Source organism: Kiloniella litopenaei (genome assembly GCF_000982415.1).
In the GTDB taxonomy this organism is placed as follows: domain Bacteria; phylum Pseudomonadota; class Alphaproteobacteria; order Kiloniellales; family Kiloniellaceae; genus Kiloniella; species Kiloniella litopenaei.
In genome coordinates, this window is sequence record NZ_LANI01000020.1 from 57,672 (window position 1) to 115,342 (window position 57,671).

Genomic DNA, 57,671 nt, shown 5'->3' on the forward strand with positions numbered 1-57,671 from the left:
GGGGATGTAATAGCAGCTGTTTCATCAGTGGGTAACAAACCTGTAGGAGATGACGTTGCTTCTGTCTCTGTTGGTGGCGGCGGCGGAGCTAAGGTCTCAGTACTTTCCGTCAGGGTCGTTTCCGCAATTGTTGGGGCCGATGGAATTGCTGTCTCAGAAATTGTCTCGGATGGTTCCGGTACCGGTGGCGGGGCCAATACAGGTTCTGCTGTCACTGTTTCAATCTTTGGCGCAGGTGCCGTAACCGATGGTGTCGGTGTTGTTACAGTTGGGGCAGGGGCGGAGAATGTCGTGCCTTCTTCTGTAGCAGAAGTAGCAGTGGTTGTTTCGACAGTTTCTTCGACTTTCGATGGCTTTGGAACAACAGCTTGTGGTGTTGCAACTGGCTCAAGATCGGTTGGCTGTGTCTCTTCTACAACAGGCGCCGGTGGAATTATGGACCGAGGTGCCTCAGCTTGAGTAACGGGCGCCTGATTGTCCGATGCCTGACTAATTGGTTCGGTTGTCGGTTCTGGCGCTGGTGCGACAGACGCTGTTTGTGTCACAGGTGCCTGTGATGGTGTTCTCTTTACAGCCGGTGCGTTTTGTACAACACGGTTTCCACCATTGGGGGGTGGAACCAACAATTGGGACTGTGGCGAAAAGGCTGGAACCTGTGATGGATACTGTGGTTGTTGCCCTGTACTTGCGACATGTGAACTGGATACCTGTGACAAGGGAACCAATGGTTGCCCATAAGGATTATAAAGGCTGGATCCTGTCGCTTGGCCAGGTTGTTGTGGGTAGCCGCCCTGTGCATAGGGATTTTGACCATAGCGTTGTTGCCAAGAATTATAGGCATTATAAGCTTGGGCATTTCCCTGCGCCGAGTAGGGATTTTGGTTATATCCAGACCCTTGAAAATCTGCGAAGTTATTTATAGTCACTTGGCTATGGGGGAAACTTGCAGGTGGAAAAAGTAGGTTTCCGGGTCTGCTTAGATATTGATTGCTACCTGCACCGGGATAGCCTGCTGGGACCGGTTGTGCTCCATAAGAATATCCGTTGGAATAGGCTGGTACTGATCCGATTAGCTGTTCATTAACATAAACGCCAGAACTGCCAGACCCGCCTATGATCGTTGTGTTCTGTGCAAATACGGTTGATGTACTACATAGAAGTGCGAGCGTGGCACAGCTAGCCTGTAACATCGTTGAGCGATTTTGGTGTCTATTTTTATGCATATAGCTCATAGGCTTGAACAATTTCCATCCCCCAGGATGATTCCCAAATGTGAATCTTTGTCCGTAGCTTAATGCTCATAGAGGGATACGACAATAGGGAAGGCTAAAAGAAACAAAGGCTCATCCATGATGAGCCTTTGTAAAATAGTCAAAACTGAGATGTTGTAAGAGCGGAAAGCTAGTATTTACCGGACTCTTTGAACAATTTAACCATCTTGGGATGCAGATCAATATTTGCGCAGAGAATGCTTTGGCTTTTGAGCTTGAAGGCCCGACCATCTATTTCTGTGACTGATCCACCAGCTTCTTTTACAAGCAGCAAGCCAGCAGCAACATCCCAGGCAGAGAGGTCTCTTTCCCAGAAAGCGTCATAGCGACCAGCAGCAACGTATGCCAGATCCAGCGCAGCTGCGCCCCATCTGCGAATGCCTGCGGTCTGTGCCATGACAGCATTAATTTCCCGAAGGAATGGTCCCCTGTCACCGCGACCAAGGAATGGTGTGCCAGTGGCAATGATAGTGCTATCCAGGCTGACACGACCAGAAACGCGCAGGCGGCGATCATTCAGGTAGGCGCCATTGCCTTTTTCGGCTGTGTACATTTCATCCTTGATCGGATCATAGACAACAGCGGCGACAATTTCATCGCGAACTTCCAGGGCAATGGAAATGGCAAAGTGCGGCAAACCGTGTAAGAAGTTTGTTGTTCCATCCAGGGGATCAATGATCCACCGTTCGTCTTTACTTTCGCCTTTTTCTTCCCCGGCTTCTTCAGTCAGAAATCCAAATTCAGGACGGGCTTTTTTCAGCTCCTCTTTTAGGATTTTCTCGGCTTTAAGGTCTGCTGTTGATACAAAATCAGCAGGTCCTTTTTTTGAAACCTGTAGGTTTTCTACTTCACCAAAATCGCGTTTCAGGCTACGGGCAGCTTTTTCAGCGGCGCGGATCATAACCGTAATACGGGGGGAGCGATATACCATCGAAATTACTTTCCGTGTTCAGGAGGCCTAGCTCTAGGGCCGTGTATTAAGAGGGGCCTGTCTCAGTCCCCCCTGTGTAAACGATTAATCTTTATAAAGGATTAGTCTTTGGCGCGTTCCACATAACTGCCGTCGGCAGTGTTAACAACAATGCGTGTGCCAGCTGCGATATGTGGTGGAACCAAAATACGGGCACCATTATCAAGTACGCCGGGTTTATAAGAAGAGGACGCTGTTTGCCCTTTGACAACGGCATCAGCTTCGACAACTTCACAGATAACGGTATCTGGCAGGACGACAGAGATTGGTTCTTCTTCGTAAAGTTCAATAGAAACGGTCATGCCGTCCTGAAGGAAGATAACAGGTTCGCCAACCATGTCTTCATGCAGAGAAATTTGCTCGTAGGTTTCATTGTTCATGAAGGTAAGCATGTCGTCTTCACGGAACAGAAACTGATATTCGATCTGATCAAGGCGAACACGATCAACATCTTCACTGGCGCGAAAGCGCTCGTTCATTTTGGTACCATCGCGGATATCTTTAAGTTCTACCTGGAGGTACGCTCCACCTTTGCCCGGTTGAGTGTGTTGAGTTTTCATGGCGCGCATCAGGCGGCCTTTGTGCTCAATAATATTGCCAGGGCGAATGGCATTACCGTTAATTTTCATAATCTGTGCCCGTCTTCAGTTGTCAAATAACATCAATTAGTGTGTGTACTTTTATTTCGCTGGGGAAACTATCAGGTCCTAAGCGTTCAGGCAATCGCCTCGTTTACTTCTGTGACTGCCGTTGTCGGATTATCTGTATGGTTCCATATGGCGGTTTGGATGGCAATGAAGTCAGCCCCGGCAGCTGCATGTGATTTTATGGCTTCAATAGGGATATCATCCATGGACACGCAAGGTGGCGTCATCATTGTTTGCCACCAGGTCAAAAGCTCCAAACCTTTGGGGCCGCCTTCTTCAAATTCACGAACATCCGGATCATCAATTTCGGGTAAGGGGCGTCGGTTATTAAAGGCAACGTAATCGGCCCCGGCCTCGCCAACCAGAATCGCGTCATGTCTGGATATACCACAGTCCACGCCAACGATATAATCTGCACCTAAAAACTCGCGCGCTTCTTTATAACGATCAGCATTATTAAGGTGTACACCGTCACACCCCAAAGCTTTGGCGTTCTGAAAATCATCTTCTATGAGAAAGGCAATATCCCGTTCCTGTGTCACAGGTCTTAGTATTTCGACTGCCTTTTCCAGCGTTGCCGGGGTGTTCGCTGTCCCGCTAAGTAAAACACAGGAAATCCCGCCACCGTCCAAAGCCTGAATATACGAGGATTTGAACCGTTCGACGTCTTTTTCATCAGACAACAGGTCTGTGGGGGTAAGAAGATAGATTTCTGAATTCATGTCTTTTCATACCTAAGCGGGTGAAGGCTGGCAATGGATAGAAAAGAATAGCTCATATCACAAAAGCGAATAGGTCGTGTCAAAAAAGCATGAAAAAGATATGAAAAAGCGTGCTTCAACAAGGTCAAAAGAAAATGGGGTTCAGATGAACCCCATTCACATGCATTGAAAATCTGTTTCTTTTACAGATGTTTTCCCATTGCGACCGCTGTGTCCAGCATCCGGAGACTAAAGCCCCATTCGTTATCGTACCAGGCCAGAACACGAACAAAGTTACCACCGATAATCTGTGTTTGTGTTGTATCAAAAACAGACGAGAACGGGTTGTGATTGAAGTCACAGGAAACCAGTGGAAGGGCATTAATACCCAGAACGCCTTTCAGGTACCCTTTTGAGGCATCAATCATCGCGTTATTGATTTCTTCAACCGTGGTATCCCGCTCAGCAGTAAAGGTGAGGTCAATACAGCTGACATTGGCGGTTGGAACGCGAATTGCGTTTCCTTCCAGCTTGCCTTCCAGCTCTGGAAGAACCTCGCCGATTGCGCGGGCAGCACCTGTGGATGTCGGGATCATTGAAACGGCGGCAGCACGGGCACGGCGCAAGTCTTTATGCTTGGAATCAACCGTTGTCTGGTCACCTGTGTAAGCATGCGTGGTTGTCATAAAACCGTTCTTGATCCCGATTTGGTTCTGAAGAACGTCAACAACCGGGGCCAGGCAGTTTGTTGTGCACGATGCGTTGGATACAATTTTATGGTCGGCCTGAAGCTGTTTGTGATTAACACCGTACACGACAGTCAGATCACAACCTTTTTTGGCCGGGGCAGAGATTAAAACTTTCTTTGCACCACCAACCATGTGAAGGGATGAGCCCTCTACATTGTTAAAGGCACCTGTGCATTCCAGTACAATATCAACACCATAATCGCTCCATGGCAATTTAGCCGGGTCACGATCATGCAGCATTCTGATTTTCTTGCCGTTGATAATGAGGTTTTCTTCATCCGCATCGACCTCGGCATTGAGGGTACCGTGAACGGAATCAAACTTAAGCATATGGGCGTGGATAGAGGGATCGCCAGATGCGTTAATAGCAACGATTTCGATGTCGTCACGATTGGTTTCAATTGCCCCACGAAGCGTGAGGCGACCAATGCGACCAAAACCATTGATTCCAACTTTGACTGTCATGGTTTGGAACCTATTTTCTTTATTTAGTTACAAATGTTTGAGGCTTTTGCCTCTTAATACAACACCCCAGCCTTTCGGATGGGGTGCTCATTAGGGTGAAGATTAATCGAGGGTGCCTGTCGACGCCCTGCTATTATCTTCGGCTCTTTTCAAAAACGCCTGTTGCATTGCATCGGCATTTTCTTTTTTACCAGCCCAAGCTTTGAGGGGGGCTGCCTGTAGCGCACGACCATAAGAGAAGCTGAGCTTCCATGGCAGGTTGCTACTGATCTTGTTCATGGCGTTGAGATGATTTGTTGCCTGTTCATCACTTTGACCGCCGGAAAGGAAAACAATGCCCGGAACAGCAGCTGGTACACAACGCAAGAGGGTTGCAACGGTGCGTTCAGCGACTTCTTCGACAGAATTTTGTTCGGGACAATCCTGTCCGGCAATCACCATGTTTGGCTTTAGAAGAATACCTTCCAGTTCGACTTCCTGATTTGCCAATTCGGCAAAAACGGAACGAAGGACTTCTTCGCTAATTGCCTGACAAACATTGATGTCATGATCGCCGTCCATCAGGATTTCTGGCTCAACGATGGGAACCAGCCCGGCTTCTTGTGCAAGCGCAGCGTAACGTGCCAAGGCATGAGCATTCGCGCTGACAGCGGCAAAGCTTGGAGTTTCATCTGTGATTTTATAAACGCCGCGCCATTTGGTGAATTTGGCACCAAGCTTGGCATATTCTTTCAAACGATCTCGCAGGCCATCGAGACCTTCGGTGATTGTTTCGGCATCGTGTCCGGCAAGTGGCTTGGCACCAAGATCAACTTTAATACCGGGGATAATGCCCTGATCCTGAAGTACCTTGCTCAGGGGCGTGCCATCAGCTGCATTCTGACGAAGAGTTTCATCATAGAGAATGACGCCGCTGATAAAGTTATTCCCGCCTTTCGCCCGGAACAGAAGTTCGCGGTAATCGCGACGAGAGTCTTCGGTTGACTCAACACTTATTGAATCAAATCGCTTTTTTATGGTGCCTGTGCTCTCATCAGCGGCAAGAATACCCTTGCCGCTGATTACAAGAGCTTGTGCAATATCTGCAAGTGATTCAGTCATATCTAAAATCCTTTAACAGATCCCAAGCTTTATAGACGTGCTTTAACCGCGTCTACGATTGCTTCAGGTGTAATTTTAAACTTCTTGTAGAGTTGATCAATCGGGGCTGACGCACCGAAATCAGTCATCCCGACAAATGCACCCTGTGATCCAATCCACTCGTGCCATCCAAACGGAAGAGCAGCTTCAACGGCAACTGTAAGCGTACCGGGGGAGAGAACTTCGTCACGATAATGCTGTGGCTGTTGTTTAAACAGTTCCCAGCATGGCATGGATACAACAGCTGTACCAATGCCCATTTCTTCAAGAAGTTTCTGGCCTGCAATCGCAATTTCAACTTCGGAACCCGAAGCAAGAAGTGTTACCTGGCGGTCCAGAACAGACGGGTTGAGGATATAAGCACCGTAACCAGAATAGTTTACGGAGATATCTTTGCGCTGTGCAGGCAGACCCTGACGGGTCAGAGCTATAACAGATGGTGTTTTTTCGCTCTCAAGTGCCAGCTCCCAACATTCCGCAGCTTCAACAGCATCCGCAGGGCGGAAGACGTTGAGGTTCGGGATTGCCCGAAGTGAAGCGAGGTGTTCAACAGGTTGGTGTGTCGGGCCATCTTCACCAAGGCCGATGGAATCGTGGGTCATCACATAGATAACACGTTGTTTCATCAGCGCAGAAAGACGGATGGACGGACGGCAATAGTCAGTGAAGACCAGGAAGGTGCCACCGTATGGAATAAATCCACCGTGTAGAGCCAAACCGTTCATTGCAGCTGCCATTCCGTGTTCACGTACACCGTAATAGATATAGCTGCCACCATAGTTGTCTACACTTACAGGGCCCTGAACACCAGACTTGGTGTTGTTAGAGCCTGTTAGGTCAGCAGAGCCACCAATCATTTGCGGGATCAGCGCAGTAAGCTCTTCCAGAGCTTTCTGGGAAGACTGGCGTGTTGCCAGCTTTGGTGCTTCTTCGCTCAGTTTGGTTTTGTAAGCCTGAAACGTTTCTTTCCAGCCATCTGGCAATTTGCCTGCCATCTGGTCTTCGAAAAGCTTTCGCTTGTCTGCTGGAAGCTTCGCAAGTTCAGCATCCCATGCCGCAGAAAACTCTGCACCGCGTTCACCCGCTGATCTCCATGCTTTGAGAACATTCTCAGGAATTTCGAACGGAGCGTGTGGCCAGCCAATTTTTTCTCTGGTACCAGCAATTTCGTCATCGCCAAGCGGCGCGCCGTGAGTTTTGGATGTGCCTGCTTTTGTCGGAGCACCAAAACCAATTACTGTTTTACAGGCAATCAAAGAAGGCTTGTCACTGTTGCGCGCGGTTTCTATTGCGGCGGCAATTGCCTCGGGGTCGTGGCCATCGATCGCAACGGCATCCCAGCCACAGGCTTCAAAGCGTTTGATCTGATTATCAGAAACGGACATATCCGTTGAGCCGTCAATGGTGATGCCATTGTCGTCGAATAGAACGATTAGTTTGTTCAGTTTCAGGTGACCCGCCATTGAAATTGCTTCGTGGCTAATGCCTTCCATCAGGCAGCCGTCCCCGGCAATCGCATAGGTATAGTGGTCAACAATCTCATCGCCATAGCGGGCGTTCATCATACGCTCACCCAGTGCCATACCAACAGCAGTCGCAATCCCTTGTCCCAGAGGACCTGTCGTTGTTTCGATGCCAGGTGCATGACCAAATTCAGGATGACCAGCTGTGATGCTGTCCAGTTGGCGGAAGTTTTTGATCTGATCCATTGTCATGTCTGGATAACCAGTCAGATGCAGCAAGGAATAGATCAGCATTGATCCATGACCAGCAGACAAAACAAAACGGTCGCGGTCTGCCCAGTCAGGGCGCAATGGATCAAATTTAAGAAAACGGCTGTAAAGTACGGTAGCTACATCAGCCATGCCCATTGGCATTCCTGGATGTCCAGAGTTCGCGCGTTGAACGGCATCCATGGAAAGAGCACGAATGGCATTTGCCATATCAGTGTGGTTGCTACCTGGCGCGGCGTCCGCAGCAGATACGGGAAGGCGCAGTGCAGTCATATTCAAGGTCCCCGGTTGGGTTCAGATTATCCTGTCTGTTATGCACAAGACAGGGGGCCATTAACGGCGGCAAAATGCCCCTTTGCAGGGCCAAGGTCAACAGTGATCTGAGGAATGGCTGTCATGTTTGAATAAATGACCCTATAAAGGACACAATGAAAAGACTTGTAAGACAGGCGGTTGACCTATGTAAGATGGGCATCTTATTCTGGTGAATATTGATATTACCCAGTAATTGGGCTGGGTTACTGAATCTGGGGATAAAAATCAGCAAATGGCTGTTTCTTGATATGACAAGATTACTGAAAGCTGTGGAGCGCCTTGCTCTTGCAGTGGATACAATTGAGAAAAACATTGATGCCACATCAAACGAATCCGGTGATGCTCTTCAAAAGCTGCAAACAAATCTGGATAAAAGTTTGAAAGAGAATGCTGAGCTTAAAACCATGAAACAAGAAGTCAGTGATCGCTTGGATAATGTGATCGGGCAACTTTCTGCCTCGCTGGAGAATTAAGGATATGGCGCAAGTAACACTAAACGTGAACGGACGCCGCTATTCAGTTGGTTGTCAGGATGGGCAGGAAGATCATCTTTTGGGTTTGGCAAAGTATATTAATCAGAAGATTGATGAACTTAAAGGATCAATGGGGCAGGTAAGCGAAGCTCATTTAATGCTTATGGCAAGCCTGCTTCTTGCGGACGAGTTACACGAAGCCTATATCCAGATTGATGATGGCAAATCCGGTAATGGCAAAAAAGATACCGCTGCTGACGAAGTTGAAGCAGAGAAAGTCGCAAGCGCGCTGGAAAGTTGTGCTGATCGCTTGGAATCTATTGCTGCCCGATTGGAAAATCAGTAAAAGATCTCACTGGTGCTGCGGGGTGCGTTAGGCTGGTAAAATCCCTGGGGCCAATAATCTTCTTTAGGGAGCTGTCCCTGCCGGGATCGTGGTCTCGGTATATGGCGCCCACCTGCTTATGCAGGCCGCAAGAGGACTTTGAGCCGACGGCTGCCGCGGCACCACGTTTTCCTCTCTGGTTTATTAGACCCCTTTGGGGTGAATGGCTATGAATTTGGAGGGGATGATGAACACACCGATTGTTGACGAGATTGATCAGCAGAAAAAACTGCTTCGTAAAGAGGCCAAGAAGAACCGGGTTGAGGCCTACAGGCGCTGTCCTGATGCTGCTGAACGTCTATGCAAACGCTTGTTTGAAGAAATTTCATTACCTGCGAAGGCTGTTGTTTCAGCCTATTGGCCTTTGGGGGATGAACTTGATCCCATGCCTTTGTTGCATGCCCTAAATATTAAAGGTTTCAAACCGGTACTTCCCGTTATGTTGGGGGCTGGAAAACCATTGATTTTCCGTAGTTGGGCCCCTGGCGATGAACTGGATGACGCTGGCTTTGGGACTAAAGAGCCTGGTGCTGACAAGGAAGAATTAGAGCCTGATGTTCTTTTCGTTCCACTTCTTGCCTTTGATCGCGCAGGGTATCGTCTGGGTTATGGTGGTGGATTCTATGATCGAACGCTGGATAAATTACGGGCTAAAAAATCCGTTACGGCTATCGGTATTGCCTATGCTGGGCAGGAAATGCCCGCAGTTATTCGCGGGCCTTATGACGAACCTCTGAATTATATCGTAACTGAACAGGAAGTTATTGAGTTTTCCTGATTTTGTGATCGTTACGATATGTGGGTTCTCGTTTTAACCGCTATGGTTTGATTGTTTTGCACGAAGTTTTTGAAACCTTATTCGGTATTGGTGTCTGGGTTCATTCAGGTAAATCTTTTGCCAAGCTGCCCTGCAAAGGGTAGTAGGACGGTGTATTGAACGAAGGTTACCTTCTTCAGTAACCCGTAAATTAAAGAGATTGTTATGAGATTATTGTTCTGTGGTGATGTTGTCGGGCGTTCTGGTCGCGATGCAATCGTTGCACACTTGCCGGGACTTCGCCGTGATCTGAAACTGGACTTCGTTATTGTGAATGGCGAAAATGCAGCGTCGGGCTTCGGGGTCACAGAAAAAATTTGTAAACAGTTTTTTGATCATGGCGCAGATGTTGTTTCTGGCGGGAATCATAGCTGGGACCAGCGTGATTGTATGGTCTATATAAACAATGAAAATCGTTTGTTGCGCCCCTTGAACTATCCCGAAGGTGCGCCGGGGCGGGGGGCAGCGCTTTATGAGGTGCCGGGTGGCCGTAAAATTATGGTTATGAACGCCATGGGGCGCGTCTTTATGGACCCGTTGGATGATCCCTTTGCGGCGATTTCCAAAATACTGGATCGCTACAAGATGGGGCAACAGGGGCTTTCTGCTGTCGTGGTGGATTTTCACGGGGAAGCGACCAGCGAGAAAATGGCTATGGGGCATTTTCTGGATGGTAAGGTTAGCCTCGTTGTTGGTACCCATACTCACGTACCAACCGCTGATCATACCGTATTGCCGAATGGTACGGCTTATCAGAGCGATGTTGGTATGACCGGGGATTATGATTCGGTGATCGGGATGAAAAAAGAAGTCCCCGTGGCTCGCTTCACCAAAAAGCTGCCGACAGAACGAATGAGTCCCGCGGTGGGCGAAGCCACCTTGTGCGCATTGTATATAGAGACAGATGATACGACGGGTTTAGCGACACGCGTAGAACCCGTTCGTGTTGGCGGCCGGTTGTCTCAGACAATTCCAAGGGTTGATTAACTTTTCAGAGTCCAGAATTTTCCTGCTCTAAAACTTTGCTGAGTCCAAAAGTTAGCGAAAGCCGGGGAAGTGTGAAGGAGTCAGGAGTGTTTGGCGATTTTTTTTGATAGAGATTTAAATCGCTGTACCTCATCAATCATCATGCTGGTTTGTTGAAGAGTATCTTTGGCAATAGATGCTGCCTGTGATGAAGCTTCTAAAGTTTTCTTCGGCGTGGGCGAGGCTGTTTCAAGAAGTGTGTTCAAAGCATCAAGATTGGCATAAAACGCATAGTCTTCGGTCAGATCAGCAGCTTGTTCCGCTAGCTTTGAAAATTCTTTCTCATCAAGTTGACTGTCCTCGGGGAAATCGAGGATATGAAATTTCTCTGCCATGATATGTACCCGATCCAGAAAACACATTCTGTTGTTGATGCTAGTCTATTCTGGGTATTTTAGCTTAAACTTTAGTTAATAATTTAGCGCAGATTTCGAATATTTATAAAGATAAATCGTATTGAACATTGGCTTTACCCTTGTTGGAAAGAAGAAAACAATTCTATTAGGGGTTCTTCTCGCCGCGAAATCCTGCTAGAAGGCAATTAAAAATACCGTTTAATAATACAAGAGCTAGGAATTCTGCTCATGGCAGGCCATTCACAATTTAAGAACATTATGCACCGCAAAGGTGCTCAGGATAAAAAACGTGCGAAAATTTTTGCACGCCACACCCGCGAAATTATGGTTGCAGCCCGTTCCGGGTTGCCGGATCCAGAACAAAACTCAACTTTGCGTAATGCCATCATGGCAGCACGTGCTGCGAACATGCCAAAAGATAACATTGATCGCGCTATTAAACGTGTTGCTGGCGGTGAAGATGTCGCGAACTATGAAGATGTCCGTTACGAAGGTTATGGTCCGGCTGGCGTGGCCGTGATTGTTGATGCATCAACAGATAATCGTAATAGAACGGCATCGGAAGTTCGCACGGCCTTTTCCAAGCTTGGTGGTAATCTGGGCGAGACGGGTAGCGTTTCTTTCATGTTTGATCGTGTCGGTTCTTTGACTTATCCCGCATCTGTTGCGGATGCCGATGCTATGTTTGAAGCGGCGGTTGAAGCTGGCGCTGATAACGTGGAGAGCACGGATGATGATCACGAAATCATTTGTGATCCGAGTGATTTTGCGGATGTTCGTGATGCCTTGATTGAAAAATTTGGCCCCCCGACGGAACTTGGATTGCAATGGAAGCCGCAAAATACCATCAGCCTGAACGAAGATCAGGCTTCGACAATGTTGAAGTTGATTGATACGCTTGATGACAACGACGATGTTCAAAATGTGAGTGCGAATTTTGAAATCGACGATGAAATTATGGCCAAGCTGACAGCTGGTTAAGTTATAAAGGAGGCCGGGTCCAGAAAGTATGCGGATCATAGGAATCGATCCCGGCCTTCGTTTTACCGGGTGGGGCATCATTGAATCTGAAGGCAGCAGACTGCACCATATTGCAAATGGTGTTGTGAAAACGCTGTCAACGAACGAATTACCCCGACGGCTTGTTGAAATCCATGACGGAATTCAGGCAGTTCTTGCCGATTATCAGCCCGATGAAGCCGCTGTTGAAATTACACTGGCCAACAAAAATCCAAGTTCAACTCTCAAGCTTGGTATGGCGCGTGGTATTGCCCTGATAACACCGGCTCTGGTTGGTTTACCAGTTGGCGAGTATCTGCCAATGATTGTCAAAAAATCAGTGGTTGGAACTGGTCACGCGACAAAAGATCAAGTTCAGATGATGGTTGAACGTCTGTTGCCGGGGTGTAAAATTACCTCTTCTGATGCGGCGGATGCCCTAGCTATTGCAATCTGTCATGCCCATAATGTTTCTACTGGTCGCAAGTGGGCAGAAGGAACCGAAGATCCGATTAGTGCTGCCTTGAAAAAAGCAGGCATTGAAGACCCAAGAGCGGTCAAAAAAACAGGTAAAGCGTGGGGGAAGAAATTTAGATGATCGGAAAGCTGACCGGAAAGGTTGATTCCACAGGGGATGACTGGGTTATGCTCGATGTCGGTGGCGTTGGATATATTGTTTTTTGTTCCAGCCGCACGCTCTCTGTTCTTCCCGGCGAAGGTGAAGTGACAAGCCTGTTGATCGAAACTCATGTCAGAGAAGACCACATTCACCTGTTCGGTTTTGCGACGGCAGCTGAAAAGGAATGGTATCTTTTGCTTGGCACTGTTCAGGGAGTTGGGGCGAAAGTTGGTCTTGCGATCTTGTCTGCCATATCTCCGGATGAATTGTCCGTAGCCATCGCTGCGCAGGATAAAACGACGATAACCCGTGCTAATGGTGTTGGGCCAAAGTTGGCTATCCGCATTATGAACGAATTAAAAGACAAAATTGCCAAGCTTTCACTGGGAACGTCGGGTGAAATTGTGGATAGTTCTGCATCTGAAGGAAAAGCTGCGGCAACACCAATGGCAATTTCAGAAGATGCAATTTCGGCGTTGGTTAATCTGGGGTATCGACGTTCAGAGGCCTATAGCGCCGTCGCAAAAATATCCAGTGAGCAGGGTGCTGATACGCCGCTTGAAGAGCTTATTCGCGGTGGTCTTGCGGAGTTAATGCGGTGAGTGATGATCGATTAGTATCAAATGAATTTTCCGAAGGTGATGGTGCCGAGAAGTCCTTGCGCCCGCTCAGCCTTGGGGAGTTTATCGGGCAGCGTCAGCTACGTGAAAACCTGCATATTTTTATTGAGGCTGCGAAACAGCGCGGTGATGCACTGGATCATGTGTTGTTTTTTGGGCCACCGGGTCTTGGTAAAACAACCTTGGCACAGGTTGTTGCCCGTGAACTGGGTGTTGGCTTTCGGGCAACATCTGGGCCCGTTATTGCTAAAGCCGGGGATCTGGCTGCTATTTTGACTAACCTGCAGCCCCACGACGTTCTCTTTATCGATGAAATTCATCGTCTGTCCCCTGTTGTCGAAGAAATACTTTATCCGGCTATGGAAGATTTTAAGCTGGATTTGATTATCGGGGAAGGACCAGCCGCAAGATCGGTTCAAATCGATCTGCCGCCCTTTACTTTGATTGGGGCCACAACACGATCCGGATTGATTTCAACACCACTGCGGGAACGGTTTGGAATTCCGCTAAGGCTTCAATTCTATGAGCCAGAGGAACTACAGCAAATCGTTGCCCGAGGTGCCAAAATTCTCGAAGCACCCATGAGTGATGACGGGGCTTTCGAAATTGCGCGCCGGGCAAGGGGAACGCCAAGGGTATCTGGCCGTCTGTTGCGCAGGGTAAGAGATTTCGCGGCTGTCGCGGGGGTTGATTTGATTGAAGCTGCTGATGCCGACGTGGCCTTGCGCCGTTTGGATGTTGACGAAAAAGGTCTTGATGCCATGGACCGCCGATATCTGCGTGTTATTGCAGAAAACTATGGCGGTGGTCCTGTTGGTGCAGAAACCCTTGCAGCTGCTTTATCCGAGCAACGGGATGTTATTGAAGATGTTATTGAACCCTATTTGATCCAACAGGGTTTTCTACAGCGAACACCGCGGGGGCGTTTGCTCAGTTCGACGGGATATAAATATCTGGGTCTAAACGAACCTGTTGAGGTTAAGGCCCGAAGATCATCTCAAATGGACCTGCTCTCAGGTGCAGGAGTACGAGAAGATAGCCCAGGCGATAGTAATGAAATCGGGTAATTGGGGCATAGTTAGCTGGAACTGGCATGAAACAAATTTGTGACCTTCCCCTAAGCGGGGCATTTGAAAAAGGCAGCCATTACTATCCTGTACGTGTTTATTACGAGGACACAGATAATGCTAAAATTGTCTATCACGCCAATTACTTGAAGTTTGCCGAACGCGCCCGGACAGAGATTTTGCGGCTGCTCGATTTTCAGCAAACTGATCTTAGTAAGCGTTTTGGCCTTTTTTTTGCCGTAAAAGATTGCTTTCTTAAGTTCGCGCAACCAGCATATCTTGATGATTTGCTGGTTGTGAAGTCCAGAATTACCCAAATGAAAGGCGCAAGTTTTTCATTTGAACAGATTATTTATCGGGACGATGTTCCATTGGTTCACTGCGATATCCGTATCGCTTGTGTGGATGAAAGGGGGGGACCCGCAAGGATCCCATCAGAAATAAGTCAGACTTTGAGTAAGTTCGGGCTGTAGGCTTGGACGTAAGTTTGGGGAATGAGTTTAGGGTGCTAAAAGGAGCTGTCAAAGCCGATGGCAAATGAAGTTATAGAAACAGTCGAGACAGTTGGTCTTGGTGGCGAAGTCGTTGATTCCGTTGCATTGGGTGGCGCTGCAGCCGTGCATGATCTCAGTGTGTGGGGATTGTTTCTTCAAGCCGACCTGATTGTGAAAATCGTTATCTTTATTCTCATTATTGCCTCTATCTGGTCTTGGGCAATCATGATTGATAAAATCGTGAAGCTAAGAAGCTTGCGGCGTCGCGCGGATCAATTCGATGAAGCATTCTGGTCTGGCGGTTCTTTGGATGATCTTTACGATCGTATCGAAAAACGTCCTTCTGATCCTGTTTCCAGTATCTTTATTTCGGCCATGCGCGAATGGCGCCGGGCAAGTAGCCGTGGCAATGGCAGCCGTAGCGATCATGCCCGTGTTAGTTTGCAACAGCGTATTGACCGTGTGATGGATATTAGTCTGAATCGGGAAATGGACATCCTTGAAAGAGGTATGGTTTTTCTCGCTTCTGTAGGCTCTTCTGCTCCTTTTATCGGTCTTTTCGGGACGGTCTGGGGCATTATGAACGCCTTTACCTCTATTGCTGCCTCTAAAAACACAAGCCTTGCTGTAGTTGCTCCGGGGATTGCAGAGGCGCTTTTTGCGACGGCCCTTGGTCTTGTTGCCGCTATTCCTGCTGTGCTGGCCTATAACAAGCTATCCAGTGATATCGGACGTTATGGCGCACGGCTGGAGGTTTTTGCCGGTGAATTCAGTGCCATTCTCTCGCGTCAGCTAGAGGAGCACTAGAATGGCAGCCCCGACACTTGGTGGTGGTTCATCCAAAGGCAGCGGTCGTTGGAAACGTTCTAGCCGCAAGCCGATGAGTGATATCAACGTAACGCCCTTTGTGGATGTTATGCTTGTGCTTCTGATTGTCTTTATGGTTACGGCACCTCTACTAACCGTTGGTGTGCCTGTTGACCTGCCCAAAGCACAAGCCAAAACATTGAATGCGTCGGAAGAACCTTTGGTTATTTCGGTAAACGCGACGGGTGAGCTTTTTCTACAAGAAACCAAGGTTACCGAAGAGCAACTGGTTCCTCGGCTGAATGCGATCACAGAAAATAAACCGGATACGCGGGTTTATGTGCGGGGCGATAAAGCCATCGATTACGGACGGGTCATGCAGGTAATGAGCCTTGTTAACAGTGCGGGTTATGACAGGGTCGCTTTGATTGCTGAATTACCCAAAGAAAAGAAGTAGTCGCTAAGAATATGCGTACAGGCATTGCTGTTTCTTTATTAATGCATATGGCGTTGTTGGCGTTTGTAATTTTTGGATTACCACGCTTTAACAAGCCCTTCCTTGCCGAGCAGGTTGTCCCTGTTGAATTTGTGGTGCTTGCAGAGCTTGATTTGGAGAAACCGCCTGCTCCTGAACAGGATATTCCTGAACCAGAGTCAGAAGAACTTCCAAAGCCGGAACCAAAACCGGAACCTGAACCCCAGCCAGAGCCGACCCCTCAGCCAGAACCACAACCTGAACCCGAGCCTGTTCCAGAGCCGGCTCCTGAGCCTGAGCCCCAGCCTGAACCTATTCCTGAGCCCGAACCAGCTCCTGAACCGGAGCCCGTTCCAGAGCCGGAACCTTTGAAGGTCGAAGCGCCAGAGCCGGAAATAATTGAAAATATAGAACCGGAACCTGAGGAAGTTAAAAAGGCTTTGCCGCCAAAACCCAAGGCACGTCCCAAGCCGCCTAAGCGTCCGGAACCCAAAACAGAAGTGGTGAAGAAAGAGAAAGAGCCGGAAGCAAAGGTTGATGCGCTAACGTCGATTTTGAAAAATGTAGATAAGCTAAAGTCTGCACCAAAGAAAACGACGACCAAAGGTAAGGCGCCAACAACGCCAACACGACAGCGGGCCTCTGCTGCGCAGATCAATGATATTCAAAGATCACTTCAACAACAGATGAAACGTTGCTGGCGGGTAGATGCTGGTGCATTACAAGCTGATGAAATGATCGTAGAGATCACTATGCAAATGCGCCAGGACGGCAGTATTAATAGCGTTAAGATTGTTGATCAAAATAGGTTTAACAAAGATGCTTATTTCAGAACCGCGGCTGAAAATGCCAGACGTGCTGTTATTAGCTGTGCACCTTATAAGCTTCCCGTTGATCTCTATTCTGATTGGCAAACACTAAACTTGAAATTTGATCCGTCTAAGATGTTTGGGCAATGATTTTAAGGCCTCGCATTAAACGCGCTTTGTCATGGTTATTTTGTGGGGTGTGTTTGTGTTTAAAGAGTGTGGCGGTAGCTGAGCCAATTACTTCTGTTAAAGAAATTGGCGAATGTTGGAAAACAAATTTTAGCCCTAATTCTTCGTTAGATACTATTGTTGAGTTATCAATGAAGTTGTCTCGTGATGGTAAGGTGGAAGAGGTTATCGTTGTTGATCCTGAGCGTTTCAATCATGATGATGCTTTTAACGCACTATCTAACGAGCTAGGTAAAGCACTTGTTGAGTGCGGACCTTATAAATTTCCAGATGATCTGCATGATGACTGGAAAGTGATGAATATTCGATTTGATCCGTCAAAAATGTTCGGGCAATGAACGGGAGAAGAACAGTGATGTTAATAAAGGCAACGCGCGGCTTGCTGATTACCGCGATCAGCGTGTTGGGAATTGTGATAGGAACTATTCCTGCCCAAGCTGAAATCAATGTAAATATTACCGAAGGTTTTGTGGAACCTTTACCCGTTGCTGTTGCTGATTTTAATGGTGGGCAGCCAGAAGCACAGTTGATCGGACGGGATATTGCTGAGGTAATTTCTGCCAATCTCGAGCGTACAGGTTTGTTCAAGCCTATCGATAATAAAGCCTTTATCCAGGATCAGAACTCTCTTCGGGTCGGTGTTCGCTTTGGTGATTGGCGTTTGATCAATGCTCAAGCACTGGTAACTGGGGCAGCCCAGGTTCAAGGTGATGGCAAGGTCCGGATCGAATTTCGTCTTTGGGATGTTTATGCGGAAAACATGATGACGGGCTTTTCCTATACCTCCACTCGTACGAACTGGAGACGGATCGCACATCAGATATCTGATGCGATCTATAAGCGTTTGACAGGTGAACAGGGGTATTTTGATACCCGCGTTGTCTATGTGTCTGAAACTGGGCCTCAGAATCGACGCCAAAGACGACTAGCAATTATGGATCAGGATGGATTTAACCATAAATTCCTGACTAATGGCAGATTTGACGTCTTTACGCCTCGGTTTTCGCCAACATCACAAGAGATCACATATTTGTCATTCGAGGGGAATGTTCCAAAGGTAAAGCTTCTTGATCTGCAAACAGGTCGGGAAGAAACCCTTGGAAACTTCAAGGGAATGAGTTTTGCGCCGCGATTCTCTCCCGATGGAAACTCTGTGGTGATGAGCTTGGCTGATCGTGGGAATACCGAGATCTATACAATGGATCTGAGGACCAGAAAGTTTTCTCGTCTGACAAATCACCCCGCTATTGATACGTCACCGTCCTATTCACCTGATGGATCCAAGGTTGTATTCAACTCGGACCGCGGTGGTAGCCAACAGCTTTATGTTATGGATGTTAATGGCGGCAATGTTAAAAGAATCTCTTTTAACAAAGGACGTTATGCGACACCTGTTTGGTCTCCACGTGGTGATTTGATTGCCTTTACACGTCTTTCCGGTAGAAAGTTCTATATCGGGGTGATGAAACCTGATGGATCTGGCGAGCGTATGCTGGCAGAGGGATACCATGTTGAAGGGCCAACGTGGTCCCCGAATGGTCGGGTTCTGTCTTATTACAAGCAGGGTAAGTCTGATAGCCGCGGTAAGGTGAAAAGCAAAGTTTATACGGTTGATCTGTCCGGATATAACGAAAGAGAGGTTGTTACGCCTCTTGATGGAGTTGATCCAGCTTGGTCTCCACTATTGCAATAAGCTGTATGCTTGATAAATAACAGTAATATCGTTATAGTCGGGGACGTTTCCCGATTTAATCGGTGTAACTGGGGGTTTATTGAGTTTCTTCGTTGATCTGTTGCTTCAGACAGATCACCTAACAATTTTAGTATTCGGGTATTACTCGAGAGGGCGAAAAAATTATGCGCTTTAAGTTGCTCACAATGTTTGCAGCCGCACTGTTCCTAAGTGCTTGTGCCAGCAATTCTGATAACAATGCAGACGGATCTAACGACGGTTCATCTGCTTCAACTGGTACAACTGACCAGTCCTCCTCTGTAAGTTCTTCATCTATTCAGGGACCACAGCCTGGTTCTCTGGAACACCTCGTTGTAAACGTTGGTGACCGTGTTTTCTTTGGTTATGACCAAAGCGATCTTCAGGGCGAAGGTCAGAAAACAACTGAAGCACTTGCAGTTTGGTTGAACAGCTACCCAGCTGTGACTTTGACTGTCGAAGGTCATGCTGATGAGCGTGGAACACGTGAATACAACTTGGCTCTTGGTGAGCGTCGTGCAAACTCTGTACGCGATTACCTTGTTGCTTTGGGTGTAAATCCGAATCGTGTTCAGGTCGTTAGCTATGGTAAAGAGCGCCCAGCTGTTCTTGGTTCAACCGAGGAAGCATGGTCTCAGAACCGTCGCGCAGTCTTCGTTGTAAACTAAGCGCATAGACTGACCTTATTAAAAATCCCGTTTGGTTGACGAAACCAGACGGGATTTTTTTATTAAATTACTGTTTTGCTTGTCCGATATTTGGTGTGCCATATTCTGACCAATATAGGGCTATATAAATTCAGGACCTACTATCGTTTAAGGGTGCAAGAAAAGATGTCATTGATGGCTGTTAGTTTGAAAACGCTTCGTATAGGCGCGGGTGCTGCGTTTGTTGTTATGGCAATGCAAGCAAGTGCCTGGGCGCAAAATTCACAGGTACAGGGACTGGTTAATAAAATTGACCGCCTTCAACGTGAACTGGTGACGTTACAACAACACGTTTATCAGGGCAAAACGCCTTCTGCCGAAGATCTTGCTGCCGTCGGTACCAATACTGGTGGCGCGAATGCTGGGCGGCTAGAATTACGCCTTTCTCAGGTTGAAAATCAAATGAGAAGTTTGACGGGGCAATTCGAAGAAGTGAATTTTCGCTTGGATCAGCTTGGTAAAAGGCTGGATAAACTTGTTGCCGATACGGATCTGCGTCTGCAAAATTTGGAAAATGGCCGGCAAATAGGGGCTGGACAGCAGGGAACGTCTCTTTCTGCTAATACCCCTTCTCAACCTGTGCCGCAAACGACTGGTACAGGGCAACCACCAGCCTCGGGACAGCCCGGTGTCTTGGGAACAATCCCGGCAGAAGACCTTAATAATTTTAACACGCAGCAACAGGCCGCAACGGCCCCCAATACTGCGGTTGACAGTTCTTCGCCACAAAGCTTGATACAGGGTGGGTTACGCGCTGACGAGGTCGGGGGTTATACGCTTCCCGGTGATACACCGAAAGAGCAATATGACTATTCCTTTGGTCTGCTGCGCCAGGCGCGTTATGACGAAGCAGAACAGGCTTTTTCTACTTTTGTTGAAAATCATCCCGAAGATTCCTTGGCAGGTAATGCGACCTACTGGTTAGGGGAAACCTATTATGTGCGAGGTGATTATCAGCAGGCGGCGATTACCTTTGCTGATTCTTTCCAGCGTTATCCCAATTCTTCGAAAGCACCGGACAACCTTTTAAAACTTGGTCTTTCGTTGTCTTCGTTAGGTAATACATCTGATGCCTGTGGTACTTTTGGAGAGCTTTTGAATCGTTACCCGAATGCGAGTGCTATCGTCAAACAGCGCGCAGGACAGGAATCTCAACGTTTGAATTGTCCGTAAGCTTTTATGCGAAGGGCAATCCAGTGAGTGATCTCTCGCCCGAAAAGGTGTTGCAATCAAAGGCTGATTCCAGGTTAAAGCCAGTTCAAGAAGACGAATTTGCACAGTTGATGTCTGTGATCACCCTGCCTCGAAATCCTTTTCGGGTCGGGGTGGCTGTGTCTGGTGGTGCTGACAGTATGGCACTGTGCCTGTTGCTAAGAAACTGGGTCACGGCCAAAGGGGGGGAGCTTTTCGCTGTAACGGTAGATCATGGTCTGCGCCCCGAATCCGGTATCGAGGCTCAGTGGGTGCATGTACGCTTACTGGCTGAGGGCATTGAGCACGAAGTGCTTACACGTTCGCTCAAAACGGATAGTGGGGGGAAGGGAAGCTCTCAGGTGCGGGCGCGTAAGGCCCGACATGACCTGATTGCCAAATGGTGCAGGGACAAAGAAATTTTTTTTCTGGCTCTTGGGCATCATCTGGATGATCAAATCGAAACATTTTTGATGCGACTTGTACGGCAGAGCAGATCAGATGGTCTGGCTGGTATTTCAATGCAACGTCAAGATGCTGCCATGACACTCATCCGCCCCTTGTTACGTTTGCCCAAAGAACGTTTGATCGAAACCCTCCGGCACCATGGTTGGGGCTGGATTGAAGAGCCGAGTAACCAACGGGCAGATTATCTGAGAAATCGAATTAGACAAAAGTTACCTGTAATTGAACGGCAAGGCGTAAAGAGAAGCACTTTAGTGCGGATTACCCATAGCTTGGGACGAATTCGTCGCTCCCTGCAAAAAAGGACCGATGCCTTTATCGATCAGAAGGTGAGATTGAATCCGGTTGGCTATGCAGAGATTGATTTTAACGAATCGGAAAAGATTCAGCCTGACATATTCAAAAGAGCCTTACAGCGCACTCTTTTGACGATTGGGGGAGGAAATTATTCTCCTGGAACCGCCAAGCTTGATCGTTTGGTTTTGTCGCTTATGAACCCTGAGCCGACCAAGATGACACTTGCTGGATGCGAAATTGTTCAAAAAGACCATACGATTTTTCTCGTTCGAGAGAACAGGCTGGTTCCACAGCTTTTGCTAACTCCGGGACTGGAATGCCTATGGGATAATAGATTCTTTGTGCAGGTACACGAAGAAATGAAAAGTAGTAGTTTGTTGCTTCGAACATTGGGCGAAAGAGGTTGGCAGGATTTGTGTGAATTACATCCTGCGGTCAAAAATATAGCTGTTTCTTCCTTTGCGCGGTATAGTCTGCCAGCTGTTTATCATGGGGATAAAATCATAACGGTTCCCCATTTGGAGTATCTGAATCCGGACTGGATCGATGAAATTCAGATGAAAATACGATTCGAACCAAAAAATATGCTGATTCAGTTGCCCTTTACGGTTGCTTAGGAGCGTAAGCGCATTATCTTCTAGGAAGAAGTGATTCATTTCGCTGGACCTGTTTGGGTGCAGCACAGATTTTTTGGAAGGTCGTTACCTTGAATTTCAGCCGTAATGCAGCCCTATGGATTGTAGTGGCCCTGCTTTTGTTTGCCCTGTTCAATTTGTTTCAGGGACCGTCGTCTCAAAACGGACAACAACAGGTCGCTTATTCAGAGTTTCTAACTCAGGTGGAATCTGGGCAAGTCACCTCTGTTACTATTCAGGGGCGCGAGATCAAAGGTGTTTCCAGCGATGGTCGCCAGTTCACCAGCTATGCACCTGATGATCCCAAGCTTGTTGAAACGCTGCGTGATTCCGGCGTAACAGTGAAGGCAATACCATTGGAAGAGGGATCTACGCTGATTCAGATCCTGATCTCGTGGTTCCCTATGATCCTGTTGATTGGGGTGTGGATTTTCCTCTTCCGCCAAATGCAGGGTAATAGTGGCAAAGCCATGGGCTTTGGTAAGTCCAAGGCTAAATTGCTGACAGAAAAGCAGGGGCGCGTAACTTTTGATGACGTCGCTGGTATTGATGAAGCCAAGGAAGAGCTTCAGGAAATTGTTGAGTTCCTGAAAGATCCCCAAAAATTCCAACGCTTGGGTGGTAAAATTCCCAAAGGTTGCTTGCTTGTTGGCCCTCCGGGTACTGGTAAAACCTTGTTGGCACGGGCAATTGCAGGGGAAGCGAACGTACCATTCTTTACCATCTCTGGTTCAGACTTTGTTGAGATGTTCGTTGGTGTTGGTGCCAGCCGTGTCCGCGATATGTTTGAACAGGGTAAAAAGAATGCCCCGTGTATTCTTTTTATTGATGAGATTGACGCTGTTGGCCGTCACCGTGGTGCTGGCATGGGCGGTGGTAATGATGAACGTGAACAGACATTGAACCAGTTATTGGTTGAGATGGATGGTTTTGAATCAAACGAAGGCGTGATCATTATTGCGGCGACAAACCGTCCGGATGTTCTTGATGCTGCTCTGCTACGTCCGGGACGTTTTGACCGTCAGGTTACCGTTTCAAACCCGGATATTCTGGGCCGTGAAAAGATTCTCAAGGTTCACCTGCGTAAAGTACCTCTGGCGCCTGATGTTGATGCGCGTGTTGTTGCTCGGGGTACGCCTGGTTTCTCTGGCGCTGCTTTGGCCAACTTGGTAAATGAAGCTGCCCTGCTTGCTGCACGTTCTGGTAAACGTGTGGTTACGATGTCTGATTTTGAAGATGCAAAAGACAAGGTCATGATGGGGGCAGAACGCCGTTCCATGGTGATGACTGATGAAGAACGGGAAATGACGGCTTATCATGAAGCTGGTCATGCACTTGTCGGGATTCATGTCAAAGGTAACGATCCGCTTCACAAGGTGACAATTATTCCTCGTGGTCAGTCATTAGGGGTAACAATGAACCTGCCGGAACGTGATCGTCTTGGCTATAAAGTCATGGAAATGAAGGCGCGCCTTGCGATGATGTTTGGTGGGCGTGAAGCCGAGCAACTTATCTATGGTGCAGACAATGTTACTACGGGTGCTGGAAATGATATTCAGCAGGCCACGAACATGGCGCGCTCCATGGTCATGGTATATGGCATGAGCGAAAAGCTGGGTCGTCTACGCTATGTTTCTCGCCAGGATGATCCGTTTAGCTATGGCGGTGGTGGCGATAATGGCCTGAGCGTTTCCAGTGAAACCCAAAAGATGATCGATGATGAAGTTCGTAGCATCATCGAGACGGCTGAAAAGCAAGCACGTGATGTGCTTACAAAACACCGCGATCAACTTGAACTTATCACCAAAGCCTTGTTGGAATACGAATCTCTTTCAGGGGAAGATGTTGAACAACTTCTGAGAGACGGTAAAATTGATCGTAGTGATGACAGCAGTTCTGGTCATGGTTCCGATGTGCCACGTGCATCGGTTCCAAAGAGCGGTAAAGCGCATCGTGATGATGAAAAAGATGACAAGGGCGGTGCTACACCAGAACCTCAGCCAGAGAGCTAATTGGTTCCCTTTATTTTTTGATTAATCAAACCAAGGCCTCGCATTCTGTGGGGCCTTGGTGGTTTCACAGATATCCACAGGTATCTTATGTCCGACAAACTTTATATTCGCCCGGTTGGGATATCATCCAGCCATAGCTCTGTTGGAAAGGCTTTGCCCTTTGTCGGTAGTAGCAGCCGGTTTGCCGCGGCAGAGGTCACAATCAGGTCTTCGTCCGGTAACATTCAAGAACGTCATGTTCTGCCAACGGCGGAAATTCTTCCCTGGCTGACGGACAATAAACATACGGGTTTGAGTGCCTCGGCATCAGAGTTGTTGGCAACTTTAGGTGCGCCAAGATCTTCTTTCGCCGGGTTGGATATGTCACGCCCGCATGTCATGGCAGTTATCAATGTAACACCTGATTCCTTCTCTGATGGTGGGGATCGCTATACAGCCCGTACTGCCGTTGATGATGGGTTGCGAATGATTGACCAAGGGGCAACCATTCTTGATGTGGGGGGGGAATCAACCCGCCCAGGTGCAGATCCCGTTTCGCTAGACGAAGAGCTGAGGCGCGTTATCCCTGTTGTTGAGAAACTCAGCCAAGCAGGTGGTGCATTGGTTTCTATCGATACCAGACATGCAAAGGTGATGACCGAGGCCGTGCAAGCTGGTGCAGCTATTATTAATGATGTCACGGCCTTGGAAGGAGATGCTGAAAGCCTTGAGGCAGCAGCAAAAGCCAAGGTGCCTGTTATCCTGATGCATATGCAGGGGACCCCTGAGACTATGCAGGTAAACCCGCAATATCAGGATGCCGCACTGGACATATATGACTATTTACAATCACGTGTTCAGGCTTGCCTGGATGCGGGTATTCCAAAAGAAATGATTGCTGTTGATCCGGGTATTGGCTTTGGCAAAACTGTGGATCATAATCTTAGATTATTGGATAGCCTGTCCCTCTTTCATGGCATTGGATGTCCGGTTTTACTGGGTGTAAGCCGCAAGAGCTTTATTGGAAAACTGTCACAAGGCGAAGAGCCGAAAGATCGCGTCGCAGGATCACTTGCCTGTGCCTTGGCTGGGATTAATCGTGGCGTTCAGATGTACCGCGTTCATGATGTTGCAGAAACCAGTCAAGCCTTTGCAATTGGACAGGCGATCCGGCAGGCTGTGTAAGTTAGGTGATATAAAATATTATCGTTGTGTTGGAGTTATGAAATAGATGAGCCGTAAGTACTTTGGAACAGATGGTATCCGTGGCAAAGCCAATGAAGAACCTGTGACAGCAGAAATTGCATTGGCCGTTGCGAAGGCGGCGGGGGCACATTTTCTTCGCGGCAATCATCGCCATACTGTTGTAATCGGCAAAGATACGCGCTTGTCTGGTTATCTTCTGGAGCCAGCTCTAACAGCTGGCTTTATCTCGGTTGGCATGGACGTGGTTCTTTTGGGGCCTGTGCCTACACCGGCTGTGGGGATGTTGACCCGTTCCATGCGGGCGGATATGGGGGTGATGATTTCAGCATCGCATAACCCCTTTGAAGATAACGGGATAAAACTGTTTGGTCCTGATGGTTTTAAACTGTCCGATGATGTCGAAGCGAAAATCGAATCTCGGCTTCAAGACAACTGTTCCATTCCTTTGGCCTCTAGTACGAAATTGGGGCGTGCCCGGCGTTTGGATGATGCATCCGGGCGGTATATTGAGTTCGTGAAAAATACCTTTCCAAAGGATTTGCGTCTCGATGGGATGAAGGTTGTTATCGATTGCGCTAATGGAGCTGCTTATAAAGTTGCGCCGACGGTTCTCTATGAATTGGGGGCCGAAGTTATTCCTGTGGCAGTGACCCCGGATGGTTTTAATATCAATCGCGATTGTGGGGCGACAGCAACCAGTCTGATGCAAGAAGCTGTTGTGGCACATGGCGCAGATATTGGTATTGCACTTGATGGCGATGCGGATCGTCTGATTCTGGCTGATGAACACGGGCAAATCGTTGATGGTGATCAGGTTATGGCTATCATTGCCAAGACGCTGCATGCACGTGAGCTTCTCAAGGGCGGTGGTGTCGTTGCAACGGTGATGTCCAACATGGGGCTGGAAACTTACTTGAAGGATCTTGGTCTAGAGCTTATCCGTACACCGGTTGGGGATCGCTATGTCGTTCAGACCATGCGAGAACAGGGATACAATCTTGGCGGAGAGCAATCCGGCCATATGGTGATTAGTGATCATACTACAACTGGTGATGGCCTGATTGCAGCCCTACAGGTATTGGCTGCCGTAATAAGGGCTGATCGCCCGGCAAGTGAGGTCGTGCGTGGCTTTACGCCTTTGCCACAGCTTTTAAAGAATGTCCGTATCACAAGCGGTGTGCCGCTGGATGATGTTTTGAGTATGAACAAGGTACAAGAAGCCATCAAAGCAGGGGAAGCCCAGTTAGATGGGGCGGGGCGCGTTCTGATCCGAAAATCAGGTACAGAACCATTGATCCGTGTTATGGCAGAAGGCGAGGATTCTGATCTGGTAAGCACTGTCGTATCCGAGATTTCAGAAACAATCTCGAATATAACCTAGCCGAGGACTGGCCAAGAGAATTGGCTTTGTCTTGTGGGGCTGCGACAGATGCGATCTTTTGGGCAGTGACCTGTGTGTCACTTGCCTAAAAGACAGATGTTCCTACATCGGGGCCTTTTTGTAGGATCCCGGCCAATATTTCTAATCCTCTTATTAGTTTTTCTTCTGTATCCGGCTGTCCTAGGCATATCCTGACTGCATGTGGTGGTGCTTTTCGGCCGACAATAAAAGCCTCGGAAGCTGAAATCGTTACACCGGCTCTGTTCGCCGCATGAGTGAATTGACTGGATCTCCAAGGGGCTGGCAAGTAAAGCCAGATGTAAATACCCAGTGTTTCACTTTCCATTTCATAATCGGCAAAGATTTCTCGGGCGATTTCCACACGACGACGTGCGCTCTTTTTTCTGCCCTCCAGAATTTTATCAGCAGAACCGCTCATGATCCATCTTGTGGCTATTTCAGCGGTAATGGGCGAAGCCATCCAACAGGTTGCGCGAACCGCAGCGATCAAGCTGGCAATGCTGTGTTGTGGACCCGTCAGATATCCAACCCGCAATCCCGGCGCGATGGTTTTTGCCAATGAGCTGATGTAATAACACCGTTCGGGAGCTAGGTTGGTAATGGGGGGTAATGCATTTTCTGCGACAAGCCCAAAGACATCATCTTCGATTATGGAAACTCTGTATCGGCGTGCGATATCGGCGATAGACTGCCGTCGATCCATCGGAAGTAGGCGCGTGGTCGGGTTCTGAAAGTTAGGGACGCAGTATAAAAATTTCACGTCACCTGCCTTACACGCTTCTTCAAAGGCCTGTGGTAAAATGCCGTGGGCATCCATTTCCAGACCATCAAGGCGTAACCCGAGCATTCGGCATACAGATTGTATGCCGGGATAAGTCATTTCTTCACACAGAACACGATCCCCGGGGCGTGCCAATGCTGCCATAGCCACGGCAATGGCGTGGTGGGCACCCGCCGTAAGGATAACATTATCCGGATCGACGGTAAGGCCGTTCATGTCAAACCACTTGGCGCCAGCTTCGCGGTGATGTGGCAAGCCAGAATGTGGCTGGTAACTGAGAAGGGTGGAGACTTCAGGGGCAGTCGAAATATTTTGAAGCGTTGATGTCATCTCCTTCTCTTCGACATCACCCGGTGGCGGATAGGCAAAATCCATCTGGATTAGATTATGGTCTTTGAATCTGGTCTGGTTAAGCATGTGGCGTTCGGCAGCTGATGGGCCATGAACAAAAGTACCGCGCCCAACCTCACCAAAAGTCAAACCTCGACGTTCTGCCTCGGCATAGGCGCGACTGACCGTGCCAACAGTGACGCCAAGGTGCCAAGAAAGATCACGGTGTGTCGGAAGACGGTCACCCTGTTGCAGAAAGCCGTTTCGAATATCTTCGGAAAGGGCATCGGCAATTGCCATATAGCGGGGACCTGCCCCGAATTTTACTTTAGGAAGCCAATTTGTCATGGTGACAATGTAATCATTGACCCCCTTCTTGATCAAGTTATAACTGTGACAATGTTGGATTATTTTGTAATTGTTCTTGCGAATTTAGAAAATTCGTTTTGTTTCAGTTTCTTAATTTGTGTTTGGGGTTGAAGGGGATGAAGACAATGTCACGTGAGTTGTTGCATAATGCTTATGAACGAAGTGAACGGTATCTCGCTGAAGTTGATAACCAGAGAGTCTTTCCTTCCAATTCAGATCTCATGGCGATGAACCGATTTGAAGAGCCTTTCCCAGAGAAGGGGCATGATCCTAATGATATTTTAAAGCAACTGGATGAAGTAGGATCCCCGGCCACAGTTGCATCAACGGGGAGCCGGTATTTCGGTTTCGTTGTGGGGGGGAGCCTGCCTGTGACAGTCGGTGCCAACTGGATGGCCACGGCTTGGGATCAGGTAGCATCCTCTGCTGTGACTTCGCCTGTGGCCGATAAAATAGAAAAGGTTACGTCTGGGTGGCTTTTGGAGGTGTTGGATTTACCGCGTGAATCTGTGGTGGGTTATGTTACCGGTGCAACGATGGCCACCTTTACTGCCTTAGCAGCAGCACGTCATAAAATTCTGAAGAAAAAGGGATGGAATGTCGAGGAAGATGGTCTTTTTGGTGCGCCAGAAATCAAGGTTATTGTCAGTGACGAAGTTCATGTCACAGTCCTCAAGGCCTTGTCGATGCTCGGTCTAGGGAAGAGCCGGGTTATCGAAGTTCCGACCGATGCCAATGGAGCACTGGACATCAGAAAAGTGCCAGTACTTGATGACAGTACCATTGTGTGTACACAGGCTGGTAATGTGAATAGTGGCGCGTTTGATCCCATAGGCGAAATTTGCAATCGTGCCCAAGCAGCTAATGCCTGGGTACACGTGGATGGCGCTTTTGGTCTTTGGGCGAGGTCTGCTTCATCCAAAGCATATCTGGCAGAGGGCATTGAAAAAGCTGATTCCTGGACCGCTGATGGTCACAAATGGCTAAACACGCCCTATGATGGTGGTATCGTTATTTGTCGGGACGAGGATGCTCTTTATGGAGCGATGTCGGTCTCTGCTGCTTACCTAAAGGAAAAAAGTGGCGCTTCACAAAGTTATATTCCAGAGTTCTCAAAACGTGCCCGCGGTATTGATGTATGGGCGGCACTGAAATTTTTGGGCCGGGATGGTCTTGATGACTTGATTACAAGCCGTTGCGATTTGGCTCAGCACTTTGCCAAAGGTCTAGAAGCCATGGGATTAAATGTTTTGAACCATGTTGTTCTTAATCAAATCGTCGTTTCATGGGATAGTGCAGAGAAGACAGGCGCGTTGATTAAAGCGGTTCAAGAAGATGGAACCTGTTGGTTTGGCCCGACGGTCTGGAAAGGTCATAATGCTTTCCGGCTTTCTGTGTCTTCTTGGAAAATCACGCAAAGGGATATTGATCTATCTTTGAAAGCTATTGAGAATGCGATGAAAGAAATTCAGACGCAGAAATAGAAAAGCATAAGTTCGGATCATGTTGGAAATACCTCTGTACCAAGTTGACGCATTTACTGATCAGGTTTTTAAGGGGAACCCGGCGGCTGTTTGTCCATTGGATGAATGGTTGCCGGATGATTTGCTCTATAAAATTGCGGCAGAGAACAATCTGTCTGAAACAGCATTCTTTGTGCCAACGCAACAAGGGTATCACCTGCGCTGGTTTACGCCGACTACCGAAGTTGATCTTTGTGGTCATGCAACCCTGGCAACAGCACACGTAATTGCTACCCAATTGGATAGAAGTGCGACAGAGATTCTATTTGAATCCAAAAGTGGTGTGCTCAAGGTTACCTGTGATGGGGGATGCTATACTCTTGATTTTCCAGCTCGTCCGCCGTCTGTTTTTGACGCTATATCCATTGTAGAAGATGCAATTGGTGTTTGTCCGCAAGCTACCTATAAATCAAGTAAATTGATGGCGGTGCTTGATGATGAAGCAAGTGTTCTTGGGGTAGAACCTGATTTCGACAAGGTGGCTGCATTGCCCGGCGATGGTCTGATTATTACATCGACCAGTCGTGATTTCGATTATGTGGCCAGGTACTTTGGCCCTCATTGTGGCATTCCGGAAGATCCCGTCACTGGGTCGGCACATGTGGTTTGCGCCCCTTACTGGAAAGACCGTTTGGGTAAATCAAAGATGATCGCAAAACAAATCTCGAAACGCGGTGGTGTGCTGGAAATAGAAGATTGTGGAGATAGAATTCTTTTAACGGGTTCAGCAGCGCTTTATCTCAAGGGGACAATTTACCTATACTAGGGTCTGATTGTGTAAAACGGGTTCTTAAACAGATGAAAATTGAAACAGTTACGTCTTCTGAGGATTTTTCTTTGGCTGTAAAGCTTTTTAAAAATTATGAGAAGTGGGCACAAGCATGCCCCTGTTTCGAAGGTTTTGAAAAAGAACTGGATGAAATTGATAAGCGTTATGCCCTTCCTTATGGGCGTTTGTGGCTTGTAAAGTCACGCGATGGAGATGCCGTTGGTGTTGTTGGAATTCAGTTGAAAGAAGATGCATGTTACGAGCTAAAGCGCCTTTGGATTGAACCAGAGGGGCGGGGGTATAATACAGGTCAGGCTCTTATTAGAATGGCTCTGGATTTTGCGAAAGAACAAGGGGCGCACTCAGTTTTTCTAGAAACTGTCCGTGGACGAATGGATCATGCGATCGCACTTTACGAAAAACAGGGGTTCCGGCAAGTGGACTTGGATGACGGCAGCAATGTTCTGAAAATGTCCTATCGTTTTTAGAGTGGCCATATCCAGAGAATAAGCGGTACCGAGACGATCAAGATGATAAGATCCAGTGGTAATCCCATACGCCAATAATCGCCAAATTTATATCCGCCGGGTCCCATGACAAGTAGGTTTGATTGGTGACCGATGGGGGTCAGGTAGGTTGATGAACTGCCGATGGCAATTGCAATCAGGAAGGTGTCGATATTAACACCCAAGCCATTGGCTATTGATATACCAATCGGTGCCATGAGAACGGCTGTTGCCGCGTTGTTCATGACGTCTGATAGTATCATCGTGATAAAGATCAATAATCCCAAGATTGCCCATACAGGAATATGCTCGCTCAAGGAAATAAGAGGAGAGGCAATCATCGCTGTTCCGCCAGTTGTTTCCAGTGCCAGGCCGACAGGAATCATTGCGCCCAACAGAACAATAATTGACCAATCCACAGATTCATAAAGTTCCTTGAGGTTAAGTTCGCCCAACAGAACCATAGTTCCTACTGCCCCAAGGAACGAAATCTGTGGGGGGAGAATGCCAAAAACGACAAGAAGAATTGCAAGTGCAAAGAGGAGCGGCGCAACAATTGATCCCCGTTTTGGTGTCAGGGAAAGTTCTCTTTCCGCTAGGGGTAAAAGTCCCAAAGATGACAGTGTTTCCGGCATCTCTTCTCTAATTCCCTGAATCAGTAGAACATCCCCGGGCATAAAACGTACCCGACCAATGCGTTCATTGACCGGCTTACCTTGTCTTGCGACCCCAAGGGTATTAATGCCGTGATGTGTATGTAATTGCATATTATGTGCTGTTCGACCTTCAAGCCTTGATCCAGGAGTCACAACTGCTTCGAGCACGCCAACGCGATCGGACTGGAGGTCTTGTGAACTCTCATCAGCAGAACCAACAAGCTCCAGATTGGCTTCGTCGACAACACGTTGCAAAGTATCGGTGTCGGATTCCAACGTAAGAATATCTCCGGCTTTCAGGCGCATATAGCCCGAAGGAGCCAGCATACGATCTTCGCGTCGCACCAGGGCAACCACGGCAACGTTACCCTGTGCCAACGTTTCCAAATCCACGAGACGATGGCCCACGTAGGGAGAATTTTCCGGAATGCGAACTTCGGCTATATAGTCTTCTATCTGGAACAGGTTTTCATTTTCACTGTTGTTGACGGCCCGTTTTGGCAATAGACGCCAGCCAAGGACGGAAATGAAAACAATGCCTGCGAGCGCTACGCCAAGTCCCACAGGCAAGAAGTCAAACATGGCAAAATTCTGCCCGGTCTCAGCCTGTCGAAAGCTTGAAATGATAATATTAGGGGGTGTCCCGATCAGAGTCGTTAGACCGCCGAGCAAAGAGCCAAAGCTCAACGGCATAAGAACTTCGCTTGTAGGGCGCTTGCTGTTGTAGGCACTGCCGATTGCAATTGGCAGCATCAAGGCGAGTGCCCCAACGTTATTCATAAAGGCAGAACAGATGGCGACGACAGTGGTCAGGGCAAGGATATGGAGTGTCGGGTGTCCGGCCGCGGGCTCTAAAAAGCGAGTCGCTAGCTCGACGATACCGGAATTTCGTAAAGCCTGAGAAATTATCAAAACTGCAGCAACGGTTATAACCGCGGGGTGACCGAATCCTTCAAAGGCAGTGTCGGCAGGAACCACGCCAAGGATCACTGATCCAATAAGCGCCATCATTGCAACAACATCGTACCTTATACGGCCCCATATAAATAAAATTAATGCGAGACCTATAACGGCAAAAACGATAAATTGATCGGTATTCATTCCCACCCTGCTTTGGCCCACCTAACTTTGCGAAGTCAATTCCTCTAAGTATATAGAAAATATTCTGGAATAGCACTGACTACAATGCTGTGCTTATGCAAAAATTTCATTTCTGTGAAAAACAGGTAAATAAAAGGGAGCATTTTGCGATGCAATATGTTTATGATGCATCCGCGACCTGAAAAAGTCGGTTTGCGACCCTGAAATATAGGGTGGTTTGTTTCGTGCAGTTCAAAAAACTGCCATACTGGAGTAAAATGTCCAATGAAAGAAAAACCTAGTGAACGTCCCTTAAATCCAAGATTTTCATCCGGTCCTTGTTCCAAGCGTCCCGGTTGGTCTTTGGATTCACTAGGCTCTTGCTGGCATGGTCGATCTCATCGCGCAAAAGGCGGAAAAGCCAAACTCGCAGAAGTGATCGAACAGTCACGCAAAATCCTTGGTATCCCCGAAGATTATCGTGTCGGAATTGTCCCAGCTTCCGATACTGGTGCCGTTGAAATGGCGTTATGGTCTCTTCTCGGACCACGGGGGGTAGATATGCTGTCATGGGAAAGTTTTGGTAAAGGTTGGGTTACGGATGTAATCAAACAGCTAAAACTGGATGACGTACGTACGTTTGAAGCTGATTACGGGAAATTACCTGATTTGTCACAGGTTTCCTGGGATCGTGATGTGGTCTTTACCTGGAACGGTACGACCTCTGGTGTTCGTGTGCCAAATGGAGAGTGGATCAATTCTGATCGTGCGGGACTGTCTATTTGCGATGCAACATCGGCGGCTTTTGCGATGCCGTTACCGTGGGATAAGCTGGATGTGACGACGTGGTCTTGGCAAAAGGTGCTGGGGGGCGAAGGTGCCCACGGTATGATTGCCCTGAGTCCACGCGCCGTTGAGCGCCTTGAAAGCCATGAACCGTCTTGGCCAATGCCAAAAATTTTCCGCTTAACAAAAGGTGGAAAATTAAACGAATCGATTTTCACTGGTGCGACTATCAATACGCCTTCGATGTTGTGTGTTGAAGACGCACTGGATTCACTGCAATGGGCAGAAAGTGTTGGTGGCCTAGAAGGCTTGGTCGGTCGATGTAATGCAAACTTTGCAGCTATTTCTGACTGGGTATCCAAAAGTGATTGGGCTGCTTTTCTTGCAGAAGACGTATCGACAAGCTCAACAACATCCGTTTGTCTGAAAGTAACAGCAGACTGGTTCAAAGCTCTTTCCGATGATGCACAGGCCAAAGCAGCAAAAAGGCTTGCTACGCTGTTGGAAGAAGAAAATGCAGCGCTTGATATCGGTGCTTATCGCGATGCACCAGCTGGATTGCGCATATGGGCAGGTGCCACGGTTGAAACGTCAGACATCGAACTTTTGTTGCCCTGGTTGGATTGGGCAATTGAACAAGTACGTACAGAATTCGAATAGAGTGTTGGAAAAATGGTAAAAGTACTCATAAGTGATAAGTTAAGTCCGAAAGCTGCGGATATTTTTCGTGATCGTGGAGTGGAGGTTGACACCAAAGTCGGTCTTTCCGAAGAAGAATTAATCGCCATTATCGGTGACTATGATGGATTGGCAATCCGATCTGCAACAAAAGTAACACCACAAGTCCTGGAAGCTGCAACCAATCTGAAAGTTGTCGGACGAGCAGGTATCGGTGTGGATAATGTGAATATTGATGCCGCATCTGCCAAAGGTGTTGTTGTCATGAACACGCCCCACGGTAATTCCATTACCACTGCCGAACATGCCATTGCGATGATGTTTGCTGCTGCGCGACAAATCCCGGAAGCTAACGAGTCAACTCAAGCTGGAAAGTGGGAAAAATCTCGCTTTATGGGATCTGAGTTGACGGCGAAAACCTTGGGTGTGATTGGTTGTGGTAATATCGGATCTATTGTTGTCGATCGGGCGCAGGGCCTGAAGATGAAGGTTATTTCCTTTGATCCTTTCCTCTCCCCAGAACGGGCCAAGGATCTGGGCGTTGAAAAGGTAGAACTGGACGAGCTATTAGCCCGTGCAGATTTTATCACGCTTCACGTTCCCCTGACGGATCAGACCAAGGGAATTATTGATGCCAAGGCGCTGGCCAAAACCAAAAAAGGAGTTCGCATTATCAACTGTGCCCGTGGTGGTCTGGTTGTTGAAGCGGATCTTAAAGAGGCCCTGGAAAGTGGTCATGTTGCGGGTGCGGCGAGTGATGTGTTCGAAGTGGAACCAGCAAAGGATTCTGTTTTGTTCGGGGCACCTAACTTTGTCGCGACACCACATTTGGGGGCATCAACAGCTGAAGCACAGGAAAACGTTGCTTTACAGGTTGCCGAGCAGCTTTCAGATTATCTGCTGACAGGTGCTGTGACCAATGCGTTGAACATGCCGTCTTTGACGGCTGAAGAGTTCAACAAGTTGGAACCTTACATGACACTATCCCAACAACTGGGAAGTTTTGCAGGACAGCTTACACAGACAGGCCTCAAGGCGATCAAGATTGATTATGAAGGCTCTGTTGCTTCCCTTAATTGCCGTCCACTGACACAGACAATCGTTGCCAGCCTTTTGGCGCCGATTATGGATTCTGTGAATGTGGTCAGTGCGCCTGTCATTGCCCGGGAACGTAATATTGATGTGAGTGAAGCCAAGCATGAACGCGATTGTGACTTCCAGACATTGATTCGCCTGACAGTCACAACAGAAAAGGGGGAACGTTCAGTTGCCGGAACTCTGTTTGGTGGCAAGCGTCCACGTCTGGTTAACATCAAAGGTATTGAGATTGAGGCCGAGCTTGGCAAACATATGCTTTATCTGACCAACGAAGATACGCCAGGTTACATTGGTGCGCTGGGAATGCAGTTGGGTGAGGCAGGTGTGAATATTGCAACCTTCCATTTGGGCAGAACGGCGCCAGGCCAAGATGCGATTGCTCTTGTTGAACTGGATAGTCCGTTAGATGCTGCTCAGATAGAAAAGGTTAAACAACTTCCACAAACGAAACAGGTTGTGCAGCTTAATTTCTAGGCGGTAATTTCCTGCCCACAGGGGCCGATTTTGAATCGGATATAAAGATCGAAGGCTGCGGGCTGTACCGTAGCCTTCTTTTTTATTCTTATGGGTGAATTATCAGCACACTGAATTTGCAGTATTTTTTTTAACGTAGGCGGAAAAGAATAACTTTTCAGGCCTTAATCAGGGAATCAGGTTGCTCTTACAGAGTAAAACCTGTAGTCAATCACCGAAAGAGCCCAAGGTTAGACCTTTCCCGGTCACGACAGGTTTTTTCGCATCGTATGAGCTTAAAAACGACCCGGAACGCAGACCATGAAAAAAAATGGGAACCAGGCTTTGTTGCCAGCTGGCTTACAGGATCTCTTGATGCCTGCAGCCGCGCATGAAGCCGAAGTAGTGCGCCGTCTTATAGATAGTTTTTCATCCGAAGGTTATGATCGCATCAAGCCGCCGTTACTGGAGTTTGAAAATGCGTTGCTTTCTGGTGCTGGCGAAACCTTATCTGACCAAATTTTCCGTCTTATGGATCCATCCAGCCATCGCATGATGGGGGTTCGTGCGGACATTACGCCACAAATCGCCCGTATTGCTGCATCTCGATTACAGAATGCGCCACGCCCACTTCGCCTTTGCTATGGCGGTGATGTCTTGCAGGTGACTGGTAGTCAGCTTCGTCCGGAAAGACAGTTTACTCAGGTTGGTGGTGAGCTGATCGGTATCACCGAGAATACGGCTGATGCAGAGGTTATCCTGGCTGCTGTTACGGCTCTTGAAACTGTTGGTGTCAAAGATCTGAGCGTTGATATCAATCAGCCAACGCTGGTCCCGGCGATAGCAAATGAGTTTGGCTATGATGCTGAACAGGCTTTGGAATTGCGCGTTGCTTTGGACCGTAAAGATGCGGCCGAAGTTGAAAAGATTGCCGGTGAAAACGCAGCTTTCTTCCTGAAGCTTCTCAATGCCGCTGGCTCTGCTCAGCATGTTATTGACTATGCCAAAGATCTGGAGTTTTCCGGTGTTGCAGCTAATGAATTTGCGAAACTTATTGATGTGGTGGAACTGGTTACAAAAGCAGCACCGAAATTAACCGTTACACTGGATCTGGTTGAACATCGCGGTTTCGAATACCACACTGGCACAAGTTTTATCTTTTTTGCCAAGGGTGTCCGGGGCGAGCTTGGACGTGGCGGACGATACGATTCTGTTAGTGTAGATAACGTTACAGAGCCAGCCACAGGCTTTACCCTCTTTATGGATACAGTTTTACGTGCCCTTCCCAAACCAAAGGTCGCACGCCGTATTTTCCTGCCACATGGAACACGACGTGACGAGGGTGCTGCATTGCGCGCACAGGGGTGGATAACAATTTCGGGCCTTAAGCCTGTTGAGAATGATCGCGCGGAAGCGCTGCGTTTGTCCTGTAGTCATCTGTTAGAGAATGACCACATACATGAGTTAGGAAATAACTGACATGTCTAATGTTGCTGTTGTTGGCTCCCAGTGGGGAGACGAAGGTAAAGGTAAAATTGTTGATTGGCTTTCTGAAAGAGCGGATGTTGTCGTTCGTTTCCAAGGGGGGCACAATGCTGGCCATACTCTGGTTATTGATGGCGAAGTATATAAACTTTCTCTTTTGCCTTCCGGTATTGTCCGCAAGGGTAAAATGTCGATCATTGGTAACGGTGTCGTCGTTGATCCCTGGGCTTTGCTGGCTGAGATGGACCGCCTGCGCGAGCAAGGTGTAGAACTTACGCCCGATAATCTGAAGATTTCCGAAAATGCAGCCCTTATTCTGCCGTTGCATGGTGAAGTTGATCGTGCACGCGAAGCAGCCGCAAAGGGTGATGCCAAGATTGGTACGACAGGTCGTGGCATTGGTCCGGCCTATGAAGACAAGGTTGGCCGTCGCGCAATTCGCATTTGCGACCTGGCAGATCCTGATTTTCTAAAAGAACGTGTCGATGCTCTTTTGTTGCATCACAACGCTTTGTTGCGGGGCTTGAACCAACCTGAGATTGATGGTGCTGGTGTTGTTGAAAAGCTGCTTGAGATTGCACCAAAAATTCTTCCCTTTGTTGATGTTGTTTGGCAGCGTCTTGAAGAGTGTCGTAAAACAGACAAGCGTGTTCTTTTTGAAGGTGCGCAAGGTGCGATGCTGGACGTTGATCACGGTACCTATCCTTTTGTGACATCTTCTAATACAATTTCTGGCCAGGCTTCTGCTGGATCAGGTGTCGGCCCAAGTTCTGTTGGTTATGTTCTGGGCATCACCAAGGCCTATACAACCCGCGTCGGTTCAGGCCCATTCCCAACAGAATTGTTTGATGACGTTGGACAGCGTCTTGGCGAACGCGGACACGAGTTCGGAACTGTAACCGGTCGTCAACGGCGTTGTGGCTGGTTTGATGCTGTGATGGTGCGTCAGGCATGTAAAGTTGGTGGTATCACGGGTATCGCCCTGACCAAACTTGACGTTCTTGACGGGTTTAAAGAGCTCAAGGTTTGTGTTGGTTACCGTATCGACGGTGAAGAGTTTGACCACCTGCCATCATTGCCAAGTAAACAGGCTAAAGTAGAGCCGATTTATGAAACACTGGAAGGCTGGGATGACAGTACCTATGGTGCGCGCTCTTGGGCTGATCTTCCTGCGACGGCAATTAAATACATCCGTCGTATCGAAGAACTTATTGATGTCCCGGTTGCGTTGCTGTCAACAAGTCCGGAACGTGATGATACTATCTTGGTTCAGGATCCGTTTCATCCAAAGTCATAAGAACTTCTAATTAAAATCATATAATGGTTTTTATAAAAGCACTTCCTGTTCGATGGGAAGTGCTTTTATTTTTTGCAAAGGACTTTTCCTTGATGGTGTAGGGCTTGTTAAAGAAATTGAAGTTCTGAGTATCGGTTTATGGGAATAGATAATCTTCTAGATCTCATCTAGTGGGAGTGCTGACGCTTTGGCTCGACTACTAACATTCAGAGCTTTAAGTATAGCTGTGACATGAGCTTTTACTGTGCTTTCTGCGCAGCCAATTTCACGTGCAATCTCTTTATTTGATGCCCCCTTACGCACACGATCAAGAACTTCTCGTTGTCGGGGGGTCAAGATATCCAACCTTTGTGTTTCATTGGTGAGATTGTTGGAATCTTGATTCAAATAGAGCGATGGGATGTAAATCTCTCCATCAAGAATCAGGCGAATTGCATTTAACATGACGGCTGTTTTTGAGGTTTTTGAGATATAGCCATCCGCGCCAAGAGCCAGTGCCTCTTTTACTAACTTTACATCGTTATGAGCGGAAAGAATTGCGACAGGAATGTCCGGTGCCAGCTTTTTTAAGGTGCTGATATTCGATATCCCATCCATTCCGGGCATTGTGATATCCAAAAGCAGAAGGTCCAGTTCGGGATGTAATGATAAAATTTTTTGTACATCCTGAAAGTTTTCTGCTTCAAGTACATCCAAATTTTCATCCAAGGCCGACAAAACACCTTTGACGCCCTCACGGACCATTTGATGATCATCTGCAATCAGTATCTTCAAGCTAACCTCGTAACCTATGCTCATCGCTCTCAATTTCTTAATTGACGAGAGCATGAAAAAGATAATAGCGAGGCATACGCAGAGATAGCAAGTCTTGGCGTTAAGTTTCTCTTGTGAAGTAAATATCCCTCCTTAGGTGTTTTTTTTGACAAACTCTTCTTCTCTGTATCCTTGTAAAAAAAGCAACGAGGTCAAATCAGAATAATCGATATGAAACGAAGTCTTTTGTCTGAGACTGGGTTTGGCATTAAAGGCGACGCCGAAACCTGCGGTTTTGATCATATCTTCATCATTCGCTCCATCTCCAACGGCGATGGTTTCATCCGTCTTAATGGCAAAATTTTGCATATATTGTTGTAGAATAGTTTTTTTACTTTCCTTACCAAGAACAGGTTCTGTTATTTCTCCGGTAAGTTCTTCGTTTGCTATTCCTAATATATTTGCATGGCAAAAATGGAAACCTACTTTATTAGCGATTTTTTGCGCAAAACAAGTAAAACCGCCTGATGCGAGAATAGTGACCGACTTGGATGCATTCATCGTTTGAACAAGTGTTTGTGCGCCGGGGGTTAGAGATATCTTCTCTTTGTAAGCTTGTTCAATCGCTTTGGTGGAGAGACCTTTGAGCAACCTAACTCTGGCATAAAGAGAAGGCTTAAAATCCAGTTCTCCCTGCATTGCTTTGGCTGTTATGGACTTTATCTGTTCGGCGACACCATGAATACTGGCCAGTTCATCAATACACTCTGATGTAATGATCGTGGCATCCATATCTGCAATAAGCAGTTTTTTCTTTCTGTTTTCTCCTGAACAGATATTGGCATCAATTCCCAAGGGGGCGAGTTGTTCGCGCAGTTCATTCAAGTAAGGTCTGGGGTCATTGGTAAAAGTTAGTTCTTGCCCATTATCTCCAAGAATTTTGGTGTTTTCTAATGGGACATTTCTATTATCCATAAAGGATGCGCAACGGTCCGTTATGGCAAAGGGTAGGGGAGCACCAGAGGTCAGGACCAATATATGATTAGAGGGGGGCATACGATCACCTGATCTCTTTAATGGGAAAGAATTTGGCTGAGGAATAGTTGTGTTCGGTCCATCTGCGGGTTGTTGAAGAATGCATCTGGTTCGTTTTCTTCCACAATTTCCCCGCCGTCCATAAAGATCACCCGATCTGCAACCGATTTTGCAAAGCCCATTTCATGAGTCACGCAAAGCATGGTCATGCCATCGTTGGCCAGTTCTTCCATGACATCCAGGACTTCCTTGATCATTTCAGGGTCAAGGGCGGATGTTGGTTCATCAAAAAGCATAACCTTGGGCGCCATGCAAAGAGAGCGGGCTATCGCAACGCGCTGTTGTTGTCCACCAGAGAGCTGACCGGGATATTTTTCACTCTGTTCGGCGATGTTCACCCTTTCCAGATAATTCATAGCGAGTTCAATCGCTGCTTTGCGAGGCATTTTACGTACCCAGATGGGGGCAAGGATCAGGTTCTCTAGAATGGTCATATGTGGAAAGAGGTTGAAGTGCTGGAAACACATGCCAACATCTTTACGTACTCTTTCGAGTGCTTTGGTATTACTGGTGAGTTCCTGGCCGTTGACAAGAATGCTACCTGTCTGGTGCTCTTCTAGCTGGTTAATACAGCGGATCATTGTGGATTTACCCGAGCCGGATGGCCCACAAATGACAATGCGTTCTCCTCGCTGTACATTAAGGTTGATGTTTTTGAGAACGTGGAAGTCCCCATACCATTTATTCATATCCACCAGGGAAATGACGGTATCTTGTTCAATAGTCGCCGCAGGGGCTGCATTTTGTTCTGACATAAGTTAACTCCTTTCATGCCCATAATTAGTGATGATCAACCCGGCCGCGCTTTTCGAGCGAACGGCCATAACGGCTAAGGCTGAAACAAAGCAACCAGTAAACGAAAGCACAGAAAACAAAGGCTTCTGCGTCAAAACCAAGCCATTCGGCATCTTGAGAAGCTGCTTTCGCAATGCCAAGAAAATCGAGCAAGCCAACGACCACGACGAGGGAAGTATCTTTAAGTAGAGCGATACAGCGCCCTATAAGAGGGGGAATAACAATCTTCAAAGCCTGAGGCAGAATAATGAAAGCGGTTGTTTGCCAGCGATTCAAACCCAGTGCCACAGCTGCTTCACCTTGCCCTTTTCCCACCCCCTGAAGGCCACCACGGACGACTTCGGCAATATAGGCAGAGGAAAAGAGGATGATGCCAAACTGAACACGATAGAGAATACCAATATCGACACCCGTTGGCAGAAAGAGAGGAAGCATAATGGTTGCCATGAAAAGGATGGTAACCAGTGGTACTCCACGAACCAGTTCAATGACGCAGATGCAAAAGCTCTTGATAACTTTGTTATTCATACTACGACCAAGAGCCAGTAAAACGCCGATTGGAAGAGATGCCAAAATACCAACAACAGCAAGAACCAGGGTAAGCATTAAGCCCCCCCATTCAGAGGTATCAACAACTTCGAGCCCTAAACCACCGCCAACAAGCCAGTAAATCGGTAAGGGTAGAATAAGCCAGGCTACAACCAAATGAGCCGTCTTGAGCATGTGCCTGGCAGTGATGATAAAGAGCCCAAAAAGCAAAACCGCAGAGAGGATCGGACGCCAGGCTAATTCTGTGGGGTATGGTCCTAACAAGAATAATTTTATCTGCGCGTCAACAAAGGCCCAACAAGCTCCTTGCCCCTGTCTGCATGTTTCTGCTGTTCCCTGGAAAATAGCATCCAGGAAAACCCAGTTAACCAGAGGAGGAATAATACTTGCCAATATTGTTAAGCCAATAAGGGTCAAGAGACCATTGGTGACACTATTGAACAGATTATTTTTTACCCAATGAAGAAGACCGCTCTGTGATGCTGGAGGCGGCATATCCGGAGAGGGCTGGAAAACCATAGTCATGATTAGCGCTCCACGAGTTGGAATTTGTTATTGGCAATATTCATCAGCAAGGAAATGATCAGGTTGATACAGAGATAAATACCCATCCAAATCGCGATCACCTCTATGGCCTGTCCGTTCTGGCCTATCATGGTTCCCCCAACGGACACCATATCTGGGAAACCAATGGCTATGGCCAGAGAGCTGTCTTTGACCAAGCTTGCATAATCATTGGTCGTTGAAGGAATTACCGTACGAAGGGCTTGGGGGAGAACGACATCACGCATGGTTCGCTCTGGTGATAATCCCAGTGCTGTCGCGGCTTCTCGCTGACCTTTTTGAACGGAAACGATGCCGCTGCGGACATTCTCGGCAATAAAGGCTCCCCGGTAGAGGACCAACCCAAAAACCAAAGCGGCAAATTCGGGACGGAAGACCCAGCCTCCTTTAAAATTAAAACCTTTAAGCTCTGGTACTTCCCAAGTCAGGACGTCGCTAAAAGTCGCTTGAATAATCACTGGTGGAATGATGATGAGAGCCAAGGAAATCCATATTGTCGGAAAACTTTTTCCTGTTATGTCTAGGGTTTTCTTCGCCCATTTAAGAAAAAAAACTGTTCCGACAATGCCTAAGCCAAGAGCAATCATCAGGTAGATAAAGTTTTCGCCGGCTATAGGACGGGGAACAAAGATTCCTCTTTGACTAAGGAAACCATCGGGTATGAATTCAATCGCTTGTTTGACAGACGGCAGACCGACCAGAACGACACCGTAAACAAACAAAAGAATTAAAAGAACGGGGATATTACGCATCACCTCAACATAAACCTCGGCCATCCGGGCAATCAGAGGATTACCGGATACCTGGGCAACCCCCATAACGATCCCCAGGATAGTTGCAAAGATAATGCAGAGGATTGCCGCAAAAAAGGTGTTTATGATACCGACCAGAAGGGCTCGTCCGTAAGTATCAGACGGGCTATAGGAAATCAGGGAATCACCAATGGGAAAGCCTGCTTCTTGGGAAAGAAAGGAAAATCCGGATTCAATGTGGCGTGCTTCGAGGTTTTCCTGGGTTGCGAGTAGAAGATAATAAGCACATGCAATGACTATTCCTGCTGTCAGTGTTTGATAGAAACAGGACAATAAATTGCGATAGGAAAACAGCCCACCAAGGCGCGCGCTGGTAGATTTCGACATTGTTTAACCTTTGGTCGGAAGGATGATCAAGAAGGATGGGGTAAAAGCAGTGCTTTTAACGACCGCATTACTTGGGCGGTGGATCCTCTTGTTCGTGTGGCAAGAGTAGCCACTGGTCGGTGAAAACTACTCTTGCCGTTTATTGCTTTGAACGAACCGTACAAGTCAAAGCAAAAGGGAGATTAACGTAGCGGTGCTACATACATAAGACCACCGTCTTGCCATAATGCGTTGGTACCGCGTGGCAAGTTGAGTGGGCTGTCTTTGCCAAGATTGCGATCAAAGATTTCACCGTAGTTACCCACTGCGGTGATTGCTTTAACCATCCAGTCGTTTTCCAATCCGATATAGCTGCCGTATTCACCTGAAGCACCGAGCATGCGCTGTACTGTTGGGTTGTTGCGTTGTGCTTCACCCAGATCGGAAACGTTCTTTTGGGTAACACCTAGCTCTTCAGCAGTAATCAAACCATTGATTGTCCAGGTTACAAGGTCTTTCCATTGATTGTCGCCATGCTTTACCAACGGAGAAAGAGGCTCTTTGGAAATGATTTCCGGCAGAAGCACATGAGCACTTGGGTCAGGCATTGTCGTTCTGAAAGAGGCTAGCTGACTGTTATCTGTTGTCAGTGCGTCACAACGGCCCGAACGGTACGCGTTTACAGCTTCTTTTTTACCTTCGAAAACAACAGGTTCGAAGTTCAGGCTGTTGGCGCGGGCAAAGTCGGCAAGATTGAGTTCTGTTGTGGTTCCTGATGTTACACAAACGGTTGCACCATCAAGTTCTTTGGCACTACTTACACCGAGATCTTTACGGGTCATGAAGCCTTGGCCGTCATAGAAAACGATAGTGGTGAAATCGACACCTTCTTTGGTATCACGTTTCATTGTCCAGGTTGTGGTCCGGGATGTCAGGTCGACCTGTCCTGTGACGACAGCGAGAATTTTTTGTTTTGAGGCAAGTGGCACAAACTTGATTTTGTCACTTTCGCCAAAAATTGCAGCGGATACTGCACGACACATATCGACGTCTAGTCCTGACCAGACACCATCAGAGTTCGGGTTAGAAAAGCCGGGAACGCCTTCACTGACGCCACAGTTGATATGCCCACGTGCTTTTACATCATCCAGTGTTCCTGCACTGGCCTGGGTCACAAAAAGGGCAAGACTGGCAGCCATTAAGCCAGAGATTTTTTTTGCAGTTAATTTTTTCATTGAACGCCTCTGTATTAAAAATTCCTGTTCGACACAGCACATGAATTTTTTCTTCTCTTAACTTACGGAGAATGTTTTTTGTTGGCCGTGTTGATCCAATCATTCCGCAAAAAAGCGGGGGTCCGCAATTGGACAGAGGTATTGGATAGAGGGACTAAAGTCGTAATCTTTAGGGTTATTTATAAGACTAAAGTCGTACACCGCTGTATATTCAGAGGGGCTTTGATATAGTCATTTCACGGGGGAACTTATTCAAGGATGCTAGACCGTGTTTAAAGAAAGATTTTTCCATTCTGCGGCCTTTCTCCTTATCTTGGGGCTGAGCTTGTTTACCGAGAGGGTTTCAGCTTCAACCCTTGAGAAGGTTAAAGAGCGGGGGTATCTGACCTGCGGTGTTGGGGAGCATGATTTTGGGTTTGCCCAGCGTGATATTCAGGGTAAGTGGCATGGATTTGACGTAGATTTCTGTCGGGCAGTGGCCACGGCTACCTTGGGTGATCCCACGGCGGTTCGTTTTGTTCCTGTTGATAGCCAAAATCGTATCACCACTTTGCTAGAGGGCGAAATAGATCTGTTAACCAGAACAACAACCTGGACCTTAGGCCGGGATGCTGCGATGGAAATTAATTTCACACGAATTACGCTCTACGAAGTTCAGGGGGTTCTTGCCAGGTCAGAGCTTGGTATCACGCAGTTGAACGAGGCCCAGGCGGGGACGATTTGCGTGAATTCAGGCACAACCAGTGCGCTTAATCTGGCCGATTATCTCAAACGTAATCAGTCAAATTTGAAGATGCTTGTGTTGGAAACTCAACAGGGAAGATGGGATGCTTTTTTTAACGGTCGATGTGACCTTATGACATCGGATCGAATTGACCTGCAGGCTGGTGCGGCCATTTTGGCACCAAATTTGGATGACTATGTCATATTACCAGATGTCATTTCAAAAGAGCCTTTGGCACCTGCTGTTCGAAATGACGATGATCAATGGTTTGATATCGTAAAGTGGGTAATTAATACGACGATTGCCGGCGAGGAATTCGGCATATCTTCTCAGAATTTTGTCGCCAAGAAAGAGGAGCTTCCTCCCCAAGCTTCCCGGTTGTTTAGTGATAATAATGAATTGGGTAAAGCATTAGGGCTTGATACGGGGTGGGCAAGCAGTGGATGTCGGTAATTATGGAGAGATCTTTAATCGAAACCTAGGAGAGAATTCACAATTTAAAATAGAGCGCGGTTTGAACAATATCTGGACCAATGGCGGCCTTATGTATGCTTTACCTGCACGATAATGCCAGGGTAGATCTGGGATGAGCATTTCTAATGATGAGAAAGTAAACTTTTCAGGACCCAGAATTGTTACGCGGGTGCTGGCTAGTTTAAGCTGTATGGTGATTTTAATTGCAGGGGCAAGTCTTGTTTCTCTTTATTCTTTCCATGAATTACGAAAAGGTCTGACTGATTTCACCAGCAATGATTTACCCAAAGTGGTTGCTGGGGCTAAGTTGAACCAGATTTCTGCTAATTTGGCATCCTTTGCACCAACGTTACTGGAAACAAATAGTAAAGGTACTCGACAGGCGGTTCTTTTGCGAGTGGCTGACCAAGAAGCTTGGTTAGAGGAGATACTTGCAGAGCTTCAATCTGGGCAATCTCAAGAAGATGTTCAGCAATTTCGAGAGCTAAAAGGAATACTGGTAGAAAATCTGCATACCGTTGCAGAGTTGGTCAGGCTGAGGGCGTTGAATACGATAGAGACAAAGCGGATATTTAATGAAATTTCTAATCTGAATAAAGATCTGTTTGCTTTTCGTGCCCAGTTTTCCCAAGGGGGGAGTGAAGATATTTATCAAATCTGGCATAATTCTTTTGCATCTTCTCTTTTGTTGATTCCGATTGCCGCAGCCAGTGACTTCCCTCTGGATTTAAAAAAATTTGAAACAACCATCCTCAAGAACTTAACAAAAATTATCCAGCTATCGAACACTTTTCCCCGGGGTGCTCAATCAGACGCTGAAAAACTAATACGAAATTTGCAGATGTTAGCTCTGGGAGAGAGGGGGATTATTGCGTTAAAAAACAGATCTTTTGAACTTGATGATTTGGTGGAAGGCACTGTCAGCCAGAATAAAATTGTAGCTGATCGTTTTGTGGCATCAGCGTCAAATTTAACCCGTAAATTACAAAACAATATTTTGGATCGAAGTGAACAGCTTGATCATACGGCACAGGATCGTAGCACTTATTTTTTGCTTATGTCTCTTTTAAGCTCTGTGGCGGCAATTCTTGTTTTTTTACATATTAACAAGTCGGTTGTTCAGCGGTTGGCTAATCTAAACCGAACAATGATCTCTCATGCCTCGGGACAACGCCCACCAATTGTAAGTTCTGGGAATGATGAGATAACTGACATGACCAAGGCTTTTAAGTTTTTTGTGGATGTTATTGAAAGACGCGAAGAGGAATTAGAAGAAGCCAAAGACATAGCTGTCCGAGCTGATCAGGCCAAATCCCGTTTTCTTGCAGCAGCAAGCCACGATCTTCGTCAACCACTTCATGCAATCAGCCTTTTTGTCGCAACCTTGTTGGACCGAAATTCCAATAAAACAGAAAATCCTGTTTTAAAAAACATTGGAAGATCGGTTGAACATATGAATGATCTGTTTGAATCGATTCTTGATTATTCCCAGTTGGAAACAGAAGAGTTTGCCGTTGAGCTTCGCACCTTTGGTCTAAAAAACCTCTTTTCTGCTTTAGAGACTGATTTTGCGATACTTGCAAAAGAGAAAGGCTTGAATCTTACAATTGAGGGAAGTGAACTTTTTGTTAAAAGTGAACCGCTTTTATTGGATCGTATTTTACGAAACCTGCTGTCTAATGCCGTTCGTTATACGCAAAAAGGGGGGATTCAACTTAAGGCGGTATCTAAGTCACCTGGCGTGATAATTAGCGTTCAAGATAGTGGCCGTGGTATTGAGAAAGAGCAACAACAGCAGATTTTTCAAGAATTTTACCGTAATGGTGATAAATCTGAAAAGGGACTTGGTTTGGGGTTGGCTATCGCTCAACAGATGGCCGTTTTGTTAGAGACACAAATAAACTTGTCATCGGAAATTGGCAAAGGTTCTTGCTTTAGCATTGAGGTAGCCGAGGCAAGTGTGTCCATGTCTTTGGAGCAAAATATTTCTCTTTCAGAAAACACAATAAGTGAGAATGTTTTGCAGGATCAAACGATTGTTTTTCTTGATGATAACCCTCAAATTATTATGGCTATGACGGGGCTACTTGAAAAATGGGGGTGCAAGGTTTTTGCGACGCAAAGTAGCGAGGAACTAAACAGATTTTTAACTACAGCGGAAATACAGCCCCTTGCCTATGTTGTTGATTATGAGTTGGAGAGTGACATAACTGGTTTGGATATTTTGGACTCTTTACTTCAGGAAAAAGATCGCGGGCGAGGAATAATTTTGACAGGTAACACAGACCCAGAAATTGAAGCTGTTACAAAAAGAAAGGGTTACAGTTATTATAATAAGCCAATACGTCCTGCAAAGTTAGCTGCATTTTTGAGATATTTGGCAAGACGCTATAATTTTTAACTTAGAAATATAATTCTACATATAAGTTTATTGTGCGTAATCGTGAGATTTTTAAATTCATCGTCATATTGAATTAGGGGCTGACATAGATAACTGAAAAAAGTTATTTATGTCATATGGTTAAGGTTGATCTAAGGTCTCGTCTTCCTATAAATATTCAAAAAGAGCTTATCAAATATTTCTGTGCAGGTTCGGCAGGTGAATTATCCTGTGTAAATCGCAACACAGCTGCACTGTTTTTTTATAAGCTAAATTAACTCTTATCTATGTCAGTTCCTATTTTTTATGATTTGAAAGGCGTTATATATTTTTTGTTAACTATCTTTTTTACCTTTCTCTGTTATAGCTCTAGAACAGTATTCATATTTTGTGTTGTGAAGGCCGGGGGGCCTGTTCTCGGGTTGAGGAAGTAATGCCTGCTCATATCAAGGAAATTGCCAATGAATTGGCGCATCTACAACAGCCTGTAGAGTTTGAGGACAAGTTTCGGTTGTTGCCTGCGGAACGTCTGCCCGAATTGCAATCGCCGGGAACGCTGGCAATTGCGGCCGCTAGTCTTAAGGGGAACAATTCTCTTTTTGCATTAATTTGTCAGAAAGAAGCCGCACCGCGTTTTTCTATGATCAGGTTAATGAGCAGGGTCGCCTGTCCAGTTATGATGACACCTGTGGGTTCCGGAACTGTTGTCTTTCCCGAAGATAACGTACGTCGTTTTGTTCTGGTATATGAACGACCATCTGGGAAACCTCTCATACCAGAAGCAGGTCATCCAGTTCCGAAAATAGACGAAGAAAAAATTATCGGTGGGGTCATACATAATTTATTGCCAGCCCTCAGGGAACTTTCTTCCCGAACACTGATGCATCGTGCTATCCGCCCTGAGAATATCTTTATGTCATCAGATGGCAGGGCCATGTTGGGAGAATGCCTTTCAACTCCGGCGGCCTATGCGCAACCAGTATTATACGAACCGATTGATTCAGGGATGGCGGCCCCCTCTGGGCGTGGTGATGGTGGCGTCCTTGATGATTTTTACTCGTTTGGTGTTCTTCTGGCTGAGCTTGCCATGGGGGGCTCTCTTCTCAAAGGGAAGTCTGACGAAGAGATTATTGAAGCTAAAATAAAGCTTGGATCTTATGGTGCTCTTGTAGGGCAAACGCGTGTGCCGCTGAAATTAATGGAGCCCTTGCGCGGATTGTTAAGTGATGATCCATATGAACGCTGGTCAATGCAAGACATTGAAATGTGGGCGAATGGTCGTCACCTAAGCCCCAAGCAGGTTCCTTTGCCCCCAAAGGCTGTCAGATCGATTTCATTTGCTGGTAAAGATTACCTGACAGCACCAATGCTTGCGAATGCGATGAGATTGAACTGGTCTGAAAGCAAAGCACTTATTCAATCTGATCATCTTGATTCTTGGGTTAGACGTGCACTTTCAAATGATGATATGGGCGACCTTATTGTCCTCGCAGAACGGACTTCTCATGCCTTGGCGACAACGGGTAGTGGAGAGGACAGGGCTGTGTCTGCCTCTATTATGGCATTAGACCCCACTGCGCCAATTATTTACAAGGATGTTGCCGTTCGCGTTGATGCCATTGCCCAAGCAATTGCATTGGAATTTTTTGAGCCCGGTAAAGTAGAGCAATTCCTTGATATTATCAGAATGAAATTATCACAGGCTTGGGTGACCTCGCAAACGAGAACTAAGCCCGAATTTATTGCCATAATTAAACAGATTGAACACTTGGCCCAAAATGTAAAAAGCATGGTTCCGGGATATGGGATGGAGCGTGCCGTATATGCTGGTAACGAAGGATGGCCCTGTATGTCTCCGTTAGTGGGCGATCACTATGTTGACGATATAAAAAATCTGTTACCTGCTTTGGAAAATATGGTTGCTTCGGGAAGGATAGAGGGTGCCCCAGTTGATAGGCACATCTTGGCCTTTGCCCTGAACCATATGCGTGGAAACTTTGATGCCTTACTAAAGCGTTTCGAAGATCCTTTTAATCGTGATGTTTATAACGGGGCGTCATTAAGAATTTTATCAGACATGCAAAAGCAGTTCGGTCCAGCTAGTTTACCTGCATTGTCGGCCCATATGGCGAACTTGTTGATCGATTCTGTTGAGAATTTTCATAATACGGCTTTCCGAAAACAATTGCGCGAAGCTGTTGATAACGCGACTGCAGAAGGTAAATTAACAACATTACAGTCGATTTTGGATAACTCTCAAATTAAGGACCAGGACCAAACAGGCTTTGATCAGGCACAAATGATTTTCTCTAACCTAGAAGCGCAGGCGACGTGGCTTGAACAGGGGGGACTTGTTTCTGATGAGAATGTTAGACTTGTTAGTGACAAGACATCAGCGGTAATTTCTGGCGTGTGTTCCAGCTTGGCATTGGTCTTTATGACGATCGCCTGGGTTTTTTAGAGGGAAAAATGGGTCGGATACCTCTTCTTTTAATTATTCTTGTGCTGGCAGCAGTACTTATGCCATCGGCGATTTTGCTCGCTGTTTTAATGGTGCCCAGTCTGGTCGTCTATGTGATTGATCGTAATCCGCACCGCTATTTTACAGTGACGATAAGTTTACCAAATTTTTGCGGTGTTCTTCCGCCTTTAATGGAGCTTTGGGAGCGTGGGCAGACATTTGATGGGGCTTTCAGTGCACTTTCTGACCCATGGAATATGATGATTGCCTATGGTGCTGCTGGCTTGGGATGGGTTCTTTATCTGGGAACTCCGATCTTTGTGTCCAGCTATTTGAGCATCTCGACGGACGGCAAGATCAAAGCTATTCGTCGTTATCAAGATGACTTGATCGATGCATGGGGAGACGGCGTTAAACAATCAGTTACTGTTGCTCCCGAAGAAGGGGTTGAACCCCAAGAGGAAGAAGTCAGTTAAGTTTTCTTACTCTCTTTAAAATTATGATCAGATAGAAGAGAACAAAAAGAGCAAAGAAAAGTTCTTGAACCTCACTGGCTCTTTGGAAAAAACGAAAAGGGACATCCAGCGCAGCGAGCAAACGTTCTGTCATACGGGTCGTTTCTGCGATGACTGCCGTAGGAAGCAGAACCAGGGTAGGAACAATGATCGCTTTTGGATGATTTCTCAGATTTGGTTGGCGTCGAAAAATCAGGGGCAGAACAATGCCACCTATAATAATGCCAATTTCCAAAATCGTTCGTGGTTTTTGGTCCAGCCAAGAGCTGGTGTTATGAAAATTGGTTTCCCCCTGATCGTTTACTTTGGACCATTCGGCAGATGTATCCCACTGAAACCAATGTTGCCCCCAGCTTGCTTCTTCGCCTGACATATAAAAGCTGCCCAAGGCCGCAAGTAAAATCCAGAACCATAGAAATGAAAAGGTGGGGACGTTTGTATGTAGCATGATGCGAACAGCCAATAGAAAGGATATGGCAGGAATGATCGCATGTGATGTCTCAAGAATACCGGTTCGTTCGTTCCCGATCCAATCATTGTAAACCTGTCCGGGAAGAAGAAGGCCTGTTAGCAACAGCAATAATGCCAGAATAATTGGCAGCCATAACCACATCCATTTGGGAAGATTGTCTTCGAATGTGTTTTCAGAGGAAGTCATGGCGCGCCTAATTTTCGTTTCACTAACTGATTTGGGAAACTAGCTTTTCAACAGGTCATTTTCCAGCAAATTTTCAGATAGGAATAATCAAAATGTCCGGTACCATTATACGTGAGCAACAAAAAAGCCAGCTAAACGGATCTAACTGGCTTTCTTGAGTTCTTTTAAACCGATTTAGGAGCTTGCCAACTTTTGTTCGATCGCGGCATTCTTGATTGCTTTTTGCAATTTTTCAAAGGCACGAACTTCAATTTGTCTGACCCGTTCACGGCTGATGTCATAGATGTGGGATAAATCTTCCAGTGTAGTCGGGTTATCTTTCAGACGACGTTCCTGGAGGATATGTCTTTCCCGTTCATTCAAGGTTTGCAATGCGTCTTCGAGCAAAGCACGACGCTTGGTAAGCTCTTCAGATTCTGCAAACTGAACTTCCTGGCTTTCTGTTTCATCAACCAACCAGTCCTGCCATTCGCCATCACCATCAATGCGTAATGGGGCGTTTAATGAATTATCTGGCCCGGCAAGACGACGGTTCATTTGGACGACATCGTTTTCGGAAACTTTAAGCGTATCAGCGATATGTGTGACCTGTTCAGGGGACAGATCGCCTTCGTCGATCGCGGACATTTGCCCCTTTAGCTTGCGCAAGTTGAAAAACAGCTTCTTCTGCGCAGCAGTCGTTCCCATTTTGACAAGAGACCATGAATGCAGGATGTATTCCTGAATCGACGCCCTGATCCACCACATAGCATAAGTTGCCAGACGGAAACCTTTTTCCGGATCAAAGCGCTTCACAGCCTGCATCATACCAACATTGCCTTCAGAGATCAGCTCTGAAACGGGCAATCCGTAACCACGATAACCCATAGCAATTTTGGCGACGAGGCGCAGGTGACTGGTAACGAGAGTATGGGCCGCATCGGTATCGTCATGTTCACGCCAGCGCTTCGCCAGCATGTATTCTTCGTTTTGCTCTAGCATCGGAAACTTGCGGATATCCTGTAGATACCGTGACAGGTTTCCCTCTGGTGTCAGGGCTGGGATTTTTGATGATACCATTTTACGTTCCCCTTTTAATAGCTAGTTATGATGCGATGCTCACAACGGCAATTCTCTGCGTGATGATACATATGGTGTGTCATGCCGCGGTGCACAAGAGGTAACTTAATTCTAAATGCGATTTTTAATTATTATAAACTAATAATCAAATCTTTCAAATCTATTGATAGTTCACTTGAAAAGGATAGATTTTCTTTTGTGATCGGGTGAATAAAGCCAAGTGTTTTGGCGTGAAGAGCCTGTCTTTGGAAGGTTTTCATAAGTCCTTGGGCTTTTGCTGGAAGGTTTCTGATCTTACTCTGGCTTTGGTTGCCATAGAGCGGATCTCCTAGAAGAGGGTGTCCGATATGGGTCATGTGAACGCGGATTTGATGGGTGCGTCCGGTTTCCAAACGGCACTCTATGAGGCTGGCAGCACCATGCGAAAAAACTTCAAGGGTTTTGTAATGGGTAACGGCCCTTTTGCCTCCTGTGGGGACCACGGCCATTTTTTTTCTGTTTTTCGGGCTGCGGCCGATGTTACCTCTAATTTCATCTGCCGAAGGTTTTGGAAACCCCCATACAATTGCGTTATAGCTTCGTTCGATGTCGTGAGTGGCAAAAAGCTGTACCAGCCCCTGGTGGCATTCATCTGTTTTTGCGACAACCATTAAGCCACTTGTGTCTTTGTCTATTCGGTGAACAATGCCAGGACGGCGTACGCCCCCAATACCTTTAAAATCATCTCCGCAGTGGTAAAGTAGTGCATTGACCAGGGTTCCATCACTATTTCCGGGGGCGGGGTGGACAACCATGCCAGAGGGTTTGTTCACGATCAGGAGGTAAGGGTCTTCATAAACAATATCGAGCGGAATGTCTTGAGCAACAGGTTCTGGATCTGCGGCTGAAGGAACGGTCAAGCTAACTTTCTGTCCGGGTTTTAATCTATAGTTAGGCGTTTCGACTATTGTTTCGTCAATGGTCAGGCACTTGTCGGTAATGAGAGCCTGCAAGCGGCTTCTGGACAGGTCAGGAAGATGTTGAACGAGAAAACGATCAAGGCGCTGTTTCTTTTCAATATCAGAAACGGTCAAGCTATATATCTGTGCGTCATTCGTATTTGTGCCGTTATCTGGCATATTTTCCTCGTGTAGGCTTTTCTTTTGGCTGCTCTGGCTTGCCGAACAGACACTGCTCGCTTATTACATGATTTCCTTTTACTCGCGGGTTGTACAAGATGAAAGCTATTAAGATAGCCGTTGCTATCATGACTGTTCTATTGGTTGTCGGTTTTGCCGTTGTTATCTACACGATCTCGACAAGATTAAGCGATGGTACTCTTTCAAAGAAAAAAGAAGAAGTAGAAATACTTTCCGATGATAGTGCCGCAGGAACGTTGCTTGATAAATCGGGCAAGCCTTTTGATACTGTTTCCATCAAGGTCCCTGCTGGTTGTCGCTTGGCTGATACGCAGTTACTCGAAGGTCGCGTTCTCTTTCGATTTGATGGCGAACTGGGCCGTAACTGTCAGCGTGTCGAACTTTACAATGCTAGGAATGGAACGAAAATCGGTGGTTGGCAGATTGATATTTCTGCAGACTGAGTTTTTTTGAGTAATAAAAAGATTGTGGGACGTGCTCTATGACTAATTTTGCCTCTGATAATGTAACTGGTGTATCACCAGAAATCATGGATGCATTGATACAAGCAAACAATGATCATGCGGCAATGAGCTATGGTGCAGATCGGTGGACTGATTGTCTAAAGGATAAAGTTTCCGAGATTTTTGAAACTGATGTCACTGTTTTCCCGGTTATTAGCGGTACAGCGGCCAATGTTTTACCGATTGCTTCTCTGACACCTGGTTTTGGCACCATATATTGCCACAAAGAAGCTCATATCAATGTGGATGAGTGCGGAGCCTCAGAGTTTTATACAGGGGGAGCAAAGCTTATTCCATTGTCTGGCGATCATGGGAAATTTTCTGACAGGGCATTGGAAGACGCAATTTTTGGTCGGGGAGTTCCTCGTCATACACAACCGTCTTTGGTCAGCTTGACGCAAACAACAGAAGCAGGAACGCTGTATCAACCAGATGAAATTGCGGCGATTACAGATATCGCGAGAAAGAATGATCTCAAGGTTCATATGGATGGCGCGCGTTTTGCCAATGCAGTTGTGGGAACAGGGTGCTCGCCGGCAGATCTTACGTGGCGGTCCGGCGTTGATGTTCTTTCATTCGGGGCGACCAAAAATGGAGCAATGGGTGCTGAACTGGTTGTGTTCTTTGGGAACGCAAAGATAAAGGAGCTTGAAAACAGGCGCGTTCGCGGGGGGCATTTTATTTCCAAAATGCGCTTTTTGTCTGCGCAGTTAACAGCTTATCTGGACAATGATCTATGGCGGAATAATGCCCGACAGGCCAATGATATGGCACAGCGGATGGCGAAGCTTTTGTCTAATCATTCTGCTATTGAATTTATTCACCCTGTGGAAGCCAATATTTTGTTTTTGACCATGCCAAAAGCGATGGTGACATCTCTCAAAAATGCAGGTTTTGAGTTTTATGAAATGGTACCGGGGGAAGAAAGATCAGTGGTTCGCTTGGTTATGTCTTTTAATTCAAGCCAATCTGATGTCGATCGTTTTGCTTTGGTTGCGAACGAATATAGAGCATAGAGACTTTTTCAGGTTTCGTATATAGGTTCCGAACAAAGTCCCGGTTTTATCGCATGGTTTACCCCCATGATTTAACCGGGGCTTTTTTCATAGATTGAACTTTTTATGAAATAAAAACAAAAATAGTTAATCCAGCTTCTTACGTGAAGCGTAAAAAATATAAGAGCAGTATCAAGCGATTAGAATTTATTGATTTTCTTGTTCGCTTTTTGATGGATTTTGGTTTCAGCCTTCCAAAGTTCTTTTTTTCAAATGAATGACACAGGCTGATTTTACGAAGGAACGCATCACAGGTTACGCCAATATATACAGAGGAGGTCATAATGCCCAAGACCGATATTTTCGAAGCCTATTCCGAGCTATATGATAGCCGGCAAGAAAGCGAAATGTCGTTGAGGGATTACTTGTCCGGGTGTCGTGAAGACAAGGGTATGTTCGCCTCAACTGCTGAACGAATGCTGGATGCTATTGGCAAGCCTGAACTTTTCGATACCAGTCAGGACGAGCGCATGGGCCGGATCTTTATGAACCGGACGATCAAGCGCTATCCAAGTTTTAGTGAGTTCTATGGTATGGAAGAAACCGTAGAGCGCATTGTTGGGTTTTTCAAACATGCTTCTCAAGGGCTCGAAGAAAAGAAGCAAATTCTTTATTTATTGGGGCCGGTTGGCGGCGGTAAATCTTCTATCGCTGAACGCTTGAAGATCCTGATGGAAAACTGTCCCGTCTATGTTTTGAAGGCCGGCGATCATATCAGTCCTATTTTTGAATCTCCGTTGGGGCTGTTTAATCCCGAGACCATGGGCGACCTGTTGGAGGATAAATATCATATTCCCAAACATCGTCTGACCGGTTTGATTTCTCCGTGGGCGCTCAAGCGTTTGGAAGAGTTTGAGGGAGATATTTCCAAATTCACTGTGGTGAAGATGTATCCGTCAAAGCTGCGTCAAATCTGTATTTCGAAAACAGAACCCGGGGACGAAAATAATCAGGATATTTCGACGCTAGTCGGAAAAGTCGATATTCGCAAACTGGAATATTATAGCCAAAATGATTCGGATGCCTATTCCTATAGTGGCGGTTTGAACATGGCGACCCAGGGCCTTCTTGAATTTGTCGAGATGTTCAAAGCACCCATTAAAATGCTGCACCCCTTGTTGACTGCAACTCAAGAGGGCAACTATGTGGGAACAGAAAATCTGGGGGCTATTCCCTTTCAGGGCATCATTCTGGCGCATTCGAATGAATCTGAATGGCAAAACTTTAAGAACAACAAGAATAATGAAGCCTTTATTGATCGGGTGTGTGTGATCAAGGTTCCTTATAGCTTACGGGCGAATGAGGAAGCAGACATTTATCACAAACTGCTGAGAGACAGTGATTTAAGCGAAACGCACTGTGCCCCGGCGACCCTGGAAATGATGTCACAGTTCAGTGTAATGACACGCCTGAAAGAGCATGAGAATTCCAATATCTTCTCTAAAATGCGTGTTTATAACGGTGATAATCTCAAAGACGTTGATCCAAACGCAAAGCCAATCCAGGAATATAGAGAAGCTGCGGGACAAAACGAAGGCATGAATGGTGTTTCTACCCGTTTTGCCTTTAAGGTTTTGGCGGAAACATTTAACTATGACCCGAATGAGGTCGCCGCCGATCCCGTACATTTGATGTATGTGTTGGAACAGGCAATTCAAAGAGAACAATTCCCGGATGAAATAGAGAAACGATACCTTGAATTTATCAAGGGATATCTATCTGTTCGCTATGCAGAATTTATCGGGAATGAGATTCAAAAAGCCTATCTGGAATCCTATTCTGACTTTGGGCAAAACTTGTTTGACCGTTACATATCCTATGCTGATGCATGGATTGAAGGGCACGATTTCAAAGATCCAGATACCGGGCAATTGCTGGATCCGCGTATTCTGGATCAGGAATTGTCAAAAATTGAGAAACCAGCAGGCATTTCAAATCCGAAGGATTTCAGAAACGAAGTCGTGAAATTCACCCTTCGTGCGCGAGCAAACAACAAAGGGCAAAACCCGCGTTGGACATCTTATGAAAAGTTGCGTGAAGTCATTGAAAAA

General features: G+C 46.8%; 53 protein-coding genes and 1 other RNA gene (2 of these 54 cut by a window edge). 35 read left to right on the top strand and 19 right to left on the bottom strand.

Annotated features, from left to right (window positions below; all coding sequences use genetic code 11):
- From WH95_RS13730 to tkt, 7 genes are all read right to left on the bottom strand, one after another.
- Positions 1-1,223: the 5' portion of an OmpA family protein gene (locus WH95_RS13730; RefSeq protein ID WP_046508238.1), read on the bottom strand. The gene continues 316 nt to the left of window position 1, outside the view; the window shows 1,223 of its 1,539 coding nt (coding positions 1-1,223); the start codon lies at positions 1,221-1,223; the stop codon falls past the left edge of the window.
- Positions 1,224-1,401: 178 nt separating this feature from the next.
- Positions 1,402-2,202, bottom strand: a complete 801-nt coding sequence (locus tag WH95_RS13735; protein ID WP_046508239.1) for an inositol monophosphatase family protein — start codon at positions 2,200-2,202, stop codon at positions 1,402-1,404.
- 101 nt (positions 2,203-2,303) lie between these two features.
- A complete protein-coding gene (gene efp / locus WH95_RS13740) occupies positions 2,304-2,870 on the bottom strand; it encodes an elongation factor P (protein ID WP_046508240.1) in 567 nt (188 codons plus the stop codon).
- 86 nt (positions 2,871-2,956) lie between these two features.
- On the bottom strand, positions 2,957-3,610 hold the full coding sequence (locus WH95_RS13745; protein WP_046508241.1) for a thiamine phosphate synthase: 654 nt from the start codon (positions 3,608-3,610) through the stop codon (positions 2,957-2,959).
- Positions 3,611-3,792: 182 nt separating this feature from the next.
- Complete coding sequence (gene gap / locus WH95_RS13750) at positions 3,793-4,803, bottom strand: type I glyceraldehyde-3-phosphate dehydrogenase (protein ID WP_046508243.1); 1,011 nt, start codon at positions 4,801-4,803, stop codon at positions 3,793-3,795.
- Between the two features lie 102 nt (positions 4,804-4,905).
- On the bottom strand, positions 4,906-5,904 hold the full coding sequence (locus WH95_RS13755) for a class I fructose-bisphosphate aldolase (RefSeq protein ID WP_046508244.1): 999 nt from the start codon (positions 5,902-5,904) through the stop codon (positions 4,906-4,908).
- 29 nt (positions 5,905-5,933) lie between these two features.
- Positions 5,934-7,949, bottom strand: coding sequence for a transketolase (gene tkt / locus WH95_RS13760; protein WP_082114154.1), 2,016 nt, complete (start codon positions 7,947-7,949; stop codon positions 5,934-5,936).
- A 290-nt stretch (positions 7,950-8,239) separates the two neighbouring features.
- On the opposite strand from tkt, the gene WH95_RS13765 reads away from it, so the two are divergent.
- The 5 genes from WH95_RS13765 (at position 8,240) to WH95_RS13780 (ending at position 10,653) form a co-directional block, all read left to right on the top strand.
- The gene (locus WH95_RS13765; protein ID WP_157845972.1) at positions 8,240-8,464 is read left to right on the top strand and encodes a hypothetical protein; all 225 of its coding nucleotides are present in this window, start codon (positions 8,240-8,242) and stop codon (positions 8,462-8,464) included.
- A 4-nt stretch (positions 8,465-8,468) separates the two neighbouring features.
- Entirely contained in the window at positions 8,469-8,810 is a 342-nt protein-coding gene (locus WH95_RS13770; RefSeq protein WP_046508248.1) for a cell division protein ZapA, read from the top strand.
- A gap of 9 nt (positions 8,811-8,819) precedes the next feature.
- A non-coding RNA gene (gene ssrS, locus WH95_RS21005) (6S RNA) lies at positions 8,820-8,976 on the top strand.
- 42 nt (positions 8,977-9,018) lie between these two features.
- Positions 9,019-9,627 (top strand): 5-formyltetrahydrofolate cyclo-ligase, encoded by a 609-nt coding sequence (locus WH95_RS13775; RefSeq protein WP_052742028.1) that lies wholly within the window; start codon positions 9,019-9,021, stop codon positions 9,625-9,627.
- A 204-nt stretch (positions 9,628-9,831) separates the two neighbouring features.
- The gene (locus tag WH95_RS13780) at positions 9,832-10,653 is read left to right on the top strand and encodes a TIGR00282 family metallophosphoesterase (protein WP_046508249.1); all 822 of its coding nucleotides are present in this window, start codon (positions 9,832-9,834) and stop codon (positions 10,651-10,653) included.
- Positions 10,654-10,733: 80 nt separating this feature from the next.
- Here WH95_RS13780 and WH95_RS13785 read toward each other — a convergent pair whose 3' ends face one another.
- Positions 10,734-11,027, bottom strand: coding sequence for a hypothetical protein (locus WH95_RS13785; protein ID WP_046508251.1), 294 nt, complete (start codon positions 11,025-11,027; stop codon positions 10,734-10,736).
- Between the two features lie 249 nt (positions 11,028-11,276).
- On the opposite strand from WH95_RS13785, the gene WH95_RS13790 reads away from it, so the two are divergent.
- The 16 genes from WH95_RS13790 (at position 11,277) to glmM (ending at position 26,711) form a co-directional block, all read left to right on the top strand.
- Complete coding sequence (locus WH95_RS13790) at positions 11,277-12,029, top strand: YebC/PmpR family DNA-binding transcriptional regulator (protein ID WP_046508253.1); 753 nt, start codon at positions 11,277-11,279, stop codon at positions 12,027-12,029.
- Between the two features lie 28 nt (positions 12,030-12,057).
- Positions 12,058-12,645, top strand: coding sequence for a crossover junction endodeoxyribonuclease RuvC (ruvC, locus tag WH95_RS13795; protein WP_046508255.1), 588 nt, complete (start codon positions 12,058-12,060; stop codon positions 12,643-12,645).
- Positions 12,642-13,268, top strand: coding sequence for a Holliday junction branch migration protein RuvA (gene ruvA, locus WH95_RS13800; RefSeq protein ID WP_046508257.1), 627 nt, complete (start codon positions 12,642-12,644; stop codon positions 13,266-13,268). The genes ruvC and ruvA overlap by 4 nt, the downstream gene beginning before the upstream one ends.
- Positions 13,265-14,353 (top strand): Holliday junction branch migration DNA helicase RuvB, encoded by a 1,089-nt coding sequence (gene ruvB / locus WH95_RS13805; protein ID WP_046508259.1) that lies wholly within the window; start codon positions 13,265-13,267, stop codon positions 14,351-14,353. Before ruvA ends, ruvB begins: the two co-directional genes overlap by 4 nt.
- Positions 14,354-14,379: 26 nt before the next feature.
- Entirely contained in the window at positions 14,380-14,826 is a 447-nt protein-coding gene (gene ybgC / locus WH95_RS13810) for a tol-pal system-associated acyl-CoA thioesterase (RefSeq protein WP_046508262.1), read from the top strand.
- A gap of 57 nt (positions 14,827-14,883) precedes the next feature.
- Entirely contained in the window at positions 14,884-15,654 is a 771-nt protein-coding gene (gene tolQ / locus WH95_RS13815) for a protein TolQ (RefSeq protein ID WP_046508264.1), read from the top strand.
- A 1-nt stretch (position 15,655) separates the two neighbouring features.
- The gene (gene tolR, locus WH95_RS13820; RefSeq protein WP_046508266.1) at positions 15,656-16,111 is read left to right on the top strand and encodes a protein TolR; all 456 of its coding nucleotides are present in this window, start codon (positions 15,656-15,658) and stop codon (positions 16,109-16,111) included.
- Positions 16,112-16,122: 11 nt separating this feature from the next.
- On the top strand, positions 16,123-17,088 hold the full coding sequence (locus WH95_RS21295) for a hypothetical protein (protein ID WP_052742029.1): 966 nt from the start codon (positions 16,123-16,125) through the stop codon (positions 17,086-17,088).
- Entirely contained in the window at positions 17,085-17,465 is a 381-nt protein-coding gene (locus tag WH95_RS13830; RefSeq protein ID WP_157845973.1) for a hypothetical protein, read from the top strand. Before WH95_RS21295 ends, WH95_RS13830 begins: the two co-directional genes overlap by 4 nt.
- 17 nt (positions 17,466-17,482) lie before the next feature.
- A complete protein-coding gene (gene tolB, locus WH95_RS13835; RefSeq protein WP_046508270.1) occupies positions 17,483-18,820 on the top strand; it encodes a Tol-Pal system beta propeller repeat protein TolB in 1,338 nt (445 codons plus the stop codon).
- A gap of 164 nt (positions 18,821-18,984) precedes the next feature.
- Positions 18,985-19,506: a peptidoglycan-associated lipoprotein Pal gene (pal, locus tag WH95_RS13840; protein ID WP_046508273.1), complete on the top strand. Its 522-nt coding sequence runs from the start codon at positions 18,985-18,987 to the stop codon at positions 19,504-19,506.
- Positions 19,507-19,680: 174 nt separating this feature from the next.
- Complete coding sequence (gene ybgF, locus WH95_RS13845; protein WP_157845974.1) at positions 19,681-20,718, top strand: tol-pal system protein YbgF; 1,038 nt, start codon at positions 19,681-19,683, stop codon at positions 20,716-20,718.
- 23 nt (positions 20,719-20,741) lie between these two features.
- Positions 20,742-22,115, top strand: a complete 1,374-nt coding sequence (tilS, locus tag WH95_RS13850) for a tRNA lysidine(34) synthetase TilS (RefSeq protein ID WP_157845975.1) — start codon at positions 20,742-20,744, stop codon at positions 22,113-22,115.
- An 89-nt stretch (positions 22,116-22,204) separates the two neighbouring features.
- Positions 22,205-24,145 carry an ATP-dependent zinc metalloprotease FtsH gene (ftsH, locus tag WH95_RS13855; protein ID WP_046508392.1) on the top strand — a complete coding sequence of 647 codons (1,941 nt, stop codon included), beginning with the start codon at positions 22,205-22,207 and terminating at the stop codon, positions 24,143-24,145.
- Between the two features lie 87 nt (positions 24,146-24,232).
- Positions 24,233-25,309, top strand: coding sequence for a dihydropteroate synthase (folP, locus tag WH95_RS13860; protein ID WP_046508277.1), 1,077 nt, complete (start codon positions 24,233-24,235; stop codon positions 25,307-25,309).
- Between the two features lie 46 nt (positions 25,310-25,355).
- On the top strand, positions 25,356-26,711 hold the full coding sequence (glmM, locus tag WH95_RS13865) for a phosphoglucosamine mutase (protein ID WP_046508279.1): 1,356 nt from the start codon (positions 25,356-25,358) through the stop codon (positions 26,709-26,711).
- Positions 26,712-26,796: 85 nt separating this feature from the next.
- On the opposite strand, the gene ehuR is transcribed toward glmM, so the two are convergent.
- Positions 26,797-28,191 carry a MocR-like ectoine utilization transcription factor EhuR gene (gene ehuR / locus WH95_RS13870; RefSeq protein ID WP_046508281.1) on the bottom strand — a complete coding sequence of 465 codons (1,395 nt, stop codon included), beginning with the start codon at positions 28,189-28,191 and terminating at the stop codon, positions 26,797-26,799.
- Positions 28,192-28,337: 146 nt separating this feature from the next.
- On the opposite strand from ehuR, the gene WH95_RS13875 reads away from it, so the two are divergent.
- Genes WH95_RS13875 through WH95_RS13885 form a run of 3 tightly spaced genes read left to right on the top strand, consistent with a single transcriptional unit; the run spans position 28,338 to position 30,992 of the window.
- Positions 28,338-29,696, top strand: a complete 1,359-nt coding sequence (locus tag WH95_RS13875) for a pyridoxal phosphate-dependent decarboxylase family protein (protein ID WP_082114159.1) — start codon at positions 28,338-28,340, stop codon at positions 29,694-29,696.
- Between the two features lie 19 nt (positions 29,697-29,715).
- The gene (locus WH95_RS13880) at positions 29,716-30,501 is read left to right on the top strand and encodes a PhzF family phenazine biosynthesis protein (protein WP_245622976.1); all 786 of its coding nucleotides are present in this window, start codon (positions 29,716-29,718) and stop codon (positions 30,499-30,501) included.
- 32 nt (positions 30,502-30,533) lie between these two features.
- Positions 30,534-30,992 carry a GNAT family N-acetyltransferase gene (locus tag WH95_RS13885; protein ID WP_046508285.1) on the top strand — a complete coding sequence of 153 codons (459 nt, stop codon included), beginning with the start codon at positions 30,534-30,536 and terminating at the stop codon, positions 30,990-30,992.
- Here the strand turns inward: WH95_RS13885 and WH95_RS13890 are convergent.
- Positions 30,989-32,767 carry an SLC13 family permease gene (locus WH95_RS13890; RefSeq protein WP_046508287.1) on the bottom strand — a complete coding sequence of 593 codons (1,779 nt, stop codon included), beginning with the start codon at positions 32,765-32,767 and terminating at the stop codon, positions 30,989-30,991. The genes WH95_RS13885 and WH95_RS13890 overlap by 4 nt on opposite strands.
- Positions 32,768-33,031: 264 nt before the next feature.
- Between WH95_RS13890 and WH95_RS13895 the strand changes: the two genes are divergently transcribed.
- The 4 genes from WH95_RS13895 (at position 33,032) to WH95_RS13910 (ending at position 38,543) form a co-directional block, all read left to right on the top strand.
- Complete coding sequence (locus tag WH95_RS13895) at positions 33,032-34,192, top strand: phosphoserine transaminase (RefSeq protein ID WP_046508290.1); 1,161 nt, start codon at positions 33,032-33,034, stop codon at positions 34,190-34,192.
- A gap of 12 nt (positions 34,193-34,204) precedes the next feature.
- Positions 34,205-35,782, top strand: a complete 1,578-nt coding sequence (serA, locus tag WH95_RS13900; protein ID WP_046508292.1) for a phosphoglycerate dehydrogenase — start codon at positions 34,205-34,207, stop codon at positions 35,780-35,782.
- Positions 35,783-36,082: 300 nt separating this feature from the next.
- Positions 36,083-37,240 (top strand): ATP phosphoribosyltransferase regulatory subunit, encoded by a 1,158-nt coding sequence (locus WH95_RS13905; RefSeq protein WP_046508294.1) that lies wholly within the window; start codon positions 36,083-36,085, stop codon positions 37,238-37,240.
- 1 nt (position 37,241) lies between these two features.
- A complete protein-coding gene (locus WH95_RS13910) occupies positions 37,242-38,543 on the top strand; it encodes an adenylosuccinate synthase (protein WP_046508296.1) in 1,302 nt (433 codons plus the stop codon).
- A gap of 156 nt (positions 38,544-38,699) precedes the next feature.
- On the opposite strand, the gene WH95_RS13915 is transcribed toward WH95_RS13910, so the two are convergent.
- From WH95_RS13915 to WH95_RS13940, 6 genes are all read right to left on the bottom strand, one after another.
- Positions 38,700-39,341: a response regulator gene (locus WH95_RS13915; protein ID WP_052742031.1), complete on the bottom strand. Its 642-nt coding sequence runs from the start codon at positions 39,339-39,341 to the stop codon at positions 38,700-38,702.
- Positions 39,342-39,449: 108 nt separating this feature from the next.
- Positions 39,450-40,271: a phosphoserine phosphatase SerB gene (gene serB, locus WH95_RS13920; protein WP_046508399.1), complete on the bottom strand. Its 822-nt coding sequence runs from the start codon at positions 40,269-40,271 to the stop codon at positions 39,450-39,452.
- 98 nt (positions 40,272-40,369) lie between these two features.
- On the bottom strand, positions 40,370-41,146 hold the full coding sequence (locus tag WH95_RS13925; RefSeq protein WP_046508299.1) for an amino acid ABC transporter ATP-binding protein: 777 nt from the start codon (positions 41,144-41,146) through the stop codon (positions 40,370-40,372).
- A gap of 25 nt (positions 41,147-41,171) precedes the next feature.
- A complete protein-coding gene (locus tag WH95_RS13930) occupies positions 41,172-42,260 on the bottom strand; it encodes an amino acid ABC transporter permease (protein ID WP_046508301.1) in 1,089 nt (362 codons plus the stop codon).
- Positions 42,261-42,262: 2 nt separating this feature from the next.
- Entirely contained in the window at positions 42,263-43,438 is a 1,176-nt protein-coding gene (locus tag WH95_RS13935; RefSeq protein WP_052742033.1) for an amino acid ABC transporter permease, read from the bottom strand.
- A gap of 182 nt (positions 43,439-43,620) precedes the next feature.
- Complete coding sequence (locus WH95_RS13940; protein ID WP_046508303.1) at positions 43,621-44,652, bottom strand: amino acid ABC transporter substrate-binding protein; 1,032 nt, start codon at positions 44,650-44,652, stop codon at positions 43,621-43,623.
- A gap of 268 nt (positions 44,653-44,920) precedes the next feature.
- Between WH95_RS13940 and WH95_RS13945 the strand changes: the two genes are divergently transcribed.
- The 4 genes from WH95_RS13945 (at position 44,921) to WH95_RS13960 (ending at position 51,167) form a co-directional block, all read left to right on the top strand.
- Positions 44,921-45,829, top strand: a complete 909-nt coding sequence (locus tag WH95_RS13945; RefSeq protein ID WP_052742034.1) for an amino acid ABC transporter substrate-binding protein — start codon at positions 44,921-44,923, stop codon at positions 45,827-45,829.
- Positions 45,830-46,535: 706 nt separating this feature from the next.
- A complete protein-coding gene (locus WH95_RS13950) occupies positions 46,536-48,251 on the top strand; it encodes an ATP-binding response regulator (RefSeq protein ID WP_162199390.1) in 1,716 nt (571 codons plus the stop codon).
- A gap of 412 nt (positions 48,252-48,663) precedes the next feature.
- Entirely contained in the window at positions 48,664-50,691 is a 2,028-nt protein-coding gene (locus WH95_RS13955) for a serine/threonine-protein kinase (protein WP_046508307.1), read from the top strand.
- 8 nt (positions 50,692-50,699) lie between these two features.
- On the top strand, positions 50,700-51,167 hold the full coding sequence (locus tag WH95_RS13960; RefSeq protein WP_046508309.1) for a hypothetical protein: 468 nt from the start codon (positions 50,700-50,702) through the stop codon (positions 51,165-51,167).
- On the opposite strand, the gene WH95_RS13965 is transcribed toward WH95_RS13960, so the two are convergent.
- The 3 genes from WH95_RS13965 to WH95_RS13975 form a co-directional block, all read right to left on the bottom strand.
- Positions 51,160-51,864 (bottom strand): hypothetical protein, encoded by a 705-nt coding sequence (locus WH95_RS13965; RefSeq protein WP_046508311.1) that lies wholly within the window; start codon positions 51,862-51,864, stop codon positions 51,160-51,162. The genes WH95_RS13960 and WH95_RS13965 overlap by 8 nt on opposite strands.
- A 174-nt stretch (positions 51,865-52,038) precedes the next feature.
- Positions 52,039-52,923: an RNA polymerase sigma factor RpoH gene (gene rpoH, locus WH95_RS13970; RefSeq protein ID WP_046508313.1), complete on the bottom strand. Its 885-nt coding sequence runs from the start codon at positions 52,921-52,923 to the stop codon at positions 52,039-52,041.
- A gap of 131 nt (positions 52,924-53,054) precedes the next feature.
- The gene (locus tag WH95_RS13975; protein ID WP_046508314.1) at positions 53,055-54,041 is read right to left on the bottom strand and encodes an RluA family pseudouridine synthase; all 987 of its coding nucleotides are present in this window, start codon (positions 54,039-54,041) and stop codon (positions 53,055-53,057) included.
- 98 nt (positions 54,042-54,139) lie between these two features.
- Here WH95_RS13975 and WH95_RS13980 point away from each other — a divergent pair, with 98 nt between their 5' ends.
- From WH95_RS13980 to WH95_RS13990, 3 genes are all read left to right on the top strand, one after another.
- Entirely contained in the window at positions 54,140-54,505 is a 366-nt protein-coding gene (locus tag WH95_RS13980; protein ID WP_046508316.1) for a hypothetical protein, read from the top strand.
- A 38-nt stretch (positions 54,506-54,543) separates the two neighbouring features.
- Entirely contained in the window at positions 54,544-55,581 is a 1,038-nt protein-coding gene (locus WH95_RS13985) for a threonine aldolase family protein (RefSeq protein WP_046508318.1), read from the top strand.
- A 323-nt stretch (positions 55,582-55,904) separates the two neighbouring features.
- Positions 55,905-57,671, top strand: partial view of a PrkA family serine protein kinase gene (locus WH95_RS13990; protein WP_046508320.1) — the 5' portion only. 177 nt of this gene lie beyond the right edge of the window; 1,767 of the gene's 1,944 nt are visible here — the first part of the coding sequence; the start codon lies at positions 55,905-55,907; the stop codon falls past the right edge of the window.

Excerpts from the sequence above, each read along its gene's own strand:
- WH95_RS13735 (WP_046508239.1), bottom strand. The coding sequence starts at position 2,202 with ATGGTATATCGCTCCCCCCGTATTACGGTTATGATCCGCGCCGCTGAA.
- efp (WP_046508240.1), bottom strand. The coding sequence starts at position 2,870 with ATGAAAATTAACGGTAATGCCATTCGCCCTGGCAATATTATTGAGCAC.
- WH95_RS13745 (WP_046508241.1), bottom strand. The coding sequence starts at position 3,610 with ATGAATTCAGAAATCTATCTTCTTACCCCCACAGACCTGTTGTCTGAT.
- gap (WP_046508243.1), bottom strand. The coding sequence starts at position 4,803 with ATGACAGTCAAAGTTGGAATCAATGGTTTTGGTCGCATTGGTCGCCTC.
- WH95_RS13755 (WP_046508244.1), bottom strand. The coding sequence starts at position 5,904 with ATGACTGAATCACTTGCAGATATTGCACAAGCTCTTGTAATCAGCGGC.
- tkt (WP_082114154.1), bottom strand. The coding sequence starts at position 7,949 with ATGACTGCACTGCGCCTTCCCGTATCTGCTGCGGACGCCGCGCCAGGT.
- WH95_RS13765 (WP_157845972.1), top strand. The coding sequence starts at position 8,240 with ATGACAAGATTACTGAAAGCTGTGGAGCGCCTTGCTCTTGCAGTGGAT.
- WH95_RS13770 (WP_046508248.1), top strand. The coding sequence starts at position 8,469 with ATGGCGCAAGTAACACTAAACGTGAACGGACGCCGCTATTCAGTTGGT.
- WH95_RS13775 (WP_052742028.1), top strand. The coding sequence starts at position 9,019 with ATGAATTTGGAGGGGATGATGAACACACCGATTGTTGACGAGATTGAT.
- WH95_RS13780 (WP_046508249.1), top strand. The coding sequence starts at position 9,832 with ATGAGATTATTGTTCTGTGGTGATGTTGTCGGGCGTTCTGGTCGCGAT.
- WH95_RS13785 (WP_046508251.1), bottom strand. The coding sequence starts at position 11,027 with ATGGCAGAGAAATTTCATATCCTCGATTTCCCCGAGGACAGTCAACTT.
- WH95_RS13790 (WP_046508253.1), top strand. The coding sequence starts at position 11,277 with ATGGCAGGCCATTCACAATTTAAGAACATTATGCACCGCAAAGGTGCT.
- ruvC (WP_046508255.1), top strand. The coding sequence starts at position 12,058 with ATGCGGATCATAGGAATCGATCCCGGCCTTCGTTTTACCGGGTGGGGC.
- ruvA (WP_046508257.1), top strand. The coding sequence starts at position 12,642 with ATGATCGGAAAGCTGACCGGAAAGGTTGATTCCACAGGGGATGACTGG.
- ybgC (WP_046508262.1), top strand. The coding sequence starts at position 14,380 with ATGAAACAAATTTGTGACCTTCCCCTAAGCGGGGCATTTGAAAAAGGC.
- tolQ (WP_046508264.1), top strand. The coding sequence starts at position 14,884 with ATGGCAAATGAAGTTATAGAAACAGTCGAGACAGTTGGTCTTGGTGGC.
- tolR (WP_046508266.1), top strand. The coding sequence starts at position 15,656 with ATGGCAGCCCCGACACTTGGTGGTGGTTCATCCAAAGGCAGCGGTCGT.
- WH95_RS21295 (WP_052742029.1), top strand. The coding sequence starts at position 16,123 with ATGCGTACAGGCATTGCTGTTTCTTTATTAATGCATATGGCGTTGTTG.
- WH95_RS13830 (WP_157845973.1), top strand. The coding sequence starts at position 17,085 with ATGATTTTAAGGCCTCGCATTAAACGCGCTTTGTCATGGTTATTTTGT.
- tolB (WP_046508270.1), top strand. The coding sequence starts at position 17,483 with ATGTTAATAAAGGCAACGCGCGGCTTGCTGATTACCGCGATCAGCGTG.
- pal (WP_046508273.1), top strand. The coding sequence starts at position 18,985 with ATGCGCTTTAAGTTGCTCACAATGTTTGCAGCCGCACTGTTCCTAAGT.
- ybgF (WP_157845974.1), top strand. The coding sequence starts at position 19,681 with ATGGCTGTTAGTTTGAAAACGCTTCGTATAGGCGCGGGTGCTGCGTTT.
- folP (WP_046508277.1), top strand. The coding sequence starts at position 24,233 with ATGTCCGACAAACTTTATATTCGCCCGGTTGGGATATCATCCAGCCAT.
- glmM (WP_046508279.1), top strand. The coding sequence starts at position 25,356 with ATGAGCCGTAAGTACTTTGGAACAGATGGTATCCGTGGCAAAGCCAAT.
- ehuR (WP_046508281.1), bottom strand. The coding sequence starts at position 28,191 with ATGACAAATTGGCTTCCTAAAGTAAAATTCGGGGCAGGTCCCCGCTAT.
- WH95_RS13875 (WP_082114159.1), top strand. The coding sequence starts at position 28,338 with ATGTCACGTGAGTTGTTGCATAATGCTTATGAACGAAGTGAACGGTAT.
- WH95_RS13880 (WP_245622976.1), top strand. The coding sequence starts at position 29,716 with ATGTTGGAAATACCTCTGTACCAAGTTGACGCATTTACTGATCAGGTT.
- WH95_RS13885 (WP_046508285.1), top strand. The coding sequence starts at position 30,534 with ATGAAAATTGAAACAGTTACGTCTTCTGAGGATTTTTCTTTGGCTGTA.
- WH95_RS13890 (WP_046508287.1), bottom strand. The coding sequence starts at position 32,767 with ATGAATACCGATCAATTTATCGTTTTTGCCGTTATAGGTCTCGCATTA.
- WH95_RS13895 (WP_046508290.1), top strand. The coding sequence starts at position 33,032 with ATGAAAGAAAAACCTAGTGAACGTCCCTTAAATCCAAGATTTTCATCC.
- serA (WP_046508292.1), top strand. The coding sequence starts at position 34,205 with ATGGTAAAAGTACTCATAAGTGATAAGTTAAGTCCGAAAGCTGCGGAT.
- WH95_RS13905 (WP_046508294.1), top strand. The coding sequence starts at position 36,083 with ATGAAAAAAAATGGGAACCAGGCTTTGTTGCCAGCTGGCTTACAGGAT.
- WH95_RS13910 (WP_046508296.1), top strand. The coding sequence starts at position 37,242 with ATGTCTAATGTTGCTGTTGTTGGCTCCCAGTGGGGAGACGAAGGTAAA.
- WH95_RS13915 (WP_052742031.1), bottom strand. The coding sequence starts at position 39,341 with ATGAGCATAGGTTACGAGGTTAGCTTGAAGATACTGATTGCAGATGAT.
- serB (WP_046508399.1), bottom strand. The coding sequence starts at position 40,271 with ATGGATAATAGAAATGTCCCATTAGAAAACACCAAAATTCTTGGAGAT.
- WH95_RS13925 (WP_046508299.1), bottom strand. The coding sequence starts at position 41,146 with ATGTCAGAACAAAATGCAGCCCCTGCGGCGACTATTGAACAAGATACC.
- WH95_RS13930 (WP_046508301.1), bottom strand. The coding sequence starts at position 42,260 with ATGACTATGGTTTTCCAGCCCTCTCCGGATATGCCGCCTCCAGCATCA.
- WH95_RS13935 (WP_052742033.1), bottom strand. The coding sequence starts at position 43,438 with ATGTCGAAATCTACCAGCGCGCGCCTTGGTGGGCTGTTTTCCTATCGC.
- WH95_RS13940 (WP_046508303.1), bottom strand. The coding sequence starts at position 44,652 with ATGAAAAAATTAACTGCAAAAAAAATCTCTGGCTTAATGGCTGCCAGT.
- WH95_RS13955 (WP_046508307.1), top strand. The coding sequence starts at position 48,664 with ATGCCTGCTCATATCAAGGAAATTGCCAATGAATTGGCGCATCTACAA.
- WH95_RS13960 (WP_046508309.1), top strand. The coding sequence starts at position 50,700 with ATGGGTCGGATACCTCTTCTTTTAATTATTCTTGTGCTGGCAGCAGTA.
- WH95_RS13965 (WP_046508311.1), bottom strand. The coding sequence starts at position 51,864 with ATGACTTCCTCTGAAAACACATTCGAAGACAATCTTCCCAAATGGATG.
- rpoH (WP_046508313.1), bottom strand. The coding sequence starts at position 52,923 with ATGGTATCATCAAAAATCCCAGCCCTGACACCAGAGGGAAACCTGTCA.
- WH95_RS13975 (WP_046508314.1), bottom strand. The coding sequence starts at position 54,041 with ATGCCAGATAACGGCACAAATACGAATGACGCACAGATATATAGCTTG.
- WH95_RS13980 (WP_046508316.1), top strand. The coding sequence starts at position 54,140 with ATGAAAGCTATTAAGATAGCCGTTGCTATCATGACTGTTCTATTGGTT.
- WH95_RS13985 (WP_046508318.1), top strand. The coding sequence starts at position 54,544 with ATGACTAATTTTGCCTCTGATAATGTAACTGGTGTATCACCAGAAATC.